Origin of the sequence: Faecalicatena contorta (genome assembly GCF_001404335.1) — a bacterium.
Classification (GTDB): domain Bacteria; phylum Bacillota; class Clostridia; order Lachnospirales; family Lachnospiraceae; genus Faecalicatena; species Faecalicatena contortus_B.
Map to the genome: position 1 here is coordinate 131,156 of NZ_CYZU01000003.1, position 48,583 is coordinate 179,738.

Below are 48,583 nucleotides of genomic sequence, written 5' to 3' on the forward strand. Positions count from 1 at the left end.
GCCCCTGTATCACGGAATTGTGTGATACATGCACGCCATAAGTTCCGTCGCTTAATTTGTCCAGGAGCTCTTTCGTCGGCGCCGTCATTTGGCTTGGCTCTATACCGTTGAACGGAGAAACCGCTCCGATGGAATCATAGAATGCCTGCAAATTTTCATCTTTTGCACACCAGTTAATAAAGTGCTTGCTCACGTCTATATTTTTCCCACCCTTTGGAATATAGAACTGTGTGCTGGTGGACTGGTAGATCGTATCGTTTTCTCCAATGTAATAGGGGATCATGGTCAGTTTGTCCGCTGTTCCTTCTCCATATTTTGCATTGATCTCATTGAACCAGGATGTCAGTCCGATCAGAACGCCGCATTCATTGTCTGCAACCGCCGCAAACTGTCCGTCCCAGGACTGTGCCATTGGATTTTTTCCAAAATAGCCGTCTTTCGACCAGTCATACAAATCCTGCAGCATTGCATTGAAGCTTTCGCTGTCACCGTAGTTCATCTCGTTTGTATTAAACTTTTTGATCAGATCAGGATCCTTCTGATTGTCCGCATAGACACCTGAGCTTGTGATATTGCCGCACATCCAGGAATCTCCTGCGCCAAAGTAAAATGGGGTATAGCCTTTTTCCTGCAGCACTTGAAAGGAATCTACAAGATCTTCTTTGGATTCCGGGATATCCAGCCCGCATTTCTCGAACACCTCTCTGTTTACACAGAAGCCCCAGTAATCCTGTGCTGCCAGCGGGCAGCCGTAAAGTCTTCCGTCTGTGTCCACAAATCCGTCGATGCTGTTCAGTTTTTCCACCCATGGTTCCTCCGTCAGATCCTCCAGATTCTGGGAGGCGTTCATATAAGTCAGCTCGGCCGGTGATGCGGAGTTCATGATGATGTCCGGAAGTTCTTTTGTGGTAAACTTGGATTTGATGACCTCGGATGCGGTATCGCTTGGCAGGATCTCCACCTGGATCTTGACTCCAAACTCCTCTTTGTATTCGTCCACCAGCGCCTGCATTCCGTCTTTCCACCAATCCTGTGAAGTAACCAGTGAAATGGTTCTTCCGTCCAGATCGTCTTTGGTGTACTCGTAAATATTGGCATCGGTTTCCTGTTTACTGCTCCCGGAACCTTTCTGTGCGTCCGCACCTTTATCGTCCCCGCCCTGGGAACATCCTCCGAGGATTGCTGATACTGTAAAAATTCCTGCCATCAGCATTGGCATTACTCTTCTCTTTTTCATAACCTTCTCCTTTCTTCTCCTGTACCTTTCCTTTACTGATGATTAGATTATAATCGGGCTGCCTTCTTTTTCACATGCACTTTTCACAGGAACAACTTGCACTTTTCAAATATACTCCCGGACAATGCTGTATTTTACGCCCGCTTTCAGATCAATTTCAGCCTCCCAGCCTGACGTTACCGGCAGGGCGCGTCCCAAAGCGCCGCCATTCTCCCCACGAATTACAAAAGGAATGGAACATACGATCACGGCCCGCCCATCTCTTCCAGCGCACAGGCCGCCGCCTGTAAGAGCCCCCTCTTCCCACTCCAAGGATATCCCGAGGCTGCCCGGTGCGCCAATTCCCTTTACACGGCCGCTTTTCCATGCTTTCGGCAGTGCGGGGAGCAGATAAATCTTTCCGCCAAGGCACTGAACAAGGAATTCGGCCATCCCTGCTGCCGCTCCCAGGTTTCCATCGATCTGGAAGATTTCACGTTCCCCTTCATTTTCTCCCAGAGGCGGGTGCAGGTCGAATAAATTATCATAAACCGAGTATTTCAACATCTGTTCCACGTATTCCCATGCACTGTCCGGATCCTTCAGCCTTGCCGAAAAGTTGATCAGCCAGGCGCAGTTCCAGCCGATATACTGCTTTCTCCCATTCAGCCTGATCTCCAGGCTCTTCTTAACAGCCTCCACAAGCCCGGGAGTATCTTCACTATTGATCTGGTTGAAGGGATGAAAACCAATCAAATGTGCAAAATGCCGGTGGCCCGGATCTGCTTCCCTGTATTCTTTCCTCCATTCCAGCAGCTGTCCCTTGCTGCCGATCTGAAATTCCGGAAGCGCATCCAGTACATGTCCGGCCTCCTGGCACTGCCTGCTTACTGGCTGTGTTCCCCGCAGGATCTTCTCGATTTCCAGCAGGTCCAAGAGAACTTCCCGGATCAGAACAATGTCCATCGTGGAGGACACACAGGCGGCGCATTCTCTTCCCTGGTCATCATAAAATGTATTTTCCGGAGAGGTGGAGGGACATGACTGGTATACCCCGTCCTCCTGATATAAATAATCTAAGATAAACGCCGCACATGCTTGAAATACGGGATAGATCTCCGCCAGATACTCCGGATCCCCTGTATAGAGATAGTGCCGGTAAAGATGGGTTGTGAGCCAAAGACCTCCCATAGGCCAGTACGCCCACTTTACTTCTCCCAGCGCCGGAATACACTGCCGCCACAGATCGATATTGTGGTGGATCGCAAAGCCGCGGCAGTTTAAGTTCGCCGCCGCTTCCTGTCCCGCGTCTGCAAGTTCTTTTATCATCTGAATCAGCGGGATCTCACACTCCGGCAGATTTCCGGGCCCGCAGATCCAGTAATTCATCTGGGTATTGATATTCACGGTCCAGTTGCTGCTCCACACGGACCGCACGTCCTCACACCAGATACCCTGGAGGTTCGCCGGCTGTACCATAGCGTCCAGCGGCCTTGAGGAAGAGAGCATCAGGTATCTTCCGTAATGGAATAATAGCACGGAAAGGCCCGAATCGACGCTTCCACTTCTTACCATCTCCAGGCGCTCATCCGTCGGCCGCTGCTCCGCCTCTTCCCCGCCCTCTAATTCCAGGACAGTCCGAAGATAAAGCCGCTGATGTTCCCGCGTATGCTCCCGGAAGTGCTCCTCATAGGATGTAAGCTTTGCCTGTTCCCACCGCTCCTCCAGGCAATGAACCAAGAGTTCGTCTTGTGTGCACAGGGGGCTTCCGTAACCTTCATATCCGGTTTTACCTGATAAGAACAAGGTCAGGCAGGTAAAATCCTGAATGCAGATCTCCCCTTCATTCTCCCTGATCAGGCCGTCACATTCATTAACCCCAATAAAAAGGCCGTATTTCATGCCCGGCTTTTCTTCGTCGTACAGAATCGGGTCGCTGCTGGATACATAGTTTGGCTCTACATGGGAAGGCGCCTGTGCCCATAATAACAGCCCTTGCGTCTTTGCCTCATTCTTTAGCACTTTTAATGGGGTATGCAGGGAGATCGTAACTGAGAGCGGCGCGCCTTCTGTATGAATCCGGATATACATCCCGTTTTGTACTGCCGAGACAAAAACCTCTTCTCTTACCTTCTGCCCCTTGAACTCCCAGACCGTCCGCGTTACGGCTTCATCCAAGTGCAGACGCCTGTCACAGGCATCGTATTTTGCATCAGTCCCAAACTGCAGCTCCAGCCGCCCTGCCGACAGATAGGATTCATTATTACACCCCAGCATATGCTCCTGGATCAGCTTCTGCGCGTCCCAGTACGCGCCGTCCTTTAAAAGTCTTCTGGCCTCCCCCAGCATTTCCTGCGGGATCTTCTGCTGCCCCCGCCAATGTCCCGGGCAGCCGGACCACAAAGTATCCAGGTTCAGAGAGATGCGCTCCCGGGGAAATCCCCCGTATACCATAGCCCCAAGATGTCCGTTTCCGAGCGGCAGCGCCTGGGTAAAATCTTTTGCCGGCTTTGTATACCATAATGTCTGGTTTTTAGTTTTCATAGTCTCTTCCTTTCCCCGTTTTTTGTGCAAAGGGGTCTGACCCTTTTGCAGAGGGGTCTGACCCCTTTCCCGCCTTTTCAGACAGTACCGGTGTTTCCTGCAGGCCAAATGGTTTCAGCACTGTCAGGGCAGACCATGCATCCCCGCTCTCATATACCGGTGTCACCGGAAAATAAAGTTCCAGCACATTCTCTCCCTCTGCAAGCTCCAGTTCTGCCGTGTAGGGCGGGCCGATCAGCATTTTCACCGGTTCTTTGTTGAGTTGGATTTCACATACATCCACTGGCTGCGGTATGGTTATTTTTCTCTGTACCGCTTGATCCGCAGATACCACGGTTCGGTAAATGATCTGGCCGTTGAATTTTTCTGACGCCAGCCATGGATTCAGATCCTCAAGCACCCCAGAATTCCCACGCCTGAGCAGCACCGGCTCTTCTGCCCTGCTGTCCGCCGCATAGATCTCCCATATGCTTTCTATTCTTTCACTTTCTTCCCATTGTCCCTGTGTTTCCGCCGGGATTTCTTCCCGCAGGAAAAGGCAGACCGCTGCCTCACCTGGCTCCAGGCTTAGAACTGCATTTCCCTCCGCATTTCGTTTCAACTCATAGCATTTGTTTTCGAGTCCGTCATAGCGCACAGCATATGCCGGCTCTTCCCCCTTTTGGCAGACTGTGAATTTCTGTTTCTCTGCCACAGCTTCATTAAAACAAAGAAGGGCTGTCCCGTAATCATTTTCATATGGATAGGTTCGGAGCTTTTTATTCCCTCCCTGTATGACCAGACTCGGATGAATCAGTTCCATCACCCTCCCGGGGAGTTCCGTGAGCGAAACTGTCTCCACCATGCTGATAAAGGCATTATCCGCATCCGGCGCCCTGTCGATGCAGAGTACCCGGCCTCCCAGCCGCATCCATTGTTCCACCCCTTTTAAAGTCTCTTCGGGCAGAAATTTCATGGCCGGAATTACCAGGCATTCATACTCCTGTGAACCCACTTTCAATGTGTTCCCATACTGTGTTTCATACCCGCCCGTACCGGAAAATACATCGCATGGAATCACATCTGCATCGATCTGGTGCTCCATCAGGCTGCGCAGCGGTTTCTGGTACAACTGCGCATCCTCTCCGGACCATTCCGCGTCCGCATGATACAATACCGCGGCCCGCGCAGGATACCTCCCTCCGCTCAGCAAATGCCCCATACGGTTCACATATTCCATTAATTTCTGAAAATACGGATACTGCATATGTCTGCCTCCTGCATAGAAATGAGGCGGGCAGTCCGGATCCGGATATGTTTCCGGTGAAAATGCATGCGGTACGAAGTAATTGATCCCCCTGGCCAGCATATGATCCGCCAGCCATTTCATCAGGGATACGCCCTCCTGCCATCCAAACGCGCCAAATATCTCACACATCGCCCTGCCCTGATGCAGCAGGTTAATATGCGCCGCAGAACTCCCCAGCTTTCCAAGTCCGTAATGGAAGAACTCTCCATCCCGGTCAGAAGCCACCCACTGATGGGTTTCCTGATCCATCCCCGGCATTACCTGCAGCAGCACGACATCGATCCCTCCCATATCAAAGGAGGACATGGTTCTGAAATAGTGGCCGGTGCTGCATCCCAGACGCCCGTGGGAATTGTCATCCTCTATAATATGACCGACATGCAGAACACCCCTCTCACTGCACCAGTCATGGATCTGATCTGAAAATGCGGTTTTTAATTGTTTTGTCACCGCATCCATATATTCGTACCGTATGGTTTTTGTCCTGTCACCGCACGGGTACCAAAGAGCCGGGAGATGATTCACAAAATCCACTTCCCATTTTTCCCGCAGCCTGTCGGAAAGTTCTCCGCTCCACGGAATAAATTTCATCTTTTCCCCAAGCCTTGCCTGAAAATCATACCCCGGAAGATTGCCAAATTCCGGCTCATCCGAAAAGAACCCTTCGAAGGTGCCGCCGAATTCCTTTCCATAATGCCTGTAATGCGGCTCATATACCTGCTCTATCAGCACTTTTACGGATTTCGAATCCAGGATATTAAAATAATTTAGTTTTCCATTCCCTTCATGGGTTGTATAGAACAAAACCACCCGGTGAAGCCCTTCCGGCACATCGATCCGAAGCCAACCGTCTTTGATCTTCCCCGTCACGTCAAGGCTTTTGGACAAGTCCAGTTCCGTACTGCCGGAATCCGTCCGGGGCGAAAGCACTGCCCCAACCAGCTCTTCTCCTTCTTTCAGCACCGCTCCCGCAGGAAGCGCAGCCTGTCTTACCGGCCCCAGGACATCCGTTGACCAGCAGGTAAGAAACTGATTTGACAACTCGTTCAATCCGCCTTCAAATGCACCGTTTGCATGCCCTGTTGGAAAATGGTCGTCATCCAGGAGCCATAGCTTCATGTCATGCTCTTTTGCATATTCCATAATAAAATCCATATCTGACCACCAGGACGTCCCCCCAAAGTCCGGATGGGGCCTGGCTTCAATGCAGATTCCGCGTATATTGCAGTCATAGATTTTATCCAGTTCTTCCCTTAATACCTTATGATCCTCACCGTGCATCCAGAAAAACGGATAGATTGTGTTACCCGCTTTGCCCTGCAATACCTGCTCTAATCTGTTATTACTCATGATCCCTGCACCTTTTCCATATTTTTACTTCATAAGGCTGCAGACAGCACTGCCTCTGCGCCCCCCATTCCTCAGGTATGTCAGCTGTCTGTTCCCTGCCGGAATGATTCATCACAAACAAAAAGGCCTCCCTGTCATTCTGCCTCACCGCATATTCAACCGGCCCGCCCCAGGTATTCCTGAGCATAAAGCCGCATTCCCTGCCAACCTGCTTCATGATCCATTCTCCCGCCGCTTCATCCGGAACGCATCCGATGTACCATGCTTTACCACTGCCGTACGTATGTACGGTGACTGCAGGTTTCCCTTTGTACATCCCTGTCTCATACAGAAGAACCGGCTCCGCTCCCTCCGGGCAGATACAGTCACACCAGATGGCGCCTTTTCCAACAGAACCTTCCCTGCTTTCTCTGTCTTGTTCTTTCCGGTTTTCTTGTTTATCCCCTGCCCGGGGCGCTGCTGCCAGACCGGACTCTTCCGCCCACATGCAGTCGTACTCGGGAACCGTAATTCCCAGCAGCTTTCTAAACGGCCCGGGAAGTATACCGGGAAGGCATGCGTTGCAGCGGTCTTTCACTCCCGAACGCACCGACATTACCAGGTTTCCCCCGGATTCCACATAGCGTTCCAGCCTCTCCGCCTGCTCCGGGGACGAGAGATACTGAAGCGGGGCAAATACCAAAGGATACATCTCCATTGGCTCGCCTTCCCGTATGAAGTCAACCGCTATGCCTGCCTCGTAACACCATCTGTAAAACTGCTGCACCTGGTACAGGTAAGAATAATCCGGGTGATGGGGCTGCACCTGAAGCGCCCAGTCCTGCTCATAGGAGAAGAGTATCGCCGCTTGTCTCACCGGCATGCTTCCCTTCATCTCCTCCATCACCGGCTTCAGCGTTCGGATCGTTTCCTGCAGTTCCCGGTAAGTTCTGCCCGGGACACCGCTGTGCGGCAGAATCCCATGCCAATACTGTTCCGTTCCATAAAGGCAGTTCCTCCATCGGAAATAGACAATTGCGTCCGCTCCATGCGCTACGCTCTGCGAGGTCCAGAGATTCAACTGCCCCGGCTGCGGAGTCCTGCCGATCAGTTTGCCCCCCGTGGCCCCTGCCTGCATCTCCAGCATCCAAAAAGGCTGTTTTTTGACGCTGCGGATAAAATCATAACAGGCTGCCACTTCCCATGCAGGCTGCCCCGGCTGCTCAAAATAGTATCCCGTCGGGTATTGGTCATTGCCCGCAATGTCCAGGTTCTCTGCCATTTCAAAATAGTCCGTTTTATCATAAAATCCCATTAGATTGTGGGTAATCATCTTATCCGGAGAGATCTCCCGGATGATATCTGCCTGCATCTTCAGGAAATCATTGACCAGGTCGGAGGTGAACCGTTTCCAGTCCAGTTCCAGAGATGGGCTGTGCATGGTCGGCACTGTCCTTGGCGCGGGGATCTGGGAAAAGTCGTTATATTCCTGGCTCCAGAACACGGTACCCCATGCAGCATTCAACTCCGAAACATTCTTATACTTTACTTTCAGCCAGCGCTGGAAGCTTCTCTCGCAGCTTGGGCACATGCACAGATCTTCATGGCTGTTTCCCAGCTCATTATCAATTTGCCAGCCGATTACCCATGGCTCATCCTTGTACTGCCCGGCCATTCTCTCCACTAATAACCGGATCGCACTCCGATAATGATGATTGCTCATGCAGTCGTGATGGCGGCCGCCGAATCCCTTACGCTCCCCGCGGGAGTCCATGGGAAGTATCTCCGGATCCTCCCCGATCAGCCAGGCCGGAGGCGCCGCAGTAGGGGTGCCCAGTATGGTATAGATGCCTGCCTGTTTCAGCATTTCAATGATTTCATCCAGCCATCCGAACTGGTAGACTCCGGGTTCCGGCTCAAAACGGCTCCAGGAAAACTCGCCCATACGCACTGCCTGGATCCCCATCTCCTTCATCAGCCTGATATCCTTTGCCCAGCGCTCCTTCGGCCAATGCTCTGGGTAATAATCCACGCCAAAGGAAATCGGCGGTATAGCTGTCTTGTTCATAACTTTTCCTCCTCTGCTTCTTCTTTTTTCACCTTTCCACCACTTTTGCGGTATATTTAAGGCATTTTTGTTTTAAAAGATAAAAGATCAATTTTAGTATAAACGCAGCCGGAACGGATTCACATGAAGGATTCACAGATTGTTTATGTAGAAAGTTTATGTCATAAAAGATTTTCAGTGGTATAACTAAACGGACAGGCAGCGGAAGTGGCGGCGTGCGCATCCCGCCTGGAAGGCTTTTTTCTCTTATAGGCGAACTTTCCTATAAGAGAAAAAATAAGCCACACAAAATAAGGCTGCTTTTATAAATCCAGCCTTATTTTGTATGGCTCATTAATTGATCGTAACAGTCCAGGCAGACCTAAACTGTTACGATTGATATTCTATCTTTACTTCTCGTCAGGGATTATGATTGCAGCTATAAAATATGCCACAATACCGCTGCCTGTGCAGCCTAAGAGTACCAAAAGCAAACGTATCAGAGTTGCGTCTATGTTGAAATATTCTGCGACACCTCCGCACACTCCGCAAATCATGCGGTTGTTTCTTGAACGGTATAATTTTTTTGGTTCCATAATAATTCCTCCTATTTTATTATAGATTTACTGCCTTATTGGTCTAAATGATGCTTAGCGTTACTTTTTAAAAATCTTCGTTGAATTTGACTTCCACTCTTCCGATGCCGCAGTCGATCTTCATCGGTCTGCCTGTTCCATTATCTAATTTACGTTCACTTCCAAGACCTGCATAGCTGTAATCTCCAACGGTAAGTTCACCGATTCCGCATTTCAGATCATAGTCGTAATCGTCCTGGTTACCATACAGTGTCATTTTAAGTTCGCCAACACCACAGTGAATGTCCGCAGATTGATTTACTTTTCCTTTTAGAGTCGTCTGGCCTGCACCACATTCCACGTCCAGCTCTCCTGCCTCAAAGCTTTTAATCACAGCCTGGCCTGCGCCTACATTGATATCCAGCTCTCCTGACTCAATGCTTTCAATTTTCAACAATCCTGCCCCGATATCGAAGGATGCCTCTGTAAGACCGCTGTCCTCCGGAATCTGAATGACCACGGCCCCGGAATTATGTCTTCCAATCTGTTTCCATATACTATGATTCTTTGTTTCAATAAAGAGTTCGTGGTCCTCTGTCCCCATGATCAGATTATTTCTCAATTTGCTGTTCAGCTGGCTGGTATCTACTGTAATGGTATCCCCGCTGTATCTTCTAATATCGATCTCCACATAGGTTACCTCTATATCAATGGACTGTATTTCCTTAAAATTGGATACATATTCTTCACTGCCCTGAGTATAATGCTCTCCGGCCGTCTCTAAGTCATCCAGATCTTCCAAGTCATTATCATCATAACCATTCCATCTCTGCCAGTCATCCCAGTAGAACCAACGGTCTGAAGCATACACCTCTCCGATGCCCGAAAGAGTCGCCCCCATTCCGGCGCCCGTCACACAAAGTACGAGTCCAATGCCTGCAATTGACGCACATACAATCCAAAAAATCTTCCACCCTCTTCTCATTGTTTAAGACACCACCCTTCTGTGAAATGGCCAGCGGCAGATATTTACAATGATTCTGCACATAGCCGGATAAATAACCATGCAAAGTCTTACGGTTGCCACGGTAGCAATAAGTCCCAGTACAAATATAATTAATCCGGAACCGCAGGTCAAAAGTGCTGTAGGAAGAGCAATCAGCAGCTTTGCCAGGCCGAATACAAAAACAACAATACCGGAAAGCATCAGGGCAACGGAGCCGACAACAAGGCCTGCGAACAATCCAAATGCGGCGCACACGATTCCGATAATCAAAGCTGCAATCCCGATCAGTACAGGGAATGCAAACGGAATCACTACCAGACAAATCAGAATCACCAGTATGATCTTAAGCGTCTTGCTGGTTCTGGGTCTCTCACTACCATCATCATAGTCTGTATAGGAAGATCCTCCATAGGACTCATTCCCGGATGTACTCCGATAGCTGTAACCGCCCTCAGCCTTTTTATAAGTATTCTCTCTTGTTGCGGGATTCTCTTTTTTCTCAAATCTGGAATCGCTGTAACCGTTCTCTGTAAATTCACCGTTTTCACTGCTTCCGCCCTTTAAATCCGCTTTGATCGTAGCTGCAACCTTTTCCGGGCTGCCAAGTTCGCTGATGACTTCCGCTTCGTGCTCCTCTCCGGCATCCTCAAAATAATCGGTATAATACTGCAGCGCTGCTTCCCGCTCATCTACAGGAATGCCGGTGAGCAATCTTTCAAGTTTTTCCATAAATTCGTTTCGATTCATGCCGTAACACCTCCCTCAAATATCTCGTTAATCTTACTGGAATAATTCTTCCACTCTATTCTGTATAAATTCAGCTGAGCCATTCCTTTTTCTGTTACTTTGTAGTATCTCCTGTTTCTCCCATCAAACTGCCTGTCATATACTTCCAGACATTCGTCTTTCTGCAGCCGTCTGAGCACAGGGTATAGTGTAGATTCCGATACTTCAATAACCCGGCGGACATCCTGGGTTATCTTATAACCATACGTCCCTTCTTTCTCCCGTGATACAACTGCAAGCACAATTGCATCCAGCAGTGCTGCTCCGGTGTTAAATACCATGTTATCACTCCTTTTTATAATATTATGATACTGTTAATATTATGAAATTGTTAATATTACTATTTCATCAATATTATTAACTTTTCTATATTATACGATATATAATATCACCTGTCAACCATTATTGTATTCTTTCGGGGGAATTTTTGGGATGGTATGGGGACGCCGCGGGAACCGGACATAGGGGTGGTGGAGGCGGGGTATGGCTGTAAGATGCAGTAAAGTAAAATAGAACGAAAACCGGGGCAGCCTGGACACATCACCCGAAGCCCTTATGGGGGCTTCGCGCGCTGGGTCCAGGGATTCTTTTGATTCGGTATCAAAAGAATCACCCCGGTTTTCGTTCTATTTTACTTAACTGCCTCTAACAGCCATCCCCATGCTTCCGCCCCCCCTATGTCCGGTTCCCGCGGCTGGCTCATCCGATCGGGAAAAAATTTTGTGGGAGGTATTGGGGGCGCAGTGGATGGAGAATGGCGGTTGCGTTTAGTGCTGGGAGGAGATAGTTTTTTAGGTATGCTATTTATGCTGCACTGCTCCAATATATTACTATTCCCGCTGCCTGCAGCATCATAATGCAGGGGATTCCGATTCGGAATAGGGGTTTTCTTGTTTTGTGATGGAAGATCTGCATACCTAGCAGCGCTCCCGGGGATCCGCCAAGCAGCGCCAGGAGGATCAGGGTTTTTTCCGGGATCCTCCATTTGTTTTTTTGCGCCCTTCTTTTATCATCCCCATAGGTAAGGAATGCGATGACGTTTATGATGATGATTGCTGTTGTAATATAAGGATAGTTCATGGCACACTCCTTCTTTATTTTTATACTTGTATCTCTTTTTCCAGTGTGAAGGAATAGATGATTTTTTCCTTTACTTTTTTTCCCAGAAGCTGTTCCAGCGCCTGGGCATAGTAGTCCAGCTGGGCATGATATTTTTCCTGCAGCTCACGGGCTGTTTTTACTTTGTCTGTTTTGTAATCCAGTACGACCAGCTCTCCGGCTTCCTCGAAGTATACATCGATGATACCCTGTACCAGGATCGTCTCTTCAGTGGCTTGGCCGGGGTAGATTTCACGGGCGTCCACTCCCAGAACGAATGGCTGTTCTTTTTTCAGCTGGCGATTCCGGGCCGCATTGTGCATACGCAGTCCACTCTCACAGTGTAAAAAGGCCAGTATGTCCGGAATGCGGATGCATTCTGCCATCTCGTCCGACAGTTTTCCCTCCGCCTGCAGGTCGGTAATTTCTTTTTCCAGAGTATCCGCATCGTAATCCAGGGAAAAGTCCAGTAATTCCAGTAGTTTATGATATGCACTTCCCCTGGATGCCCCCGTAAGCTCGGCTGATTCCTTGAGAAATTCCGGAAGAAGCGGCACGATATCCGGTTCTTCGTATAATTCTTCTCCCGATTCCTCCGAGAGATAGGCACGCTTTTTCAGCTCGGATACCGTGAATTTAAGCTTTAGTTTCTGCTCCTGCCCATAGGGATACGTATACTCCAGCTGTTCGGGCAGTCTCTCATGAAGTGCTTTGTGATAGATATGTTCCGTGTTCCAGTGCTCCAGGACATCTCTCGCCAGGCTTTCTGCCTGCTGTTCCACCGTATCTGCGGCGGCGGTGTCCAGACAGTCTGTAATCGCAACTTCCAGCGGGACCTCGTCCGTAATCCGTGGAATCAGCGGGAGTATCCAGTCCAAATAGGTGCGCGCACCAGAAAGCACATAATACGGCAGGGGCAGGGTCTTACCGCCTGCAGCCTGCTCTGCCCGATATTGCTCAAGCACTTCTCCGGCATGGGGCAGCCCACCCGTCATGATCAGCTTTTCCTTTGCTCTGGTTAGGGCCACATAGAGTACCCGCAGTTCCTCCCCCAGATTTTCTCTGGTAATCTCTTCCTGGATTACCTTCTTTAATATAGTAGAAATCCTGGTTCTTTTTTCCAGATTAATTGCGTCTATACCAACGCCCCACTCCGGATGTATTACGATACTTCCTTTTACATCCTGGGTATTGAACTGTTTCCCCATACCGCATACAAATACAATGGGAAATTCCAGGCCCTTACTCTTGTGGATCGTCATAATCCGCACCGTATCAGACTGTTCATCGGCTATATTGGCTTCCCCAAAGTCAACATCGTACTTCTTCAGCTGTTCAATGTAGCGTACAAAGTTAAAGAGCCCTTTATAGCTCGTGCCTTCAAATGCAGATGCCTTTTCCACCAGCATTTCCACATTTGCTTCACGCTGCGCCCCGCCCGGCATGGATGCGATATAAAGGCCGTAGCCCGTATCTTCGATAATCTTCCAGAGCAGATCATGTATTGCAGTATAAGGAACCATTTCCCGGAAATATTCCAATTTTTCCAGAAATGCCTGCAGAAGCTTTCGGAGATCTCCGCCTTGCTCTTCGGCATGTGCATACTCCAGGACTGCCTCATAATAGGGAAGTTCCGGATATGCATTGCGGATGTCCGCCAGCTGCTGCGCGTTCAGCCCTGCAAACGGGGAGGTCAGTACAGCCGTCAGCGGCAGCTCCTGCATGAAATTATCCAGAATTCTTAAGTAATCCAGCAGGACGCTCACCTCATAAGTTTCAAAATATCCTTCGCGGCTGCCGGCATAGGCGGGAATCCCTTCCTCCCCCAGCACTGCCGCGAAGACATCGGCCCATCCCTTGATGCTTCTGGTCAGAATCACCATATCTTTATACCGGGGCGCCCGGTAAGTTCCGGATGCTTTGTCCAGAACCCGGCCGCTTAGCAGAAGTTCTTTTATACGGCGTGCTACAGCACGGGCCTCCCTCTCTCTGCCGGATTCTCCGGTTGTCCCGGCAGCCACAGTTCCCGAAGCCGGTTTTTCCCCTGTTTCTGCCCCGGGATCCTGTCCCGGTCCTTGCCCTGATTTTGAATTATTTTCTCTGGCCACGCCGTCATCAGACGTATCTACCAGGATCAGCTCCGCCCGATTAATACTCCTTTTCTGCCCGTCCAGCTGCGGTTCAAAGGAAGCTCCTGGATAGAGCGCAGCCTGCTCGTCATAACAGATGCCGCCCAGCTCCCTGCGCATGATCTGTTCAAAGATAAAGTTGACGCTCCCAAGCACTTCCTCCCTGCTCCGGAAATTCTTATGCAGGTCAATCCGCTGCCGGTCGCTATCCTCCTGGCTGTATGTCTCATATTTTTCCATAAACAGTTCCGGCCTGGAAAGGCGGAACCTGTAGATGCTCTGCTTTACATCCCCCACCATGAAAATGTTATTTCTGCCCTTGCTTACCGTAGACACGCTGGTCAAAATAGCTTCCTGTATCAGGTTGCTGTCCTGGTACTCATCGATCATAACTTCCAAAAACTGTTCCTGATATTCCGCTGCCGCAAGTGAAGGCACAAGCCTTCCCTCTTCTTCAATAGTCAGAATCCGCAGGGCAAATTGTTCCATATCGCTGAAGTCTATCATATTTTTGCTCTGCTTTTTCCGGGAAAATGCTTCGGAGAACTGCTTCACCAGATCTGTCAGCACCTGCATGGAATCCGCAGATTCCTCCATGTCTTTCAGGATTTCTTCCGGCGCTTCATAGAAGTACATTGCGGTAATATCCTTCATCATTTTCTTGACTTTTTCACGCAGAGCTTTCACCTGATCCCTTTTATCCACATCCACAGAATCATCTTTCTTTGCTGAAAGACGCTTCCACGCAATACCCTGCACGACTTCGTGCATCCCAGCAAAAGACTCCTGATTCAAAAGATTTTCCAGGCCTGCGCTGTCAGATTCCAGCATCTCCCCATACATATAAGGACCATCGGGCAGCCCGCACAGGCGCAGACCTTCCTCCAGGATCAGCAGCATGTCCCCTGTTTTCTGACGGACCAGTACTTTCACGCGCTCCATGCAGGCCGGCTCCGTACTGGCGCCGTCACCCTGCCCGGTCCGGTAACTCCTTACACATGCATCCAGCCATAGTTCCGGCTGTGGATAACTTCTGGAATAATCATATAGCTTTAAGATAATCTCTTCGATTTTTTTATCATTTCTGCCCGTGCCGAACTTCTCTACAAACTCGAGAAACGAAGTCTCCGCATTTATATAGCATGCTTCTAATAATTCATCGAGAACATCCTGTCTGAGGAGCTTTAGTTCTCCCTCCTCAGCGATGCGGAAACTCGGGTCAATATCCAGGATATGAAAATGCTCCCGTATTACGGACAGACAGAAGCTGTGAATGGTTGTGATCTGCGCGCTGTGGATCAAGGTTGCCTGCCGCTGCAGGTGTACGTCTTCCGGGCGTTCCTCCAGCGCCTGCTCGATCGCCCCGCGGATACGTTCCTTCATCTCCGCAGCTGCCGCCTCTGTGAATGTCACGATCAGAAGCCGGTCCACATCTACAGGTTTCTCCGGATCTGTCAGCATCCGGATGATACGCTCAACAAGAACCGCCGTTTTTCCGGAGCCTGCTGCTGCCGAGACCAGAATATTCCGCTCTCTCAAATCAATAACTTTCTGCTGTTCACTGGTCCATCTCACGTCCATTTTCCCGCTGCTCCTTTCCGTCCTGTCTCATTCTCTCTACCGCTTCTTCCCTGTCCAGCTTTTCCATTTTCCGATATTCACATCCCTCAACGCGTACATCAAAGCCGCAGATATCCCGGTACGCACAGTAATCACAGCCCGTCTCTCCCCCCAGTTCATAGGGCAGGGCCTGTGCCTCCCCGGACAGGATTCTTCTCTTAAGCTCCTGCTCTTTTCTTTTTGTGTAAACCAGAAGCGTATGAAAATCTTCCGGAGCAAGCACTCTGGAATACCGGTTCAGGCTTCCGTCTTTATTCTTCCCTACCGGAATTAAATTTGATGTTCCCGACAGCCCCCTTTCCAGGTGCTGGATCACTGCCTCATCCGCATTGACAAGGCCGTCCAGTTTCAGTTCCTTCAGAAGTTTTTCCTGCAGGACCGCTTCATTTTTCTCCTTCTCCACGATCGGATCCTTCATGCGGTAATAAAAGATGCCGGCAGGCAGAATTTCCCGCCCGGGATACTTTCTTTGTTCTATGTCCATGGCCGCATTCAAATACACGGGCAGCTGCATCTGCAGCCCGTGATAAAATGCAGTAATGTCAAAGCTTTTAGAGCCGGTTTTATAATCCGTTACTTTTACATAGATTTTTTCTTCGTCCTCGCAGGTATCAATCCGGTCAATCTTCCCGCTGCCAAACTTCATCTCATAACCGCTCGGCACAAAATCCCCCTTTTTCAGCTGCTCTGTCAGAGCCCACACCGACCGGTGGATCAGCTTTTTAATACGGGTGATCATATATTCATTGCGCGCTGTACTGTAAAGAACCGTGTTGCCATAATCCACAATACTTTCCTCCACGCTTTCCTCGATCAGTTCTGCACGCATGTCTTCCGGCATTTCCGTCCACAAGACCTGGTTCATCTCTGCTTTTTTGGCAAAACGTTCCATTGACTGGTGGGCAATATTTCCCAGATCCATAGCCTCAAACTGATATGCTTCCCTGTCAGAAAGGCGCAGTCCATAGTTCAGAAAATGCGCATATGCACAGGAGGCGAACCGCTCCAGCCGGGTTACGCTGAAGCGGGAGGTATCCCCGTACATCAGTCCCGCAGACGCCGGGGAAAGGCGCTCCGGTTTTTTTACAAAGAAAGCGGCATCCAGTACTTTTCCGGTTTCTTCTCCGTGCTTCACATACCAGGTATAAAGTTCCTTCCACTCATCAGTCACCCCTGCCGCCCGGTCCCGCAGGCCCCGGATAAGATGGTCCACAGCGGTCCTGCCCGTCAGCTCCATATCCGCAACGCCTTTCATTTCTTCATCCACGATTTTAAGCTGCGGGTAGAGACGCCGTATATCCTGTACAAGGTAAGCCGGCCGGAGCGTTTTTCCCTCGGCTGATACCCTGCTGAATGAAATGGACAGATAGTCCGTCGGCTTTGTCAGGTTCATGTACAAGTAAAATTTCTGAATATAGGTTTTTTCTTTTGCTCCCGGGGAAAGACTGAGTTTCCGGCTGGCAAAATGCTCCCGGTCCCGTTCGGACAAAAGACCTCCCTGCCCAAGATTACCGGGAAGCAGTGTATCATTCGCCCCTACAAAAAAAAGAGCCTTGATATCCTTCAGACGGGTTCTCTCCACATCCCCGATAACCACCTGGTCCAGGCTCGGCGGAATTACCCCCACCTTGGCCTCCTCAAGCCCGGCATCCAGCAGTTCGCAGTATTCCTTCAGTGATATTCTTTCCTCCCCCAGCAGCTCAACGAATTTATCAAACAGTTCTATTGTAATACGGTAGACCTGGGCATATTCCTTAGCAAGTGCCAGTTCTCCCTGCTCCTGAAAACGGTTCTCCATCTCTTTGAGGCGGATCTGCGCCTGCTGCTCCGCAAGAAAATTATATACTGCTTCCGTCACGTCTTTTACCGTTTTGTTCCTCTGCTTCAGTACAGATACAAGAGAATCCAGCTGTTCTACAAAACGAACTCTCAGGCCGTTTAGCTCAGCAAGCGCGCTTTCCTCCATTCCAGCGGTACGCCGCACCCAGACAGACTGCCATTTTTTATAGCCTTTCAGCCCCAGGGCCAGCACATAATTTTCCATCCGGTCAATTTCCCGGCGGGTAAATCCTGCAAGCCCCGTCCTGAGATACCGGAAGACGCTCTCATAGGAAAAACTCTGCTCCGCCATTGCGAGAAGGCTCCTCAAATATTCTACAAAGGCATTCAGCAGAATACTCTTTTTATGGTCCATGAATATCGGAATATCATACGTGTCACAAGCTTTCTCCAGACAGGCCGCGTAAGCGTTCATATCGCTCGCAATCACCGCAATGTCCCGGTATCTGAGGTCTTTTTCCCGCACCAGATACCGGATCTGTGATGCCACATATTCTGATTCCTGTTTCGGATTACGCGTGATATGGACGGAAAGGACCTCCTGTGCCTTATCATACTGATTTTTGGAATACCGAAACAGCTCCGCTTCCAAAAATCCCAGCACCTCGTTCTCTTTAAACCGGTAAAACGGCCGCTCATACAGGCAGACCGCATCCTCAACCTCAACCCGGTTCTCCCGGGCGGTACGCACAAGGCTTGTCACCATCTGACGGCTCAGGGCAAACAGCTGATAGGGATGGCTGTACACATAGGGATCCTCCCGCGAATCCATCACCGCCGTGACGGCGACTGTTCTGCATACCCTCATCAGTTCCCCCAGCAGCTTATTCTGTACCGGAGTAAAGCCGGTGAATCCATCCAGCACCACGACACTGTGTCTCAGCAGTTCCGAATGGGGCACCGCTCCGCTCAGCACGTCCAGCAGCTCTTCCTTTGTGATATACTTGTCCGCAAGATAATTTTCAAATCCCTCGTATACCTTGCGGATATCCTGCAGCTTATAATAAAGATAGCTCTCCGGTTCCAGCCCTTCCATAAACTCATCCAGCTTTTCAAACCCGATCCCATACTGGGTGAACTCCGAGATCACTGACTTCACCTCGCTGATATAGCCCTGCTTCTTCAGATTTCCGCGCAGCACCTTCAGCTCGTTTTCATAGTCCCCCGCAATTTTACGCAGAATCAGATTCTTTCCCTCATCATCCAGAACCCGCTTCGTATCCTGCCCGGTCTCCTCAAAGATCCGGTGCGCCAGCCGCCCGAAGCTCAGAACATCAATATTCATGATTCCATGCCGGGGATGCAGTGTACACAGATCCTTCTGCGTCTGCATCGTAAACTGCTCGGGCACCAGTACCAGATAATTTAGGTCCGGGTGATTCATAGAATCTTCAATCACCTTTTGATATAAGTAATGAGACTTTCCTGAACCGGAATTCCCAAAAATAAATTGTAAAGCCATCCATACCTCCTAATATATAAAAACTTCAAAGGGGTTCGTCCCCTTTGCGGCGGGGTCTGCCCCCTATACATTGATTCCGGCTTTCCTAGCCTGGCTCCCCAGATCCCGGACCGCCAATCTGTACATTTTTCCGTCCTTGATAAAGTGTGTGCCGCACTGTCTGAATTCGAAATGTGTTCCTGCCCTGATGCACTGTTCCCGCAGAGAAAGTATCCATTCATAATCCAGCGGCCGCGCATTTTTGTCGGATTCCCCGCCCGCCACGACCAGCTCCACGCCCTCCAGGTACTGCTCCAGCCGGATACCGCCAATAAGAGGCTGGCAGATGATGTTCTTATGCCTGATAGGAAGAACGGAAAATATGGACAGCCTGGCATCTGCCATCTCTTGATTCTCTATGGTACATCCCACCGTGACATTCTCATAGCCGTCTCCCCAGTCCTTTGGAATACACTGCAGAAACCGTTCAATTCTCTTTGTCAGAAACAAAAAATGCAGATCCTGGCGCTCCCGGATCATATCCCAGCATTCTGCCCGCCATTCATCCGCATCCCCGAGCAAAAAGTCCGACGAAAAACAGACATATACCGTTTGACCCGATTTCATCTTATAATCACCGGACTTCTTCTTCTCGACCGGAGCATAAAAATTGTCCGTCCGCACGACCTGATCCGTATCAACCCCTTTTTTGCTATCTCCTTTATGAATATAACAGTACTTACATCCTTCGCTCTTTCTGTGGCATCCACGCCACGGATTCCACATTGCCATCAATCCGCCTCCCCTTATTCCGACGCCGTCTGCGTCCCCTTCTATGTTCTAGTCACCTCACCTGCGCTCACCGCTTACTCAATGTAACAGTTCAGGCAGGCCTGAACTGGTATCACTCAATACATAGAAAAGCAGCTTTCTGTTCCCATACTATTGACATTTTATTTAGATTTTCAAAGCTAGGACCACCGGAACTCCAGGAATGTCCGAGTTTACACTCCGGATACAGTTCTCTGAATTTCCTGTTTCCATACAGTAATAACCCCTCTTCCTTTTCAACCACGTAAATACATTCGTCCAGGCTGTTCAAAACCGTCTGATACTGCTGCATCTCCTGATTTACTTTTTTTACCTTCTTACTCTGCAGGAAAATGGACAGAACCTGGGATATCAGCGACAGTGTGCTCACCTCTTCCTGCGTCCACAAACGCAGGCCGGTACACTCATCAAATCCGACAAACCCACTGAAAACCTTCTCATCCCAGTAGGCACACTGCAGGGTGGAATGTATTTTCTGTCTGGCCAGCAGCTCTTCCTGTTCAGGTTTCAGGGTATGAATATCACGGCAGTAAAAAATGGAATCTTCCCCAAAAAGCTTCTCATAATCACCATAATCTTTAAACTCAAGATTTTTCAGATTGTCAATCTCCGGCTCAATGCCTTCGCTGCACCACTCATAAGTATTCGTAGTATACTTTCCATCGCTGGTATTTTCAAATACATAGGCCCTGCTTACATCAAATTGTTTCCCTACAACTTCTAAGACCGCATTAACCGCCTGATCCACATTCTCCGCCTGATATAGAATCCGGAATACATACCTGGCCAGATTATCACCGCTTTTAGCATATCTGTTTTCCGATTCAATCGCTGTCTTGGGTGAACTGTATTCCATCATTCCCAGCTCATATGCCTTATTACAGTCATAAATGACATAATGATTCTTCCCCTGACTTTTTGCCTGGTATAAGGCCAGGTCGGCCTTTCTGTACATTTCCTTAAATGTCCGCCCGTCCCTGGGGTAAATCGCTGCCCCGATGCTGCATGTGATACACGCCGGACTTTTCTCCTTCTCAAACAAGTGCCGGAACATGCGCAGAAGATCCTCCGCCTTTTTCTCCGCATCCTTAGGTGTTACAATGTTCTTCATAAAAATGATAAACTCATCTCCACCGATTCTGCCCACAATATCGCTTTCCCGCATCAGTCCCTTCATCCCAGCCGCCATCTCAGCCAGGACGATATCCCCGACCATATGTCCGTTCGTATCATTGATCTGTTTAAAATTATCTGTATCGATCATAAATAATGCGCCCATGGCATTACTGTTTTCCACAATATACCTCTTAATCTGCTTCTCTGTCTCCGCACGGTTATAAATCCCGGTCAAAGAATCTTTCTCCGCAATGTGCTGCAGCGGCTCTATCTTCTTTCTTTCACCCGTAATGTCCAGGCCGATGCTATAGTAAGACGGAATACCGTCCCCGCAGTCTTCCCCACTAACATAACAAAGCGATATGGTCCAGATTCTTTCTGCTTTGGAGCGTGTATATGCCCTTACCTCGAATACAACATGCTCTCCGGACTCTGTCAGATTGCCAGCCAATACGCTTGCACGTTTGAAATCCTCCGGATGCAGATAGGTGCATTGGCTATGGAGCTCCTCTTCAAACTGTTCCCTGGTATATTCGATCATTTCCAGGAAAATGTCATTATACCATAAAATCGAACACAGATCCCGTGCATCCAGCCGTATCATACCCGCGGGAACCAGCCTCAGAATAGCGTCTCGTTCCTGATCCCGTTTTCCACTGTTCTCCATTTTCATCTCTATCTTCTCCTATTCAGCATCTATATGTACCATTGGCTTATCCGCTTGATCATTTTATATATTGCTATTTTACAATCACGGGTATTATTCAATCTCCGTAGGTATATTATAAAGCCTTTATAAAACAATTGCCATAGAAATAATATTTCCAAATCTCTATTGGCACTTCAAAATACACGCAGCAGAAAAAATAAATGAGATTCTGGCCCGTAAATGTATGATACATGAAAAATCCCATCGTTGACTTTTAGATTGATATCTGCTACGATAATTTCAGATTAAAATAACAGATAGGAGATGTTAAGATGAAGAATTTTTTCTGCTAATTTATACCGCATAACAAAATGTGCTGACACGGGGACTTGGTCCGTTTTTTTGTTGTGCAATCGCAGAAAGGTTCATTCATTTGCTTCTCTTCACTTGATAGACAGCAGTCATTGACTCGCATGCTCTCAGCGCGCTCCGTTTAGAGGACTGGCGTTTTAACAGAGTATCTGAACTGCCATATTGGATCAGAAGCCGCAGGAATTAACTTTTCTGCGGCTTTCTTTTTACGTATCCCTGTCCTGCCCGCCGCAGGAGGGGGAGAACATCACATATGTCAGAACACAGATACGGAGGTATGCCTTATGTCAAGAATTCAAATAACAAATTTAACTTTTTCATATGATACAAGCTTTGATCCTATCTTCGAAGATGTTTCTTTTCAGATAGACACAGACTGGAAGCTGGGATTTATCGGCAGAAACGGACGCGGAAAGACCACATTTCTCAATCTTCTGCTTGGGAAATACGACTACAGCGGCACGATTTCAGCCAGTGTAGATTTTGAATATTTTCCCTATCCGGTAGAACATCCGGAGGAAATGACGCTTTCAATCATAGAGGATGTCAATCCCCTTGCAGAGAACTGGCAGATATGCAAAGAACTTAACCTGCTGGACGCTGATCCCGAAATCCTGTACCGCCCCTTTTCTTCCCTCAGCAACGGAGAGCGCACAAAAGTACTTTTAGCGGCACTGTTCTTAAAAGAAAATGCATTTTTACTCATCGATGAGCCCACAAACCATCTGGATATCAGAGCCCGGGAAAAAGTTGCCCGGTACTTGAGCAGCAAAAGCGGCTTTATCCTGGTCTCCCATGACCGTGCCTTTTTGGACGAATGCATAGACCATGTTCTCTCCATCAATAAAGCGGACATCGAGATACAGAAAGGAACCTTTACTTCCTGGTTTGCCAATAAAGAAGCGCAGGATAAAATGGAACTGGAACGCAATGTCCAGCTAAAGCAGGATATTCGGCGCCTGGAGGAGGCTTCCCGGCGAACCGAACGCTGGTCAGATAAAATCGAAGGTACCAAAACCGGAACCCGTATAGCCGGCCTGCGCCCGGACAGAGGCCATATCGGCCGCCAGTCTGCCAAGATGATGAAGCGGTCCAAGTCCACACAAAAGCGGCAGCAAAACGCGATCTCCGAAAAAGAGCATCTCCTGAAAAACATCGAGACAGCCGATGATCTTAAACTCAATCCGCTGCGCTACCACACAAGCGTACTGCTCTCTATGGAAGACATCTGTATCGCCTACAAAGATACGCCCGTCTGCCAGAATATCAATTTTACAGTACGTCAGGGAGACCGCATCTGCCTGAGAGGAAAAAACGGATGCGGCAAGACCAGCCTGATCAGGTTAATCCTGGGGGAGCCTGTTCCATATACCGGCAGCCTGCATCTCGGAAACCAGGTGAAACTATCGTATATCTCCCAGGACACCTCCTGGCTAAAAGGTAACCTCACTGATTTTGCCGCGCAATGGAACCTGGATGAAACCCTATTTAAAACACTCCTGCGAAAACTGGATTTCAGCAGAATACAATTTGAAAAAAACATAGATGAGTACAGCGAGGGCCAAAAAAAGAAAGTCCTGCTCGCCAAAAGCCTCTGTGAACCCGCCCATCTGTTCATCTGGGACGAGCCCATGAACTTCATCGACGTATTCTCCCGTATGCAGATTGAAAACCTTCTGCGGGAATATCAGCCGACAATGATCTTCGTAGAACACGACGAGGCATTCCAAAATAAGGTGGCAACATTGGTGGTGGATCTGGAGGGGGATAAGGGGACGCCTGTCCGGAATGGGGAGGGGTTGCAGACGGGGGCAGCGGATGTTGGCTGGATGCAAGGTGCTTTATTTTTCCGTTATGTATTATGCTATGTTATGTAATACGAACGTCTGCTTTCTGTAAGTGCCTTGTATCCCATACACATCCGCAGCTCCCGCCTATGGGGCGCTTCCGTAAAGGAGGGTTTCTGTCTGCCGGATGCGCCAGCTGTGGGGAATCGTGACAGGGGTCTTTAGGATGCTTCATTATGGCATTACAGCCTCTTCATCAAAATAAAAGCCAACATATGAACTGACAGCAGGACTGCCAGTCCTGCTGTCAAGCCGACTCAAGCGGGAATGCATCCGGCATTCCCGTGTTTGTCGGCGGTGTTCATCATGTTGGCTTTTATTTTGATTAGAGGCTGTTATGCCGTAATGCCGCATCCCAGAGACCCCTGTCACGATTCCCCACAGCGTCCCCATACCAGCCATCCTCTCCTTCACATCCCCCTCTACTCGAACATGGAGAGGACTGCGCTTTTGGGTTTTGCGCCCAAATCTTTTTTTACGACTTTTCCGTCTTTGAATACCATGAGTGTTGGTATGCTCATCACTCCATATTTTTGCGCAATTTCCATCTCTTCATCGATGTTCAGCTTGCACACTTTTGCATCTTCTTTTTCTTCTGCGATTTCTTCTACTACAGGAGCCATCATTTTACATGGGCCGCACCAGTCTGCATAAAAGTCTACCAGTACCGGCTTTTCTGAGTTTACTACCTCCTGCTCGAAATTCTGTGCTGTAAGTTTTATAACTGCCATAATTTGTTTCCTCCTTTAATTTAGATGCTCACTATTTTAGTTGAGTAAGAATTGTTTGCTTTGTTTATATTGTAAGTATAACATGATCTATTATTCTTTCTGTGACATAATCACAAAACAGGCTTCTTATTTATACTTTGCCCAATTTTGCCGCATCCAATACTTCAATGTGGCCGCGTGTAAGTTTTACCAGACCGTCTGTCTGAAATTGTTTTAGCAGCCTGGTCACGACTTCTCTGGCGGTTCCGATATCGCGTGCCAGGGCATCGTGGGTGATTTTGAGGGTATCAGAACCTGCCAGTGAGCGGTGTTCGAGTATTGTATCCGCCAGCCTGGAGGCTACATTGGAGAATACGTACTGGTTAAACAGCCACATGATATCCGAAAATTTTTCAGAAATCATTTCCAGAGTGTAGTCCTTAACCTTCGCGTTCTGCTCGCTGATCTCCCTGTATGCTCCTTTGGGAATTGTACAAATGACAGAACCCTGCTCCAGCTCCATATCCAGTTCGATATCCAGTCCCTTCATCATACATGCCGCGCTCAGGATACTGACGTCTTCATCCACCAGCCTGAACAGCGTAATCTCGCCCCCGCCGGGGGAAGTCACATAGACTCTGGCCTGACCGGATTTGATAATCTGCACACCGGCACATTCCCGTCCTCCATAATGAAGGATTGTGCCTTTCTCATATGTACTTTCTACTACCCGCTGCGCCAGTGCGTCCTGTTCCCTTTTTGTTAAATCATCCCAAAAGGGAAGCGTCCTTTTCAGTAATTCCTTCATAATAAACGGTCCCACCTGTCATATCAAAATTTAGCTGTTTAAAAAATATGTTTGAAAATAATCTCTCTTGATTGCATAATAATTATTTTTATGCTATATTAACAATATAGCAAGAGCAACCGTAAAGGTTGACCTTTGAAAGATTATGTGAGAAATTCCACCCAGTACCTGTCAAAGTAAGAGGGTGGATTTTCTTATGCTAATGGCTCATAAGATAAATAAAGGTCAGCAGTGCAATCAGGAACATTCCAAATTGCATGAGATCCTTAAAATCAAACGGTTTTTTATCCATTTGCACCACCTCCCTTCTATGTAATAAGAACGGGAGGCCAACCACCCTGTTTACGGTTGTTCTTGCAATGATTCTAGCATAAGTCTCATCTCAATATTTATACCTTAATCCAAATATCTTTATATATTATTACATATTTTGCCTTTTAATAATAAACAAAAACTCTTCTTGTAAATTGTTCACTTTCCCCTACAGCATTACTGCACATAAGACGCCACAAATTCCTTCACTTTAGCTGTCACATATCCGCTGCCGCCCTTGCTCTTTACATCTTCTACCATACCGACTGCAAGCACCGGCTTTGCGATATCCTCTGTCGTTCCGCAGACGAACCAGCCTCTTTCTACTCCGTCCGTATCGTCCTGGCTCTCTTTGATTTCCGCAGTACCGGTTTTACCAAGCATCAATACGCCGTCTATTTTTGCGCTTGCTCCCGTGCCGGAAGGATTTTCGATGACCTGGATCAGGTCATTCTTCACCAGTTCAGCCGTCTCCGGCGAAACCACCTTTTCCTTCCATACTTTGCCCTCAGCCTGCTCTTTATACAGAATTGTGGGCTGAAGCATATTTCCGCTGTTCGTAAACATGCTGTACATAGACAGCATATGAACCGGATTCACCAGCAGCTGCCCCTGACCGTAGCCAGTATCCGCAAGCTGGATCTCGGAATCAATATTGTCATCGTCGTCATATGTGGATTCAGAAAGTGTCAGCTCAAACGGCAATTGTTCATCAAATCCCATGTCCTTAAAATACTCACTGATCGTGTCCGCACCTATATCCAGCGCGGCCCTGGCAAAATAAATGTTGTCTGAGTAAACCAGGGCATTTTCCAGATTCACCTCAGAACCATAATCCGTCAGCGTTGTTACGTGATAATCGCCCCAGCTTCCATCCTTCTGCCAGCTTAATCCCACATACCCCATATTGGCATCCGGCTGGATCTTCCCGGATTCCACACCGATAGCGGCTGTTATCGCTTTGAAAGTGGAGCCCGGAACCCATGACGTATTAAATCGATTGGTCAACGGCTTATTTTCATCGTTATTCAGTTCCTCCCAGCGCTTCTCGGACATGCCCATGATAAATTCGTTGGGATCATATCCAGGTGTACTCACCAATGCCAGTATTTCTCCTGTCCTGGGATTCATGGCTGCAGCTGTGCCCGGATCTGATGCAAACTGTTCATACGCTGTTGACTGCAGCCCGGCATCCACTGTTACCTGAACATCCTTCCCATTCTCCGCCGGTTTCAGGGCCAGCGTTTCGATCTCCGTCCCCTCTTCGTTCACGATCACAATGCTGCATCCGTCAACGGCTTTAAGTTCATCCTCCAGGGCCCTTTCCAGGCCTGACTTTCCAATCACACTATTCTCATGATACCCCTTTTGTCCCAAATCTTCAAGTTCTTCCGCAGTCACGGCCTGCACATATCCCGTAAGCTGGCCTGCTGCCGCGCCAAGCGGATATACCCGCTCCTCCTTATCATTAATCATGATTCCCGGTATCTGCAAAAGCTCTTGTTCGGCAGGGTCATTTTTGGCAAGTTCTTTCACCGGTACAAACGAATCGTCCTGCACATAAGAAGCGCTCAGTCTTTCATTGATATTATCCTCAGTCATCCCCAGGATTTCCGCAATTTTCTTCACGGATCCCGCTTTGTCTTCCCCCAGTTTGCCCGGGACGATTCCCACTTCCGATACAATCCCCTGGCCGGCAAGCATCTGGCCGTTCCTGTCCAGTATGGATCCCCGTGCTGCGGTCTGGGTGCTGATCTGCACTTTATAACCATCCTGCAAAGAGGGAAATATCAGAGTAGAGTCCCAGACAATCCGGTAATCCTTCCCCTCTTTTACAAACTGCATCTTATTATCAAATGTAAGTTCATCTGCCAGAGTATCCATTGCAGTTGAGTAAGAAAGCACTGCCTTCTTCTTGCCTTCTTTATAATCAGGCTCTCCCTGAACAGTCACCTTTATGTCTTTTGCCTCTATTCCCTCGTAAATATTCTGGTTCCGCGCCGTAAAATCTTCCTGGGAAATGTCTTTTTTTGTGTCCTCACTCAGCAGCTGATACATCTCTTTATACTTGCCCTCGTTCAGCAGAGAAAAATACTGCCCGGCTGCATCCTGGGGCGTTGTCTTAACCCGAAGAAGCCACCATGCCAAAACCCCAGCCAGTACCAGCAGAACAATTGCTGCCGCCACTGCCAAAATGATCTTCTTGTTCCCCTGTTTTTGCCTTCTTTTCCTGCGCCTGTATGCTTTTCTGTCTGCCAATATCAATTCCCTGCCTTTCTGTGAACCCTTTATGATCCTCTACTGCTTAATGAATACACATCACCTACTTCTTAATATTACATTTGTAATCCTGCCCTGTCAATATCTTTTCAAAGAGGCTTCTTCCTCCTTTGCACCCCTTAGCATAATTTTCTAAATGGGACTGTCCGTAGTTTTTGGTAAGTCATCATATATTATAAAAACAGCAGGATTCCCGGTGCTGTTCCCCTGAAACCCTGCTGTTTATTTTATTACGCTTCATCAATCGCTTTCCCGATATCATGGCGCATGTATTTATTTTCAAATTTTACCCATTCAGTTGCGGCATAGGCGTTGGCCCTTGCCTCTTTGAGATCTTTTCCTTTTGCCGTTATTCCCAGCACGCGTCCGCCGTTAGTAACGATCTTATCTCCGTCGAACTTTGTCCCTGCATGGAAGCAGTAATACCCCTCATGCTTTTTGAACTCTTCCAACCCGGTAACCTCGAATCCCTTGTCATACTGAACCGGATATCCATCCGAAGCCAGCACAACGCATACTGCCGCATTGTCCTCAAACTGAAGATCAATCTGGTCCAATGTACCGTCGATGCAAGCCTCAACTACTTCGATCAGGTCATTCTTCATGCGGGGCAGCACGACCTGGGCTTCCGGATCCCCGAAACGGGCATTGTATTCCAGCACCTTCGGTCCATCCTCCGTCAGCATCAGCCCGAAGAAGATCACGCCTTTGAATGCTCTTCCCTCTGCCGCCATGGCATCTACCGTGGCCTGATAGACATATTTATTACAAAACGCTTCTACTTCCTTTGTGTAAAACGGGCTTGGGGAAAATGTTCCCATGCCGCCGGTATTCAGCCCGGTGTCTCCGTCCCCGGCCCTCTTGTGGTCCTGCGCGGAGGTCATCGTCTTAATGGTCTTTCCGTCAACAAAAGAAAGTACAGATACCTCACGGCCCGTCATGAATTCCTCGATTACCATCTCATTTCCTGCGGAGCCGAACTTCTTATCCAGCATGATGGTCTTCACGCCTTCCTTCGCCTCCTCCAGGGTATTGCAAATCAGAACGCCCTTACCAAGCGCCAGCCCATCCGCCTTCAGGACGATCGGAAACTTTGCTGTTTCCAGATAAGTAAGCGCCTTGTCCGGATCTGTAAAGTTCTCGTAACCTGCTGTCGGTATGTTATATTTCTTCATCAGATCTTTTGAAAATGCTTTGGAGCCTTCCAGAATTGCCGCATTTTTACGCGGCCCGAATGTACGGATTCCAGCGGCTTCCAGTTCATCCACAAGACCGCCCACCAGCGGGTCGTCCATGCCCACGATCACAAGGTCAATCTCTGCCTCCTTCGCAAAAGCTGTCAGCTTGTCAAATTCCATGGCTCCGATATCCACACACTCTGCATACTCCGCAATTCCTGCGTTTCCGGGTGCACAGTACATCTTTTCCACCTTGCTGCTCTTTGCCGCACTTGCCGCAATCGCATGTTCTCTTCCACCGCTTCCTACAATCAATACCTTCATAGCAGCCTCCTCTATTTCGTAATTACTGTTTTTCCGTCCACAACTCTTACTTTATCATTGGCAATCAAATCGATCGCCATGGGCAGGATCTTCCACTCTGCCTGTTCCATCACTCTGCGCTGCAGAACCTCCGGGGTGTCCCCCTGCTCTACTTCTACCGCCTTCTGCAGGATGATCGGCCCCGTATCCGTCCCTTCATCCACAAAATGCACCGTTGCACCGACCACTTTTACGCCGCGCTCCAGGGCCGCTTCATGTACCTTCAGCCCATAATATCCTTTTCCGCAGAAAGCCGGTATCAGAGACGGATGAATGTTGATCATGCGGTTCTTATATTTTGCAGTCATAGCCGGAGGTATCACAACCAGAAATCCGGCCAATACAATCAGGTCGGGCTCATATGAATCCACAGCCTCCAAAAGCTTTGCATTGAACACCTCTCTGGATTCGTAATCTTTTGGGGATATGCAGCAGGCGCTGATCCCATTCGCACGGGCGCGCTCCAGCGCACGGGCATTTTTATTATTGCTGACCACGCCCACGATCTCCGTATTCGATATGGCGCCGCCTTTGACGCCGTCGATCACCGCCTGCAGATTGGTTCCGCCGCCTGACACCAGAACAACGATCTTTAGCATAAGGTAACTCCTTTTTCTCCGGCTTCGATCCTGCCGACTACATACGGATCTTCTCCGGCAGCCTTAATGGCCTCCATAGTCTTATCCACATCTTTCTCGTCCACTGCCATGATCATGCCGAGTCCCATATTAAACGTGTTGTACATCATCTGCTCTTCAATCTCGCCGTCCACGGATAACATATGAAAGATCGGCGGAATCGGATAGCTGTCCTTTCGGATTACCGCACGGGTATCATCCTTGAGCATACGCGGAACATTCTCGTAAAATCCGCCGCCTGTAATATGGCTGCATGCCTTAATGGTTACCCCTGCTTCTTTGATGCTGCGCAGTGCCTTTACATAGATCTTTGTCGGTACAAGGAGCGCTTCTCCCAATGTCTTTCCAAGGCTGTCATAATATGTATCCAGCGCCTCTCTCTTCATGTTAAATACATTTCTCACAAGGGAGAATCCATTGCTGTGAACACCTGAGGATGCCATGCCGATCAGCACGTCCCCGGCCTTCAGGTCTTTGCCTGTAATCAGGTCTTTTTCATCTACAATACCCACTGCAAATCCAGCCAGGTCATACTCATCTACCGGATAGAAGCCCGGCATCTCCGCCGTCTCCCCGCCGATCAGGGCCGCATTGGACTGCTTGCATCCCTCTGCAACACCGCTGACGATGGTTGCAATCTTCTCCGGTTCATTCTTGCCGCATGCAATGTAATCCAGGAAGAATAAGGGCTCCCCTCCCGCACAGGCAATATCATTGACACACATTGCCACGCAGTCAATGCCGACTGTGTCATGTTTATCTAAAATAAAAGCCAGCTTCAGCTTTGTACCTACACCGTCTGTGCCAGATACCAGTGTGGGCTTCACCATATTTTTAAACTTCTCCAGGGAAAATGCGCCTGAGAACCCGCCCAGATTCGTCAGTACCTCTGATCTCATGGTCTCCTGCACATGCTTTTTCATGAGTTCCACTGACTTGTAGCCAGCTTCTATATCAACGCCTGCGTTCTTATAATCCATATTATTTCTCTCCAATCTGCCGCTTCTATTTATTTTCAAGGTATGCTTCGTATCCGATTTCTTCCAGTTTGGCTGCCTTTCCCTGCACAGTCTCCTTCATCTCAACGGAGTATGCTTTCAACTTCTCCAGAAGCGCCTCGTCCGAAGTAGCCAGGATCTTGGCTGCCAGGATTGCTGCATTCATTCCGCCGTCGATTGCCACAGTCGCAACCGGAATTCCCGGCGGCATCTGTACGATTGAAAACAGAGCGTCCTCTCCAGCCAGGTTCTTCCCAGACATCGGCACGCCTACGACCGGCATCGGGAACAGCGCTGCGCACATCCCCGGAAGGTGTGCCGCCATACCTGCTCCTGCAATGATTACCTTTATTCCTTTACCCTCTGCGGCCTTTGCCCACTCGAAAAATACATCCGGCTCGCGGTGTGCTGAGATAATGGTCATCTCGTAATCAATTCCCAGCTTCTCCAGCATACTTGCAGCCTTACTCATAACCTTCAGGTCAGAGTCGCTTCCCATTACTATTCCTACTTTTGGCATGTCTCTTCCACCTTTCTCATTTTGTACGCTTCCGTATCTGTTCCATCCGAGCAGATACGCTCTTTAATTAAAGGGCTCGTTGAGAGCCTCTGTTCCTTCAAGTACGAACCTGCCATCCTTCAATAGTATAATATTATTTCCTTCTTTTGTCACTACACTTATTTCTTCTAACTCTTCATAAGGTATGGTTATATCTGTGTGGCACTGGAAATATGCCTTTGCCACGTCTTCTTTTCTCAGTATAGAGACGGTGTTGTCTTTTGCCACGATTTCCTTGCCGTTTGGATTGTACACCCGGATGTCCTCGCTCCAACTGTAACAGGTGTCCCCAACTGCAAAGTGAGGACCCATTTTTTCTGCAATCAGTATGGGCATTTTGTCTTCAATCCCGTACTTCTTCGCCGCCACATACGCCGTTGTGTTGGTGCCGATTGCGAATTCTCCGAGGGGCAGGGTTTTGTGGTTATGGAGAATATTTTCATAGATATACGTTCTGTTATCTTCCTCTTGCTCAAAGTTCGTGCATGTGTAATCTGTTATCATACCGTCTTTGAATGTAATCTTCAGGTTCGAATACTGCAGTTCATTCAGATAGACGCATCCCACATGCAGGACACCGTTTGTTCCCTCCAGTACCGGTGAGGTAAATACCTCCCCGACCGGAATATTGACATCGGCCACACAGTTCTCGAATAAGGTTTCCTTCTCCGGGTCTGCCAGGCGTCGCAGCTGCACTGTCAGATCCGTCTGGTTCTCTCCTTTTCCAAGAATGCGAACACACTCGCCCTGATCCAGGGCATCAATCATAACCTGCTGGACTTTTTCATAAAGCCCGGCATCCAGTGTGTTGATGCGGATCACTTCATCAAAAATGGCCGCATAATCCTCCCCGATCTCGGGAACCGGATAAGCAATAATGGTAAAACTTCTCTCTTCCCCTTTGATATACTGGTTTGTCATCTGCCCTGACCTGCTGTCAAAGTGAAGGGCCAGGGATCGCTGTGCCTCACTGCAGCTTACGGCCTCCGGCTTCGCCTTTGGAGAAAATGGCTTCTCTCCGAAGATTTCCATCACGGCCGGGCCTGCAAACTGTGCGGCCTGCTCTTTATTCTTTTCATAAGTATTTCTAATGACATCCAGCTTCCGCTCGATGTAGCGCTTGTCCATAAATAATGCCTGATCATGGCGGTGGTCGTATTCATACTGCTTGTTGGCAATGGCCCCGCAGTACCCGATCTTCAGATGCTCCCTCTTGGTTATAACACTGGAGGATGCCCGGTAAATCACCGGCTTAAGCCCCATTTTTGCAAAATTTTCAATGGCAAGCTTCACGACCTTTTCGAATCCGAGAGAATAGCGGATATTGACCACTGATTTTATGGACAGATCCTTTCCGGTGTTGATGAATCCGACACGGTACCCCTCCGTATACACATCCGCCATCTTCCGCAGAGTCTCCTCGGGCAGCCCGTTCAGGTGCCTGGCTGTTCCGAGCTCATTTTCCGTAATATATTCTCCAAAGCGGTACAGATACCTCTCGTCATCCAGATCCGCCCCCATTATGATATCCGCCGCAAAGGAATAACAGGGACAAATCTGCTCCTCAATCCGGTCAGCCAAAAATACGTCACAGTAATCGCTGGCATACCAATAAATCATGTCTTTCAGCGTCTTATATTCCGGCAGTTCCTCAGCTTCAAAACTATTATAGATTTCAATAAACAGTTCATTCTGTATGGTCAGATAATCCAGGCGGTTCTCAAAAACAAAAGGTATTCCGCCCCGCAGCTCTGTGTACAGAAGACTCAATAACTGCCCGTATTCTTCTCCCAGCTTCTTTACCGCATATGCCGGATCCGCATAGCTGTGCCCGTAATTCTCCTCCAGAATATCCGCGTACAGAGTCTGGTTGATATCCTGCATCTGCCTGAGGCTTAAATGCTCCCACTCTCCACTTTCGATCAGCTGCCGGACGTCCTCCAGCTGAAGTAGGAATGCCGCTGTACTTTGAAAAAAGGGCTGGAAAGCCCCACCAACCGATTCTTCCACGGCCATCCTTCTGATCCTGTCTATTGTAAGCTCATGCCGTTCTCCGAACTCACTGTTTCTTTCTGCCTGCCATTCTTTCTCTTCCATATTACATTAGACCTCCTAAAAATATCGCTGCCAGGCCCAGCAGAATTACGATATTTCCCGCCATGCCTGCTTTACAGGTTATATAACGCTTTTCTCGTTCCCGCATTCCTTTTACCGATGCCCGGATTCCAAGCGCCGCCAGCACGATAGAGACAATGCCCATTCCTCCGATCAGCCCGAATGTATTGCCGCGCATGACAAACGCCGCCAGAATGCAGATCAGAAGGATCGCAAGCGCGCTCCCCGCATAGACGCAGGAATAGATCCCCATACGGGAGTGCTTAAACTTGGCCTGCCCGTATTTTCTGGAACCCCGCTTCTTGCGGTTCTTTTCCTTTTCCTTCTGTCTGTCTTTAGTACTTTTTGCCATGCCCATAATGTCTTCTCCTTATCGTATTGCAAATTGAGAACAAAATATATCCCAGCACGCCGCCAATCGTGTTCAGCAGAAGATCATCCACATCAAAGCTGCCTACCTTAGTCAAAAGCTGGAAAACCTCCACGCACAGGCTCAGTCCAAAACTGTAAAACAATGTCATAAAAAAACCTCTGGCCCTGCTTGCCATGGAAATAAAAAACCCGAAAGGCATGAATATAAGAATATTTCCGAATAAATTAGTGAATACCGCGAAGGCTCCCAATTCTTCCCGGTATTCGATGAATCGCTTTATCTCTTTGAATAGTACTAAATTATACTGGTATTCCCTTGAAACACCAGTCCGCCCGTACCAGTCTGAAAAGATCAGAAAATAAAGGAGAAAGAAAATGTAAAGAACAAACAACACTTTCCCCAGGGTACGGATCTTTTTTACTTGTTTCTGGCTCAAAATTTTACCCCTTTAATTTACTGAGTATTCTCGGTTAAAATGTAATCTGATTCTTGTTTTTCAGAAGGCGGGCGCCGTTAATAATAGAAATAATCCCCGCTGCCACTCCTGTCACAATCATAATGATCCCCAGCACGATGCTCCCCACACCTGCGCTTTGCATAGTCTTGTAGGCTTTTTCCATAATGCTACCTCCTTACTTTACGCCATATTGCTCGTAATATGCATCAATTGCTGCTTTTAATGTGTCATCTATGATGATTTTTCCTTTGTAAGGCCTGTTGTACAAGTGCTCTACAACCTCGGCCATCGTCACGATCGCCGTCGTCTCCAGCCCGTATGTTTCCTGAATCTCAGCCAGTGCGCTCTTGCTTCCCTGTCCGCGCTCCATGCGGTCTACTGAAACAACAAGCCCGATTGGGGATACGTCTCCCTGTGCTTTGATAATCGGCAGTGTCTCCTGAATGGAAGTCCCCGCAGTAGTGACATCCTCGATAATCACAACTTTGTCTTTGTCCTGTATCGGGCTGCCAAGCAGGATTCCCTTGTCCCCGTGATCCTTCACTTCTTTTCTGTTTGAGCAGTAGCGGATCTCTTTTCCGTAAAACTCGCTGATAGCCATCGTTGCAGCCACGGTCAGCGGGATTCCTTTGTATGCCGGTCCGAATAATACATCAAAATCAAAGCCAAACTTCTGCTCAATTGCCTTTGCGTAGTATTCACCTAACTTTCTCAGCTGTGTACCTGTGCGGTAAAATCCTGTATTTACAAAAAACGGCGTCTTCCTGCCGCTTTTTGTTACAAAGTCTCCGAATTTCAGAACCTCACAGTCGATCATAAACTCGATAAATTCCTGCTTGTACTGTTCCATATGTTATTAACCTCCGTATTTGCAGGGCTTGCTGCCCTCTTCATGATTTTTTAATCTCAGCCGCATGGTTTTAACTCTGCCGCTCCAGTGTTTTGAAAATTGCTCTGCGTTTTCTCATCGATGCCTTTTTCCTCAAAAGCGGAATAAGTGCAAGTAAATTTCTTTACAATTTTACCACACCTTCCATATATTTTCAATTAAGGAATCAGCGGTACGCAGAAATTAAACAGGAGCAGTTACTGTTCAGACGTTACTTTTTACATCCCAGCCAACATCTAAATCGGGAGTTAGTGACGCGCTTTAGCCGCGGCACGGATGGGGACGCTCCATGAAGGGATCGCCGAAAGCCTCCCGGAGAACATCCATGTCCTTTCGAAAACGCGGCCGCAGGCCTAAGAAATTCTAGGCGGGAAACAGCCTTGAAAATGGAGCACCACTGACACATCACGAGAAATCCGATGATTTCTCGCGCTGGGTCAGCTGATTTTTGGATTCGGAATCCAAAAATCTCTCCATTTTCAGAGCTGTTTCCCAACAAGAATTTCTAAGGTCCGCTTTGAGCGTTTATGAAAGGACATGGATGTTCTCCGGAAGGCTTTCGGCGATCCCTTCATGGAGCTGGTTCATCCGACCGGCAGGAAAAGGCACGTTCCTAAGGAGGGCCTCAAGCGTGGGAAGCTTATGGTATTGAATTGGCGTAACGCTCTTATCCCAGCAAGTTTTATAAAAAGCTTTGGCTTACTTTAAAGTCATTTGCCAATTCAGTTAAAAATATGCTTAATAACTTAGCGCTAATATAAAAGTTCCATCAATTCTGTCCCATCCGCTGCAACCGCACGGAACCCCTCCGGGGAACGAGCTCTGAACTACCGTTTGGACTCACCTTGTCATTTGCGTCCCCCCAAAAATTCAGGCTCTTAACTGCTTCATTCGGGACATGATGCCCGCAGGCTGACCGCCGTCAGTGTCTGTGCATTTTGTATCATATCCATAGGTGTTCCGGTAAATACGACCTCACCGCCGTTTTTTCCTCCATCGGGGCCTATGTCAATGATCCAGTCCGCCTGCTTCATTACATCGAGATTGTGCTCAATGACCACCAGAGTGTTGCCCCGGCATACGATGGTATCAAATAGTTTTAACAGATTCTGGATGTCTGACATATGCAGGCCTGTGGTCGGCTCATCCATTACGATTATACTTCCCTTTTTCCCCAGGTTCTTCGCCAGTTTGATTCTCTGGCGCTCGCCGCCGGACAGTGTGCCAAGCGGCTGTCCTAACTTCAGGTAGGATAATCCCACCTGCTGCATGACTTTTAGGTGCTTCCTGATTCTGGCGTCCTCAAACACTTCCATTGCCTCGGAAGCGGTCAGTCCCAGCAGTTCAACGATATTCTTTCCTTTATAAGTGCAGGCAAGCGCTTCTTCGTTATAGCGCAGTCCGCCGCATGCCTCGCATTCTGTGACAATCGGATCCATATATGCAAGCTCAGTCACAATAACACCTTTGCCGCCGCACACCGGGCAAGCCCCGGCGGAGTTAAAGCTGAACAGACCGTCCGGTTTGCCGTTTTCCTGCGCCAGCAGCTTTCTTATCCGATCAAAAAAGCCGAGAAATGAGGCCGGGGTAGACCGGTTCGTTGCCGTGATCGGCCCCTGGTCTATCATCACGATATCCTTTTCGTACTGCTTCGCAAACACCCGGGAAATCAAGGTGCTCTTGCCCGAACCGGCGACTCCGGTCACAACGGTCATAATCCCCAGCGGTATGTCCACATCCACATGCTTCAGATTATGCAGACAGGCCCCCCGGACCGGCAGGCTTCCCGACTGCCGTCGCGGTTCCTGTTTCACGGGGAGGGAACCAAGCATCGCATCGCCTGTCAGAGTACCGGACTTCAATAAGTCCGGATAACTGCCGGCAAATACAATTTCCCCTCCATGTTGTCCCGCCTGCGGGCCAACATCTATCACATAGTCTGCAATTGATATGACATCCTTGTCATGCTCAACCACAAGAACCGTATTTCCCTTATCACGAAGCTGCTTCAACAGGTTATTCATGCGGTAAACATCGCGCGGATGCATCCCGGCGCTTGGTTCATCAAAAATATAGGTCATTCCGGTCAGACTGCTGCCCATATACCGGACCAGCTTGAGCCGCTGGGCCTCCCCTCCGGACAGGGATGGCGTATCCCGATTCAGATGCAGATAAGGCAGCCCGATCTCTATCATCCTGTCCAGCCCTTCTACAAGCGTCTGAACCAGCAGCCCTACTGTTGAATCCGTGATCTGCGTAAGGACTTCCCGAAGCTGGGTCAGCTCCATCCCACACATATCCGCAATCGAATATCCGTTTATCTTACAACTCAGGGCGGCTTCATTCAACCGTTTGCCGTGGCAATCGGTACACTCCACCTCCGTTACCAGAGTCTGCGCCTTTTCCTGGGTGTGTTTGCTTTTGCTGCTGATGTCCCGGTTTAATAGCGTTTTCGTATATTTGTGGTACAATCCGGTTACTTTCGGATTTTCCGGCTCCCCTTTTCCGTCACGGGAACCATATAGAAGAAGGTTGTACTCCTCCCGGGAATACTCCTTTACAGGCTTGTCAAGATCGAATAGCCCTGACTTTGCATACTGCTTCCAGTACCATGAGCCGGGTGCATATAACGTATCCTTAATGCAGCCTTCCTTCCACGACTTATCAGGGTCAATCATGGCTTCAATATCCACCTTTGTGATCTTTCCCAGGCCGGAACAGGTCTTGCACATTCCGTTGGGGTCATTAAAAGAAAAGTAGGACGCCGTCCCCGCATAGGGCTGTCCGATTCTCGAAAACAACAGCCGCAGGCTGGAATACAGTCCGCTGATCGTTCCCACCGTTGACCGCGCATTCCCGCCCAGGGGAGACTGGTCTACTACCACAGAAGCGGTTAGATTATCAATTCGTTCCACAGCCGGTTTGGGATACTTCGGCAGCCTGGACCTAACAAATGCCGGATAGGTAGCGTTCATCTGCCGCTGCGATTCAGCGGCAATGGTATCGAAAACGATGCTGGATTTCCCCGAACCGGATACTCCGGTAAACACCGTGATTTTTTCTTTTGGGATCGTAAATGTAACATGTTTCAAATTATTTTGAGTAAGCCCATGAACCATGATATCTTCCATATAATTACACCTCTTTTAATCAGATTATAATAGGAAATAATGGGCTTTCCTTAGAGCGTGTACTTGCACACAAATCTACGGTTAAACCACAAAATAAAGTATATCATAATAAAATTAAGATAGCCACCGTCCATTTTTCATCCTGCACTGTATGGGATCTTCAGGATTCCATTGTATTCCCCCTACTCTTCTGTCTCAAAAGTTACTTCTGCGGTGCCTCCTGTTTTCTTACTGCTATTTGCGTTATTTTCCCCGGATACCTCCTGTCCAGTCCCGGAAATGCCCTGCGCCGCTTCTTCCTGTATCAAAACATTTTTATTGTTTTCGCAGGTACGCCCCCCACCACAGTATTCTCAGGTACATCTTTTGTGACCACTGCCCCGGCAGCAATGACCGCGCCGTCACCAATACTGACTCCCGCCAGAACAGTTGCATTTGCCCCTATCCAGACATTTTTACCAATAGAAATGGGCGCTGGTATCAAGTCCGCCCTATATTCCGGATCCAGATTGTGGTTCAGAGTCGCAAGCACCACATTGTGCCCGATCAAGGAGCCGTCGCCGATGGTAATTCCTCCCTGATCCTGGAATTTGCATCCCGCATTAAAAAACACATGTTTCCCGATGGTCAGGTTCTTCCCACAGTCCGTATAAAAGGGCGGAAATAAACAAAAGGATTCCTCTATCGGTTTTCCTGTCAGCTGCTCCATAATCGCCCTGATTTCTTCCGGCGTGTGGTAACTTCCATTTAGTTCCGCCGTCAGGCGCAGAGCTTCCTGTGACAGGCAATGCATCTTCCTGCTGACGTCCGACTTAGCAGGTATATATTTTCCACTGTCCATATATTCTATAAATTCTTTTACGTCTATCATTTTTCAATCTCCATTTTCGTTATAATTTCAGTTAAGCCGGCGTCCCAGACAAAGCCCTGTCACCGGACACTTATTCTGCTTATGCTTCCTTTCCCATCTTTTTTCCTCTCATTTTCTATTTAACAACGGTCTGCCCGAATCTTGAACTTATTATTTATTGTAGAGCACCTCGTATATGTTTTTTCAAGATTGTGAGTATATCGCTGCTATTCACAGGACCGTGTATAGCAGCGATATATCTGCTCTGTGTATAGTATAAATCAGTCGCATGATAATAACAAATACTTATATTTAATCGATATGTATAGTTGAAGGCTATTTATCTTTATGTTAAACTAAACAACTAAACAAACCGAACTACATACAAGACCAATACCTTGCGACCATCGTCAAATGAATAAGTTTTTATTTAGGAGGTCATCATATGGAACTAAGAGTTCTGCAATATTTTCTTGCAATTGCAAGGGAACAAAGTATCGTCCGGGCTGCGCAGTCACTGCATCTTTCGCAGCCAACACTTTCTACCCAGATTAAGAACTTAGAAGAAGAACTTGGTAAGCAATTACTGATACGCGGCACAAAAGGCTCGCGTAAGATAACGCTTACTGAAGAAGGTATGATTTTACGAAAACGTGCCGAAGAGATCTTAGATTTAGTAGCGAAAACAGAAAAAGAGGTTACCTTTACCGATGATATTGTTATGGGTGATATTTATATCGGTACCGGCGAGACAGATGCGGTACGAATTTTAGCGAAAACTGCCAGAGCCTTGCAGAATACGTATCCCGGCATTCACTACCACATTTCCAGCGGCAACTCCACCTTCGTAATGGAACGCCTGGATAAAGGTCTGCTGGACTTCGGCATCATATTTGGGACGGTTGATTTGACGAAATACAATGCTCTCAGATTGCCGGCAAAAGATGTCTGGGGAGTTCTAATGCGAAAAGATTTCCCCCTCGCATCAAAAAGTGCAATATCGCCTCAGGACTTATGGGATAAACCATTGATCATCTCCCAGCAGGAAGACAAAGGCGGAAAACTGCTCCAATGGCTAAAACATCCGGAGTCTGATTTGAACATCGTCGCCACTTATAATCTTATTTTTAATGCCTCCCTGCTTGTAGATGAAGGGCTGGGATATGCCATTGGTTTTGACAAGATCATCAATACTTCCGGAAATAGTAACCTCTGCTTCCGTCCACTAAAGCCCGGGCTGGAGGATGAAATGAATATTATTTGGAAGAAATACCAGATATTTTCTAAGCCTGCCGAGAAATTCATAGCCAAACTGCAGGAACTTTTAAATACGGATGGAATTTGACTATTTTGTATTCAAAGGGGTCTGCCCCTTCTGCAGAGGGTTCTGCTCCCTTTGCAGAAGGGGCAGGCCCCTCCTTTTATTTAACGATTCCCACCATCTCACTAAGGTTCTCGATGTGATATTTTTCCATATACCGTTCAATCCCCTCTACAATTTCCACGGTAGCCGCCGGATTGAAAAAGTTGGCTGTTCCTATGGATACAGCCGCAGCGCCTGCCAGGATGAACTCAATAGCATCCTCATAAGTAGCAATTCCCCCCATTCCGATTACCGGAACTTTTACGGCATTGGCTGCCTGATAGACCATGCGCAGGGCGATGGGCTTTATCGCAGGCCCCGATACGCCCCCGGTTTTATTGGCAAGGGCAAATGCCTGTTTATCGATGTCGATCTTCATACCTGTCAGCGTATTGATCAGGGAGAGTACATCCGCCCCGCCTGCCTCTGCCGCTTTTGCCGTCTCTGTGATGTCTGTCACATTCGGGCTCAGTTTCATAATAACAGGCTGCCTGGCACGTTTTTTCACTTCTCTCGTAATGTCCTCGACAGCTTTTGGATTCTGTCCGAAGGCAATACCTCCCGCTTTTACGTTCGGGCAGGAAATATTGATTTCCAGAAGATCTACCGGCTCATCTGCCAGCCGCTCCACAACTTCACAATATTCTTCCGTTGTCTTTCCGCATACATTTACAATAATCTTAGTGTCAAACTTCTTTAAAAACGGAATGTCCCGCTCGCAGAAGACATCAATCCCCGGGTTTTGAAGTCCGATTGCGTTCATCATGCCCCCATGCGTCTCTGCGATTCTGGGCGTTGGATTTCCCGGCCACGGTACGTTTGCCACGCCCTTTGTTACCACCGCGCCGAGGCGGTTCAGATCTACAAACTCGCTGTACTCTTCCCCCGAACCGAAAGTCCCGGAAGCCGTCATGACCGGATTCTTCAATTCCACACCGGCAAGGTTCACTGTTGTATTCATTAGATTTCCACCTCCGTCGATAAGAATACCGGCCCATCTTTGCAGACACGCTTATTGTGTACATGGCTGTGGCCATCGATCTCTTTTGACTGACATACGCATGCCAGGCACGCCCCGATTCCGCAGGCCATACGCTCCTCCATAGATACATAGCATACGATATTATTTTCTTCGGCATACTGCTTGATTGCCCGGAGCATGGGGGACGGTCCGCATGCGTATATAATCTCCGCAGCAAGCGCATTTTCGGCAATGGCATCCATGACATTTCCCTTTGTTCCCGCACTTCCATCCTCTGTGGCAATATACAGGCGGCCCTGATGTTTGAATTCCTCTGTCAGAAACTGCTCGTCACGGTATCCCATGACCATCACCTTTTCACCAGGCATCTGCTTTGCCAGCTCCAGCATGGGCGGCACACCGATACCGCCTCCGATTAAGACGGCTTTTCTGCCCGCCGCTTCATTGACAGGAAAACCATTTCCCAGAGGACCCAGAATATCAATCCGGTCTCCCTCCGATAGTTTAGAGAACTGTTGTGTCCCTGTACCATCTCCGGTTACACGGTATACAACACGGATCTGATTCTTCTCTTTCTCTATCTCACACAGGCTGATGGGGCGGGGCAGCAGCTTGCTCCCGTCCTTTGTATACATAGAAATAAACTGACCAGGCACTGCCAGAGTCGCAATCTTTTCTGTCTGTATCCACATACTGTAGATATCTGCGGCGATACACTGCTGAGATACAATCAGGGCCGATTCCTTTTGTTTATTAGACATTCTTTTACTCCTTTTCCGTAGCAGCTCAGACAGGACTGAACTGTTACCCTTTTATGGACAGCACCCATTATTTCAGGGCCTGTCACTTTTGTATTACTTCCATATCTTTCTGCCTATCTGCCTTGTAAAGCTCCCTGAATATCTGCTGTCATCGCTTCTACCGCAGCCCTTGACGCATCCCCAAAGTTTTCTGCGCCATATGCCGCATAGGCCTCCTGCTTATATGCTGCGATAATACCGCGGGAAGAGTTCACAATTGCGCCCAGCCCGTCCTCATTAAAGAAGTGAACCAGATCCTTGCCCTGCCCTCCCTGAGCACCGTATCCCGGCACCAGGATATAGGCTTTCGGCATCACTTTACGGAGCACTTTTCCCATCTCCGGATAAGTAGCGCCCACTACCGCACCGATATAGCTGTATTCTCCGCCCATGCACTGTGCGCCCCACTCGGCAACTTTTTCACCGACCAGCTCGTAAAGCGGCCTGCCGTCAATCAACTGATCCTGGAACTCACCGCTGGACGGATTGGAAGTTTTCACGAGAATAAACAGGCCCTTTTTCTCAGCCTTACATATGTCTATAAAGGGGTTCACGCCATCGGAGCCAAGGTAGGGATTCACGGTCGCAAAGTCCTCATCAAAGGGCAGATATTCCCTGCTTCCCACCTTCACTTTTCCAAGGTGACCCACGGCATAGGCTGCAGAAGTAGAGCCAATATCGCCCCGTTTAATATCCCCGATCACGACCAGGTCTTTTTCCTTACAGTAATCGACCGTCTTCTTAAAAGCCATCAGTCCCGGAACGCCAAACTGCTCATACATCGCAATCTGAGGCTTCACAGCCGGAATCAGGTCATACGTCTTGTCCACTATCTCCTTATTAAACTGCCAGATCGCCTCCGCAGCCCCTTCCAGAGTCTCACCAAACTCCTCAAAAGCACGCTTCTGGATATGTTCCGGAATGTAGTTCAACATGGGATCCAGTCCGACCACGATCGGAGCGCCCGTCTTCTTAATCTTACTTACCAGCTTGTTAATCATGAAAAAACCTCCTCAATTATCTGAATGTTCTGAAAAATCGCCTTTTCTTTCGTTTTAAGTTGGCTTGAACAACCTCATTATTATAACGGAAAGGTGATTTTTTTGTATAACAAACACCTCGCACCCGCATAGCGGGTGGTTAATATTTCGTTACTGTTCGGACCGTGCCGTGCACCTCGCTGCACGGCATCGGGCCGATGAAGTGATGGTCTCGGGGCATCTGCCCCTCGCCGTAGGCGACTTTAAATGGGCAGATGCCGTTACTGTGCACGCCCGTAGGGTGTGAACAGTAACAATATTCCACATGCTTTGCGTGCTCAACAGGATCACGCCTCCGTTTTTTATCTGGTATATACAATTCGTCCATCAACGATGGTACAACATACCTCTCCCTTGACCGGATATCCATCAAACGGGGTGTTCTTCCCCTTAGAAAGAAACGTATTTTTATCGATTCTGTATTCTGCAGAAGGATCAAAGATGACAATGTCTGCGGTCTTTCCCTCAGACACAGAGCCTTTGTCCTCCAGGCCCAGTATCCGGGCCGGATTATAACTCATCTTCTCGACCATCTGCATGATTGTCAGAACGCCCTTTTCGACCAGCTCTGTGTATGTCAGGCAGGCGGATGTCTCCAATCCGACGATCCCGAATGCGGCTTTTTCCATGGGGAGATTTTTCTCTTTTTCCGCATGGGGTGCGTGATCGGTAGAAATCACATCCATGATGCCGCTTTTCAGCCCTTCTCTCAGAGCTTCTACATCCTCCGGTGCACGCAGCGGCGGATTCATCTTATATTGTCCGTGATTCTCGCGGATGTCTTCTGTAGACAGAATAAAATGATGCGGGCATACTTCCCCTGTTACCGGCAGCCCGTCTTTTTTGGCCGCGGCTATCATTCTGACGCTGTCCGCCGTGGAACAATGGCAGAGGTGCAGGCGCACTCCTGTTTCCTTCGCCAGAAGAATGTCTCGGGCTACGATGACATCTTCAACGGCATTCGTAATTCCCTTCACTCCAAGTGAATCCGCCTTGGACCCGGCATTCATAACGCCGCCTTCTACCATCGTAATGTCTTCGCAATGTGCAAAAACAGATATATTATTTTCTTTGGCCAGTTTCATCCCTTTTCGGTACAAAGAGACATTCATGACCGACCTGCCGTCCTCACTGATCGCATGGCATCCGGCCTCCGCCATTCCTTTGATATCCGCCAGTTCCTTTCCGGCTTCTCCTTTTGTAACAGCCCCAAGCTGGATCACATGAACCGGAGATTCTTTTGCAGCTCTTTGATGTACGTCTGCAACCATCTCTTTTGTGTCCGCTATGGGCTTTGTATTCGGCATCGCGCACACCGTGGTCACTCCGCCCCTGGCCGCTGCCCGGCCGCCTGTCTCCAGTGTTTCTTTATGGGTCAGCCCGGGATCGCGCAGATGCACATGCAGGTCTATGAAGCCAGGCATGACGTAACAGCCTGATGCATCAATCGTCTGATCCGCAGTGTCCCGGATATCTTTTGCAACTTTCACGATCTTGTCACCTTCTGTCAGAACATCACTGATACCGTCCAGTCCTGTCAGAGGATCTAATACATGTCCGTTTTGAATCAAAAGTTTCATATAGTCTTGTCCTTCCTATCAATAATTGCTGCAATACTGCATACGGATTTATAATACCACAAACGGCGCAGAGAGTACAATCCTTGTCTACACATGGAACTTTTTATGCATCTCTTCCCGGAATTCTTTTCCTTTAAATATAACAAGGGCCGCCAGAAACAAAAAGCACGCCACCACACAGATGGAACACACAAGCTGGAACTTCACCACGCCAGTCAGCAGCAGAATCAGCGGGAGCAGTACCCCGTACCCGGCTGCCATCACAAAATAGATCATATATTCTCTTGCCGTGTTCCTCTGCACCTTTGTAATAATAAACATAGAAAGCAGTATCACCATACAGACAGCCGGAAGCACATAATCCACAGACCATCCGTGCCAGCCCGTAAAAACGTCCCACAAAATACAGCCCACCGAAACGATAATCAGCTGCCACATAGCATTCTTCATCAGGTTATACCGCTTCACAAAACCAATCGCCAGAGCCAGCCACATACTGGCAATTCCGGCCGCCGTAAAAATAGGCCAGCGGATATCCGGATGAAAATTAAAATCAGCGGCCACAAAGCCTACCGCTGCTGCCAGACACACGAAAGAGAAAAAGCGGAAAACCTTCAGCTCCATCTTTCCCGGCGCGTCTGGCTGCGGAAATTCCGGCTCAATCTTCTCCACAGTAATTCCCTGTTCCTTTAGTATGCGGTAAAAGTTCCTCTGAATATTCAAGGTATCGAACCTGGATGTAAATCCAAGGGAAAGCTTGTCTCCAAAAGAGCACATACATAACTCCAGCTTAGGTGTACTTGTATATACTCCGAAGCGGTCTATATAAGGCTCATACTCCCCTGGCATCCTGACTGCACTCATATTGGAAAAAATAGCCGTCACATCCCGCTCCGCATATCTGGCCCCGGCCCGGATGCCCAGATTCTTTAGTTCCAGAGGCGCCAGCCTGAGAATCGGATGCATCTCCAGTGCGATCAGCTCATTCATATGCTCCGCCACACGCTCCGTCGTAAGCTCCTCTGCAAAATATTCCTTTACATGCTGCAGTACAGCTTCAAAACTTCCCTCTCCTGTTCCAAAATGATATCCCGGTTCAATCCAGTTAAAGAAATTCAGCATGGAATCAGAAAGGAAAAACTTCCGCAGATTTACAGGCACCATCAATACAACCGGATGGTTCTCCTGCTGTTTCGACATTTCCTGGTGAATTGCCATCAGAAATACACTTGTCAGAAATACGGTCATCGATACCCCGAGTTCTCTCGAACGTCCAAGCACCTCTTTCACCGAGACCACCGCCTCATTCACCTGGAGCCGACCGATTTCCTTCCTGGGTTTCTTCAGCTGATGCGCTTTTGGTTTTTTTACCTTCTTCTTTTTTACTTCTGTATAATACTGTGAAAAGCTGTCGCTCTCCTGATCCTGGATCGTGACGTTCTCATCTAAAAGAGGAACATCCGCAAGCCCCTCCTCTTTGTGGGTTATATACAAATAATTCTTCACAAGCTCTTTTAAGAATTCTGTAGCGCCCGTCCCGTCTGTCAGCGCATGAAACACTTCAAAATTAATCCTGCGTCCATAGTAGGTCACTTCAAACAACAGCGATTTTTTATCCCGCACATACAGGCAGCTGCACGGTTCCTTGTACTCTTCACGCACTACAGGCCTGAGCCTGCTCTTTTCCAGGTAATGCCAGAACAGCCCCTTGCGCATAACTGATAAAAATACGGGATACGTAACAACCGTTCTGTCCAGCGCCTCCTGAAGCCGCTCCCCGTTTATCTCCTCCTTCAAAACACAATAGAACCGGAACACCCTGGTGTCCTTTTTATTACTCGTAGCTGAAAATAATTTTGCCGCATTATCCAGCTTTCTCCAATACGCCCGTTTCTGCTGCACACTTTACACCCCCTGAGCTGGTTCATATCCCAAAAATTCATTAATCCGGTCAAAGCTCTCCTGCACATGAAAGTTTTTGATGCCCAGGGCAAAATAGCCGTGCAGGGCATCCTTGATCCTGCAGATCTCCACCTTGTTGCCGGCCGCCTTCAGCTTCTCCCCATATGCCTCCCCCTCATCTCTCAGGGGATCATATTCGGCCGTAATTACAAGCGTATCCGGCTGATTTGTCAAGTCTTCCGCCAGTATCGGTGCAAAGTAAGGATTTCTTTTGTCCTCCTCGCATGAAGCATAAAGTTCAATATAATCCCGCATCTTTCCCGCTGTAAGCAGATAATCCGTCCCGTTCTCCCGCACGGACTCAAATGGCGAATTCTCTGTATAGTCGCTGTTGACTGCCGGATAGATCAGCACCTGGCGCCTGGGAAGGAATTCGCCCCTGTCCCTCGCCAGAAGAGACAGCGCCGCCGCCAGATTCCCCCCGGCACTGTCCCCGATCAGTGTAATATCATCCGGGTTTACATTCAGAATAAACTGTTTCATAAATACAGCCCTTGCCGCCGCATAACAGTCCTCCAGACCAATCGGAAACTTATTCTCCGGAGCCAGCCTGTAATCCACAGAGACCACAACATGCTCCGTGGCATTCGCAAGCCTGGCGCAGATACGGTCATAATTATCCACACTCTCTGTCACCCAGCCGCCGCCGTGGATAAGCAGCATCACCTTATGCAGTATGGGGCCTGTATTCTTAAAGGCCTTTTCATTTGGGAAAAATATCCTCGTCGGCACCTCGTACCCGTCATTATAAATCTTATAGTCAATCTTCTTATAAAAAATCTTCATCGGATCCAGCCTTTTCAGATCCGCCAGATGCCGTGAAGCCTCCACTTCAATTCCATCAAAAGAAAGCGCCTTTAGTATCATTCTTGCCGTATTATTAATTGCCATTCATCTCTCCTATCGTACCCGGCTGAAACTGCAGGAAATTCTGCAGCTGCCTGAGGCATCCTTTGTTTTCTATTATTATAAGTGAAGACTGGAAGAATCACAATAGTATTTGTGAATGCACTATGGGAACCGCTCCTAAGCCGTTACGCTTCACACCCCAGCCAACATCTAAATCGGGAGTTAGTTAACGAGCTTTAGACTCGTTGACGAATGGCGGACTCACCTCGTCATTCGCTGTTGCATCCAAACGGTAGTTAAGAGCTCATTCCCCAGAGGGGCTCTCGTACGGTAGCAACGGATGGAACAGAATTGGTGATTCGTTTATATAAGTGTAAGTGTTAGATCGCCTTGTTACCCGTAAATATACTGGATTTAATGGGGACATAAAAGTCCCGCCAATTCAATACCATACGCTGCCCCCGTTTGAGGCTCCTCCTTAGAAACGAGCCTTTACCTGCCGGTTGGATGCGCCAGCTCCATGAAGGGATAGCTGAAAGCCTCCCGGAGAACATCCATGTCCTTTCAAAAACGCTCAAAGCGAACCTTAGAAATTCTTGGTGGGAAACAGCCC

General features: G+C 48.5%; 36 protein-coding genes. 2 read left to right on the forward strand and 34 right to left on the reverse strand.

Features of this window, described 5'->3' with window-relative positions; translation table 11 throughout:
• The 13 genes from ARB69_RS02760 to ARB69_RS02820 form a co-directional block, all read right to left on the reverse strand.
• Positions 1–1,237: ABC transporter substrate-binding protein (locus ARB69_RS02760; RefSeq protein ID WP_055150832.1), on the reverse strand; the 1,237-nt coding region annotated here is incomplete at its 3' end.
• Between the two features lie 105 nt (positions 1,238–1,342).
• Positions 1,343–3,760 carry a glycosyl hydrolase family 95 catalytic domain-containing protein gene (locus tag ARB69_RS02765; protein WP_055150835.1) on the reverse strand — a complete coding sequence of 806 codons (2,418 nt, stop codon included), beginning with the start codon at positions 3,758–3,760 and terminating at the stop codon, positions 1,343–1,345.
• The gene (locus tag ARB69_RS02770) at positions 3,750–6,398 is read right to left on the reverse strand and encodes a hypothetical protein (protein WP_174518396.1); all 2,649 of its coding nucleotides are present in this window, start codon (positions 6,396–6,398) and stop codon (positions 3,750–3,752) included. Before ARB69_RS02770 ends, ARB69_RS02765 begins: the two co-directional genes overlap by 11 nt.
• On the reverse strand, positions 6,391–8,445 hold the full coding sequence (locus tag ARB69_RS02775) for a beta-galactosidase (protein WP_055150838.1): 2,055 nt from the start codon (positions 8,443–8,445) through the stop codon (positions 6,391–6,393). The genes ARB69_RS02770 and ARB69_RS02775 overlap by 8 nt, the downstream gene beginning before the upstream one ends.
• Before the next feature lie 389 nt (positions 8,446–8,834).
• Entirely contained in the window at positions 8,835–9,020 is a 186-nt protein-coding gene (locus ARB69_RS02780) for a PspC domain-containing protein (RefSeq protein WP_025655008.1), read from the reverse strand.
• Between the two features lie 67 nt (positions 9,021–9,087).
• The gene (locus tag ARB69_RS02785; protein WP_055150841.1) at positions 9,088–9,984 is read right to left on the reverse strand and encodes a DUF4097 family beta strand repeat-containing protein; all 897 of its coding nucleotides are present in this window, start codon (positions 9,982–9,984) and stop codon (positions 9,088–9,090) included.
• A 3-nt stretch (positions 9,985–9,987) separates the two neighbouring features.
• Entirely contained in the window at positions 9,988–10,752 is a 765-nt protein-coding gene (locus tag ARB69_RS02790) for a DUF1700 domain-containing protein (protein ID WP_055150844.1), read from the reverse strand.
• Positions 10,749–11,072, reverse strand: coding sequence for a PadR family transcriptional regulator (locus ARB69_RS02795; protein ID WP_025655005.1), 324 nt, complete (start codon positions 11,070–11,072; stop codon positions 10,749–10,751). Before ARB69_RS02795 ends, ARB69_RS02790 begins: the two co-directional genes overlap by 4 nt.
• A 523-nt stretch (positions 11,073–11,595) precedes the next feature.
• Positions 11,596–11,871 (reverse strand): DUF1294 domain-containing protein, encoded by a 276-nt coding sequence (locus ARB69_RS02800; RefSeq protein ID WP_025655004.1) that lies wholly within the window; start codon positions 11,869–11,871, stop codon positions 11,596–11,598.
• Positions 11,872–11,891: 20 nt separating this feature from the next.
• The gene (locus ARB69_RS02805; RefSeq protein WP_055150847.1) at positions 11,892–15,599 is read right to left on the reverse strand and encodes a UvrD-helicase domain-containing protein; all 3,708 of its coding nucleotides are present in this window, start codon (positions 15,597–15,599) and stop codon (positions 11,892–11,894) included.
• A complete protein-coding gene (locus ARB69_RS02810) occupies positions 15,577–18,939 on the reverse strand; it encodes a PD-(D/E)XK nuclease family protein (RefSeq protein ID WP_055150850.1) in 3,363 nt (1,120 codons plus the stop codon). Before ARB69_RS02810 ends, ARB69_RS02805 begins: the two co-directional genes overlap by 23 nt.
• Positions 18,940–19,002: 63 nt before the next feature.
• A complete protein-coding gene (locus ARB69_RS02815; protein WP_025655001.1) occupies positions 19,003–19,710 on the reverse strand; it encodes a DUF5131 family protein in 708 nt (235 codons plus the stop codon).
• A gap of 112 nt (positions 19,711–19,822) precedes the next feature.
• Entirely contained in the window at positions 19,823–21,538 is a 1,716-nt protein-coding gene (locus ARB69_RS02820) for a diguanylate cyclase domain-containing protein (RefSeq protein WP_055150853.1), read from the reverse strand.
• Positions 21,539–22,170: 632 nt separating this feature from the next.
• Here ARB69_RS02820 and abc-f point away from each other — a divergent pair.
• Positions 22,171–23,763, forward strand: a complete 1,593-nt coding sequence (abc-f, locus tag ARB69_RS02825) for a ribosomal protection-like ABC-F family protein (protein ID WP_083487000.1) — start codon at positions 22,171–22,173, stop codon at positions 23,761–23,763.
• A 392-nt stretch (positions 23,764–24,155) separates the two neighbouring features.
• Here the strand turns inward: abc-f and trxA are convergent, their stop codons facing one another.
• The 14 genes from trxA to ARB69_RS02895 all read right to left on the reverse strand — a co-directional run bounded on the left by trxA (position 24,156) and on the right by ARB69_RS02895 (position 39,415).
• On the reverse strand, positions 24,156–24,464 hold the full coding sequence (gene trxA, locus ARB69_RS02830; protein ID WP_025654999.1) for a thioredoxin: 309 nt from the start codon (positions 24,462–24,464) through the stop codon (positions 24,156–24,158).
• Between the two features lie 130 nt (positions 24,465–24,594).
• Positions 24,595–25,251, reverse strand: a complete 657-nt coding sequence (locus ARB69_RS02835; RefSeq protein ID WP_055150856.1) for a Crp/Fnr family transcriptional regulator — start codon at positions 25,249–25,251, stop codon at positions 24,595–24,597.
• A gap of 489 nt (positions 25,252–25,740) precedes the next feature.
• Positions 25,741–27,822 (reverse strand): penicillin-binding transpeptidase domain-containing protein, encoded by a 2,082-nt coding sequence (locus tag ARB69_RS02840; RefSeq protein WP_070102302.1) that lies wholly within the window; start codon positions 27,820–27,822, stop codon positions 25,741–25,743.
• 251 nt (positions 27,823–28,073) lie between these two features.
• A complete protein-coding gene (purD, locus tag ARB69_RS02845; protein WP_055150859.1) occupies positions 28,074–29,345 on the reverse strand; it encodes a phosphoribosylamine--glycine ligase in 1,272 nt (423 codons plus the stop codon).
• Positions 29,346–29,356: 11 nt separating this feature from the next.
• The gene (gene purN / locus ARB69_RS02850; protein ID WP_055150862.1) at positions 29,357–29,983 is read right to left on the reverse strand and encodes a phosphoribosylglycinamide formyltransferase; all 627 of its coding nucleotides are present in this window, start codon (positions 29,981–29,983) and stop codon (positions 29,357–29,359) included.
• On the reverse strand, positions 29,977–31,002 hold the full coding sequence (purM, locus tag ARB69_RS02855; protein ID WP_025654994.1) for a phosphoribosylformylglycinamidine cyclo-ligase: 1,026 nt from the start codon (positions 31,000–31,002) through the stop codon (positions 29,977–29,979). Before purM ends, purN begins: the two co-directional genes overlap by 7 nt.
• Positions 31,003–31,027: 25 nt before the next feature.
• Positions 31,028–31,540, reverse strand: coding sequence for a 5-(carboxyamino)imidazole ribonucleotide mutase (gene purE, locus ARB69_RS02860; RefSeq protein WP_055150865.1), 513 nt, complete (start codon positions 31,538–31,540; stop codon positions 31,028–31,030).
• A 63-nt stretch (positions 31,541–31,603) separates the two neighbouring features.
• Positions 31,604–33,676, reverse strand: coding sequence for an aminopeptidase (locus tag ARB69_RS02865; protein ID WP_055150868.1), 2,073 nt, complete (start codon positions 33,674–33,676; stop codon positions 31,604–31,606).
• A gap of 1 nt (position 33,677) precedes the next feature.
• Positions 33,678–34,052: a DUF6142 family protein gene (locus ARB69_RS02870; protein ID WP_055150871.1), complete on the reverse strand. Its 375-nt coding sequence runs from the start codon at positions 34,050–34,052 to the stop codon at positions 33,678–33,680.
• Entirely contained in the window at positions 34,030–34,503 is a 474-nt protein-coding gene (locus tag ARB69_RS02875) for a VanZ family protein (RefSeq protein ID WP_025654990.1), read from the reverse strand. The genes ARB69_RS02870 and ARB69_RS02875 overlap by 23 nt, the downstream gene beginning before the upstream one ends.
• 34 nt (positions 34,504–34,537) lie before the next feature.
• On the reverse strand, positions 34,538–34,687 hold the full coding sequence (locus ARB69_RS27070) for a hypothetical protein (protein WP_025654989.1): 150 nt from the start codon (positions 34,685–34,687) through the stop codon (positions 34,538–34,540).
• A 12-nt stretch (positions 34,688–34,699) separates the two neighbouring features.
• Positions 34,700–35,374: an orotate phosphoribosyltransferase gene (gene pyrE, locus ARB69_RS02885; RefSeq protein ID WP_055150874.1), complete on the reverse strand. Its 675-nt coding sequence runs from the start codon at positions 35,372–35,374 to the stop codon at positions 34,700–34,702.
• A 926-nt stretch (positions 35,375–36,300) separates the two neighbouring features.
• Positions 36,301–38,544 carry an ATP-binding cassette domain-containing protein gene (locus tag ARB69_RS02890; RefSeq protein WP_050641593.1) on the reverse strand — a complete coding sequence of 748 codons (2,244 nt, stop codon included), beginning with the start codon at positions 38,542–38,544 and terminating at the stop codon, positions 36,301–36,303.
• A 304-nt stretch (positions 38,545–38,848) separates the two neighbouring features.
• Positions 38,849–39,415 carry a sugar O-acetyltransferase gene (locus ARB69_RS02895; RefSeq protein WP_055150877.1) on the reverse strand — a complete coding sequence of 189 codons (567 nt, stop codon included), beginning with the start codon at positions 39,413–39,415 and terminating at the stop codon, positions 38,849–38,851.
• A gap of 424 nt (positions 39,416–39,839) precedes the next feature.
• Here ARB69_RS02895 and ARB69_RS02900 point away from each other — a divergent pair, with 424 nt between their 5' ends.
• Positions 39,840–40,739 carry a LysR family transcriptional regulator gene (locus tag ARB69_RS02900; RefSeq protein WP_055150880.1) on the forward strand — a complete coding sequence of 300 codons (900 nt, stop codon included), beginning with the start codon at positions 39,840–39,842 and terminating at the stop codon, positions 40,737–40,739.
• A gap of 76 nt (positions 40,740–40,815) precedes the next feature.
• Here ARB69_RS02900 and ARB69_RS02905 read toward each other — a convergent pair whose 3' ends face one another.
• The 7 genes from ARB69_RS02905 to ARB69_RS27460 all read right to left on the reverse strand — a co-directional run.
• Entirely contained in the window at positions 40,816–41,718 is a 903-nt protein-coding gene (locus ARB69_RS02905; RefSeq protein ID WP_050641596.1) for a dihydroorotate dehydrogenase, read from the reverse strand.
• Complete coding sequence (locus ARB69_RS02910) at positions 41,718–42,500, reverse strand: dihydroorotate dehydrogenase electron transfer subunit (protein WP_055150883.1); 783 nt, start codon at positions 42,498–42,500, stop codon at positions 41,718–41,720. Before ARB69_RS02910 ends, ARB69_RS02905 begins: the two co-directional genes overlap by 1 nt.
• A 113-nt stretch (positions 42,501–42,613) precedes the next feature.
• The gene (gene pyrF / locus ARB69_RS02915) at positions 42,614–43,540 is read right to left on the reverse strand and encodes an orotidine-5'-phosphate decarboxylase (RefSeq protein WP_055150886.1); all 927 of its coding nucleotides are present in this window, start codon (positions 43,538–43,540) and stop codon (positions 42,614–42,616) included.
• Between the two features lie 341 nt (positions 43,541–43,881).
• The gene (locus ARB69_RS02920) at positions 43,882–45,159 is read right to left on the reverse strand and encodes a dihydroorotase (RefSeq protein ID WP_055150889.1); all 1,278 of its coding nucleotides are present in this window, start codon (positions 45,157–45,159) and stop codon (positions 43,882–43,884) included.
• 87 nt (positions 45,160–45,246) lie between these two features.
• Positions 45,247–47,061, reverse strand: coding sequence for a DUF6320 domain-containing protein (locus tag ARB69_RS02925; RefSeq protein ID WP_055150892.1), 1,815 nt, complete (start codon positions 47,059–47,061; stop codon positions 45,247–45,249).
• A 3-nt stretch (positions 47,062–47,064) separates the two neighbouring features.
• The gene (locus ARB69_RS02930) at positions 47,065–48,012 is read right to left on the reverse strand and encodes an alpha/beta hydrolase (protein WP_055150895.1); all 948 of its coding nucleotides are present in this window, start codon (positions 48,010–48,012) and stop codon (positions 47,065–47,067) included.
• 338 nt (positions 48,013–48,350) lie between these two features.
• A partial coding sequence (locus tag ARB69_RS27460) for a hypothetical protein (protein WP_207643110.1) occupies positions 48,351–48,583 on the reverse strand: 233 nt, incomplete at its 5' end.

Bases quoted from the DNA above. Each gene is read 5' to 3' on its own strand.
- ARB69_RS02890 (WP_050641593.1), bottom strand. From the start codon at position 38,544: ATGGAAGATATCATGGTTCATGGGCTTACTCAAAATAATTTGAAACAT.
- ARB69_RS02795 (WP_025655005.1), bottom strand. From the start codon at position 11,072: ATGGTATTTAACACCGGAGCAGCACTGCTGGATGCAATTGTGCTTGCA.
- purD (WP_055150859.1), bottom strand. From the start codon at position 29,345: ATGAAGGTATTGATTGTAGGAAGCGGTGGAAGAGAACATGCGATTGCG.
- ARB69_RS27070 (WP_025654989.1), bottom strand. From the start codon at position 34,687: ATGGAAAAAGCCTACAAGACTATGCAAAGCGCAGGTGTGGGGAGCATC.
- ARB69_RS02865 (WP_055150868.1), bottom strand. From the start codon at position 33,676: ATGGAAGAGAAAGAATGGCAGGCAGAAAGAAACAGTGAGTTCGGAGAA.
- ARB69_RS02770 (WP_174518396.1), bottom strand. From the start codon at position 6,398: ATGAGTAATAACAGATTAGAGCAGGTATTGCAGGGCAAAGCGGGTAAC.
- pyrE (WP_055150874.1), bottom strand. From the start codon at position 35,374: ATGGAACAGTACAAGCAGGAATTTATCGAGTTTATGATCGACTGTGAG.
- ARB69_RS02780 (WP_025655008.1), bottom strand. From the start codon at position 9,020: ATGGAACCAAAAAAATTATACCGTTCAAGAAACAACCGCATGATTTGC.
- purE (WP_055150865.1), bottom strand. From the start codon at position 31,540: ATGCCAAAAGTAGGAATAGTAATGGGAAGCGACTCTGACCTGAAGGTT.
- ARB69_RS02815 (WP_025655001.1), bottom strand. From the start codon at position 19,710: ATGGCAATGTGGAATCCGTGGCGTGGATGCCACAGAAAGAGCGAAGGA.
- ARB69_RS02800 (WP_025655004.1), bottom strand. From the start codon at position 11,871: ATGAACTATCCTTATATTACAACAGCAATCATCATCATAAACGTCATC.
- trxA (WP_025654999.1), bottom strand. From the start codon at position 24,464: ATGGCAGTTATAAAACTTACAGCACAGAATTTCGAGCAGGAGGTAGTA.
- ARB69_RS02810 (WP_055150850.1), bottom strand. From the start codon at position 18,939: ATGGCTTTACAATTTATTTTTGGGAATTCCGGTTCAGGAAAGTCTCAT.
- ARB69_RS02820 (WP_055150853.1), bottom strand. From the start codon at position 21,538: ATGAAAATGGAGAACAGTGGAAAACGGGATCAGGAACGAGACGCTATT.
- purN (WP_055150862.1), bottom strand. From the start codon at position 29,983: ATGCTAAAGATCGTTGTTCTGGTGTCAGGCGGCGGAACCAATCTGCAG.
- ARB69_RS02775 (WP_055150838.1), bottom strand. From the start codon at position 8,445: ATGAACAAGACAGCTATACCGCCGATTTCCTTTGGCGTGGATTATTAC.
- ARB69_RS02835 (WP_055150856.1), bottom strand. From the start codon at position 25,251: ATGAAGGAATTACTGAAAAGGACGCTTCCCTTTTGGGATGATTTAACA.
- ARB69_RS02900 (WP_055150880.1), top strand. From the start codon at position 39,840: ATGGAACTAAGAGTTCTGCAATATTTTCTTGCAATTGCAAGGGAACAA.
- ARB69_RS02765 (WP_055150835.1), bottom strand. From the start codon at position 3,760: ATGAAAACTAAAAACCAGACATTATGGTATACAAAGCCGGCAAAAGAT.
- pyrF (WP_055150886.1), bottom strand. From the start codon at position 43,540: ATGATTAACAAGCTGGTAAGTAAGATTAAGAAGACGGGCGCTCCGATC.
- ARB69_RS02895 (WP_055150877.1), bottom strand. From the start codon at position 39,415: ATGATAGACGTAAAAGAATTTATAGAATATATGGACAGTGGAAAATAT.
- ARB69_RS02785 (WP_055150841.1), bottom strand. From the start codon at position 9,984: ATGAGAAGAGGGTGGAAGATTTTTTGGATTGTATGTGCGTCAATTGCA.
- ARB69_RS02930 (WP_055150895.1), bottom strand. From the start codon at position 48,012: ATGGCAATTAATAATACGGCAAGAATGATACTAAAGGCGCTTTCTTTT.
- ARB69_RS02790 (WP_055150844.1), bottom strand. From the start codon at position 10,752: ATGAATCGAAACGAATTTATGGAAAAACTTGAAAGATTGCTCACCGGC.
- ARB69_RS02870 (WP_055150871.1), bottom strand. From the start codon at position 34,052: ATGGGCATGGCAAAAAGTACTAAAGACAGACAGAAGGAAAAGGAAAAG.
- ARB69_RS02805 (WP_055150847.1), bottom strand. From the start codon at position 15,599: ATGGACGTGAGATGGACCAGTGAACAGCAGAAAGTTATTGATTTGAGA.
- ARB69_RS02905 (WP_050641596.1), bottom strand. From the start codon at position 41,718: ATGAATACAACAGTGAACCTTGCCGGTGTGGAATTGAAGAATCCGGTC.
- abc-f (WP_083487000.1), top strand. From the start codon at position 22,171: ATGTCAAGAATTCAAATAACAAATTTAACTTTTTCATATGATACAAGC.
- ARB69_RS02920 (WP_055150889.1), bottom strand. From the start codon at position 45,159: ATGAAACTTTTGATTCAAAACGGACATGTATTAGATCCTCTGACAGGA.
- purM (WP_025654994.1), bottom strand. From the start codon at position 31,002: ATGGATTATAAGAACGCAGGCGTTGATATAGAAGCTGGCTACAAGTCA.
- ARB69_RS02910 (WP_055150883.1), bottom strand. From the start codon at position 42,500: ATGTCTAATAAACAAAAGGAATCGGCCCTGATTGTATCTCAGCAGTGT.